Genomic DNA, 57,671 nt, shown 5'->3' on the forward strand with positions numbered 1-57,671 from the left:
GGCCGCTTCGTATCCAATTTCCGGCGCCAGTGCCGTACACATAGCGAGGCTTTCCTCGATCAGGCTCTTGCACCGTTCTTCGTTGGCTTTGATCCCTTCGATGCATTTCACCGCAAAGTTCTGGGATGCCGTGGCCAGCAGTTCAATCGACTGCAACAGGTTGTAGGCCATGACCGGGAGCATTACGATCAACTCAAAATTGGCCGCTTGGCCTCCGACCGTCACGGTCACGTCATTGCCGATCACCTGGGCACAGACCATGGTGACGGATTCGGCGATCACCGGATTCACCTTGCCCGGCATGATGGAGGACCCGGGTTGCGTCTCCGGGAGATTGATTTCGCCGAGCCCGCAACGGGGGCCGGAACCGAGCCACCGGACGTCGTTGGCGATTTTCATGAGGCTGACGGCGACCGTTCTCAATGCGCCGCTGGCTTCCACGAGGGAATCCTGGGCGGACTGAGCCTCAAAATGGTTGGTGGCCTCTCGGAAATGACAGGCCGTTTCCTTCGAGATGATGGCCATGACTTTACGCGGGAACACCGGATGGCAGTTCAAGCCAGTGCCGACCGCCGTACCGCCGAGCGCCACTTCGCTCAAGGCGTCCTGGGCGCGCTTCACCCGTGCGATGCCAAGCTGGATCTGCCGGGCGTACCCGCCGAATTCCTGCCCCAACCGCACCGGCGTGGCATCCTGCAGATGGGTCCGTCCGATCTTCACCACCTTGTCGAACTCCTTCGCCTTGGCAGCCAACGCTTTGTGCAACCGCGTGAGTGCCGGCAACAGTTCTCGCCGGATGGTTTCCGACGCGGCGATGTGGATGGCGGTCGGGACCACGTCATTGCTCGATTGTCCCAGGTTCACATGGTCATTGGGATGGACGAGCTTGCTGCCTCGCGCACCGCCCAACAACTCGGTAGCCCGGTTGGAAATGACTTCGTTGGTATTCATGTTCGTGGAGGTGCCGGAGCCGGTCTGAAAAATATCCACCGGAAACTCGGCGTCCAGGCAACCATCGATGACTTCCGTTGCCGCCTGGCGAATGGCTTCCGCATGTTTTTTGTCCAACAACTTCAATGAGTGGTTGACGGAAGCGGCAGCACGCTTGATGAGGCCCATCGCCCGGATCATGGCTCGGGGAATACGGAGCGAGCTGATAGGGAAATTTTCAATGGCCCGGGCAGTCTGGACCCCGTAGTACGCATTGGTCGGGACCGGCAATTCCCCCATCGTGTCGCGCTCGATTCGTGTGCTGACGGACGGGCTCTGGGGCGTCGTTGCGGCTTTGCTCTGCTTCGTGGATGTCTTCCTCATCAACTCACTCCTGGCTTGACGGTCTATTCAAATCAAACAAAGAGCGCATCTTAAACGGTCGCATGGCGGAATCACAAGAGTGAGGACGTTGGGGCGGTTAGAGGTGGGTAGAAAAACGAAGGCCCGCCGGGGGGCGGGCCTTTGCTTGGGCACGTATGGGAAAACGGTCAGGCCACCTTCACGTCGATCTGTTTCGGTTTTGCCTTCTCGGACTTGGGCAGGTGCAGCCGCAGCACACCATCGGTGTACCCGGCTTTCACATTGGCCTCGTCGACCGTGTCGGGAAGGGTGAACGTGCGGACGAACCGCCCGTAGGCCCGCTCAATCCGATGGTACTTCTTCCCCTTCTCCTCCTTCTCCTGCTTACGTTCGCCCTGGATCGTCAAGACCCCATCCTCGACCGTCACGCGGACGTCTTCCTTTTTGACCTCCGGCAGCTCGACCTTGATGGCATACTCCGTCTCGGTTTCGCTGATATCAACCAATGGAGTCCAGTCTGCGACTGTCATGATCTCCTTGCCGTTCGATTGGTTGACGGCAGGGCGCACGAACATCCGATTCAAGCGATCGGACATTTCTTCCAACTCGCGGAACGGGTCCCACTTCACGATAGCCATGACTCAACCTCCTTGCGTGTGTATGGTGGCTAGTGACTGTGAGCCTCACTGCTCACACCTTGGAGGTAATCTTATGCAACGGGAAGTCAAGGCCGGCGGCTCACAGCCGCCGGCCTCACGAGACCCTTGACAGGAGAGGGCCAGACATTATCTATTACGCTCCCTAACGGAAGGAGTTGGGAGCCATGTTGGAATTCTTATCGTATGCCTTGCTCGGTGGGTTTTTGATGTTCACATCCGTTGTGTTGTGGTGGTTCGTCGGCCGTACCGAGTAACGTTCCTCTACCGTCGCTCCAACGGCACGTACGGCCGGTTGTGTTCGCCCGAGTAAATCTGGTCCGGCCGATACAGCTTGTTTTCCCGCAATTGCTCCAGCCAATGGGCCAACCATCCGCTCACCCTCGCCATGGCGAACAGCGGGGTGAACAGGTCCACCTCGATTCCCATCTTGTCGTAAATGATCCCTGAATAGAAGTCGACGTTCGGATAAATGCCCTTGTCCTGCAGTCGCTCGGCCGCAAGCTGTTCAACCGCAACGGCCACCTCATAGAGCGGCGACGTGCCGCAGACGTTGAACAACCGGACACACAACTCCTGCAACACCGTCGCGCGCGGATCTTTCACCTTGTAGACCCGGTGTCCGAATCCCATGAGCTTTTGTTTTTGATCGAGCTTCGCTTTTACGTACCCTACCGCGTTGCCGGCCGATCCGATCTCTCTCAACATGGCGACCACTTCTTCATTGGCGCCGCCGTGCAACGGTCCTTTCAGGGCCCCGATTGCGGAAGCGACCACGGTGTAGGGATCCGCGAGCGTCGAGGCCGTGACCATACCGGCAAACGTCGATGCGTTCATCGTATGCTCTGCATGAAGAATGAGGCAATCGTCGAAAATCTCGGTCCAGAGCGGATGCGGTGCCGTTTCCGTGAGCATGTACAGAAAGTTGTCGCTGAAGCCCAGGTCGTCGCGCGGCGGGATGTACTCGTCCCCATGACGCAGCCGTGCCCAGGCGGCGACGATAGTCGGAAGTTTGGCAATCAGCCGGACGGCAGACCAATAGTTGTTCTCCACGTCCTTGACGTTTCGTCCCGGATAGAACATCCCCAGGGCCGCCACAGCGGCCTGCAGGGCGTCCATCGGATGGCCATGTTCGGGCAGGCACTTCAGCAGATCAACGATGCGAAACTTGATGCGCCGGTGGTGCGTGATGTCCTCGGTCCACTTCAACAGTTCAGCGGTCGTCGGCAGCCGCCCGAACAGCAGGAGATAGCTGGTTTCCAGGAAGGTAGATTTCGCGCACAGTTCTTCGACTCGAATGCCGCGATACTCCAAGATACCGCGGGTGCCGTCTACGTCGCTGATGGCTGACTTCGCCGCGGGCACACCGGCAAGGCCGGGCATGAAATCGTGGGGCATGGACAGTCCTCCTCTTCAGTGCCAATCGTAGCTGACCCAGCATAGCATGAGCGGCATGGACGACTCAGCTGTCTGCTTGAATTGGTGAAGCTCGGTTGGCATACTAATGGCGCATGACCATGGAAGACCGTCGCGAGTCCAATAGGCGGGATGGCATCCTCGTCACGCTCTGCCGGGACTTTGTGAGGGGCACCGCCCCCCACGTCCATTCGATCATTCCCTCGCCACTACACATCCGGAATATTCAGGGAGGTAGCCGATGCACATGCGGGCGCTCCTAGCGATGATCACTGCGACCGGCCTCTTGCCCACGCCGCTTCTGTGGGCGGAAGAAGAAGTGGTGTTGTTCGCCGTGGTGAGCGAGATACCGAAGGACAAACTGCGGGTCGCCGCAAAGGGATTACTGGATGGCGGCGTCACGGATCTGAAGCTCCTGCCCTCGGAGACCGTGGCAGGCAATCCCGTCTGGCGCAAGCTCGAGATTTGCCATGCCCTCAAGGCCGACGGCGTCAAAACCTCGGAAGGGTTCAAGATCTCAAATGTGCGGGTGCTGGATGCCAGCATGTTGCCCATGCCGCTGCAGGGCTTTGCCGGCGATTGTCTGTTGAAGAAAGCGTTGGAACTGGCGCCGATGGCCGATTGACGCGGCATCAAGTGCCGCCTACTCGGAGCAGGCTGGACAGAGAGTCGGTTCCTCGTCCCGGTCGGCCTCTTCAGCCGTTAGGGGGAATAACTGTTCACAGGACCGGCAAGGACGAATTTCGAAATAGGCCACGCCCTGTTCGTCGATATCGGTGGGCAACAACAATTCGGTTGGATCGAAGCCCAGAATGGCCCCGTCATCGAAGCGAACGACGGCCAAGCGGTCATTGAATACCTCGAACGAAGCCTCGGTCCCCTTCCGGTCAAGCACATGCCCGATCACCACGACGGGTTGCCCTTTGCGTTTCGTTCGAAGATCTTTGAGGGTGCGCCGGTCGGGAGCGGCACAGGAAAATCGTCCGGCCTGATCGCTGGTATCGGTTCCAAACAGTGGCATGGCAGTGGTACTCTGTGGTTGTAGCTAAGACTGGTGATGTAACACAGCGCAAAAATTATCGTCAAGCCGGCCCCATACCGGTGCCTGAAAGGGATCTCGATGGCAGAAATTACGATTTATCAGAAACCCACCTGTTCCACCTGTCGCGAGGCCGTCCGCTTGGTCAGGGAAAGTGGCCAACCATTCACCGCAATCAACTATTACGAGAAGCCTTTCACGAAGGCGCAACTCAAGGGACTGCTCAAGAAAGCGGGACTCTCGCCGCGGGATGTGCTGCGGACGAAAGAAGACATCTATAAGACGCTGAAACTCTCGTCCGGCACCCAGAGCGACGACGAGTTGCTCGACCTCATGATCAAGCATCCGGATCTGATTCAACGCCCGCTGGTCGTGAAAGGCGACAAAGTGATCCTGGCCCGCCCATCCGACACGGTGGAATGTCTGCTGTAATCGCCGAGCAAAGGAGGAAAGTCAATGGATGGTGCGAGTCAAGCTGCGCGTATCTCGCTGCTGGGGCGAATACTGGAACGGTTGAACCTTCGATTCCCGACTCTCTTCCTTCTGTTTGCGATGTTGACGGTGGCGGACCTATTGCTGCCGGATCCGATCCCCCTGCTCGATGAGATAGGGCTGGCGCTCCTGACGTTGTTGCTGGGAATGTGGAAGCAGCGCCGCACGGGCCGCCCCACCCGCCCCTACCGCGTCCCACCCCACTGACCCAAGACTTTACTCCGTTCCGGTGCGTGGCCACGCGCCGGTTGAGGGACGTATCCGGGCTGGTCCGGTTTCGATCGCAGCCCGTTCTTGAGGGCCGCTTCGCCGCACGAGGTTCCCGCCGTCCTGCTTGGCCTGCAGCAGCGCTCCGCAGGCATTCTTCACGACCAATTCCCATCGAACGTGCAACTCGCCGGTTCCTGCCACGCCAAGACTCAGCGTCACGGGAATGGATTCCTCCGTGCCCTCCTCCGGCGTCGTATCCTTCGGCCGAACGACGATTTGGGCACGATGTCGCAAGACGAGATCCAACGAGGACACGGCTTTTCTCATCGACTCGAGTGACACCAACGTGTCACTGGTGGTCTTGCGGGGAAACAGGACCAAGAACTGATCCTGATTATAGAGGAAGACTTTCCCGATCCCGCTGGAATGGACCACTTTTCTCGCCGCGTGCGCCATGATCTGGTCCCCAACCCTTCGGCCGTAAAGATTGTTGACCTGTCGCAGTTGGTCGACCTCGAGGAGCGCCACCGCGTAGGTCTGCCCCAGCCGCTGTGTGGCCTGGGCCAGGGCCTCTCGATCCGGAAGTCCCGTCAGTTCGTCACGATGGGCTGCTCGATAACTTGCGATCACCAACGTGGTCGTCACGGCTAGGGCAGCGGTCATGAGAAAGCCCCGTGGATCCCATTGCCACCGAATGCTGAAAAAGGCAAACGCTGTCGCCACGAGCGTCCAGGCAAACCCGGTCTCAAGGGGACTCCGCGATTCCATGAAGCGAAAGACCAGCAATCCCGTCGATAGCACGAAGGCCAGAAGACCGGGCTGTGAGAGCGGCGACCACGCGGTCCAATGCGCGGGTAGAAACGCGGTATGCAGCACCGCCACAAATTCCAGTGGTGCAAGTTGTCGAAGCCCCAACACGATCGTCGCCTGAACAAGGATGCCGACGACCCACACCATGGTTCGAGTACTGCGGATGCGGTCCTTCGAGTAGATCGTCAAGCCGAGCAGGTTCAGCGGCACCAGCAGGCCGGCTGCTTGATACAACAATTCCCATGAAATGTCGGGATGTCCATCGGCACTCACCGAGCCGGTCACTCCCAAGAGCACCAGATCGGTCAGGAGCAAAATCAGCAGGGTCAAGGCCACGCGCGCACGATCGAACAGCCAGGCAAACAGCCCCGAGAAGAGCATCACGCCGAACGGCAGCAGGTGGAGGAGCGGTTGCACCCAATGGGGAAGGCCGGTGGGCCGTAGAAACGCCAGTGCGGCCAGGACCAAGATTCCACCTGGAAACATGAACGCCACAAGCGTCGTGCGAAAGGTGAGCGGCATGATAACGCCCAGGGTTTCGGCGCGCCGGGAAAGAGTCCTTCCGACGGAGCCCACTAGGGGACTGCCAGAAGCGTACCCGGCTCACGAAGCCAGGTGACCGTCATTTCCTGCTGTGTTTACGGCCGGTTGGGAGGATGATGCGGAAGCAGGCGCAATCCGAGGGTGCGAGACTGAATGCGCGAGCGTGCGTCTGGACGCTTTTGAACGGCTAGGGGTGGTCGAGGTGACCGAATCGCAACTTGCTGGTTCCCGGTTCAACCCAAACCTTCAATCGTCCATCCAAAATACTCAGGAGCGTCTCCCCCACCAATTGCCGCCGCCAACCCCGCAAGATCGGAAGGTCCGGTTCAGGGCCATCGGCAGCGTCATGATCGACAAGCGCTTGGAGGTCGCTGGTCGTGGCAATCAAGGTCGAGGCGATGTTGTCCGCGGAAGCTCTGGCCTTCAGCACCGCCTGCATCAACTCCAGAACTCCGGTCGATTCAGGGTCCGGCTTCCGATCGCGCGGAACCTCCGGCCATTCGGATTCAGGTCTGGCCAAGGCCTGTTGCATGACGGCTAACAAGGCTTGGCCGTTTCGCTCCACTTCCGATCCGTACATCCCTCTCATACCGCGCAGTTGGTCGAGCGTACGCGGGGTCTGTCGCGCGAGCTGCAGCAAGACTTCGTCTCGCAACACACGGCCGCGGGGCACGTTGCGTCGCCGGGCTTCGTTCTCTCGCCAGGCAGTCAGATCGCGCAAGACCGCCGCCGCCTTCGGTTTGAGGCTATCCCATCCCCGAATTCGCTGATACCGCTCTTGAGGGTCGCGCGCCTGCGAGCCGAGCGAGGTTTCGAGACGGGAAAACTCTTCGTCGACCCAGTCCAATCGACCCAGCACCGACAGTTTCTGCCGGAGATGCTGATGCACCGGGAGCAAAAATTTCACATCGTCCAATGCATACACCAATTGGTCCTGGCTCAAAGGGCGCTGGCTCCAATTCGTGAAAGTATGGGCCTTGTCCAAGCGTACCCCTTGCACCCGCTGCACGAGATTGGCATAGGCGGTTTGGGGACCGTACCCGACCATCGCGGCCGCAATCTGCGTGTCGAAAAAGGGCTTCGGCAGCTGGCCGGCATGGTGCGCGAAGAGTTCGAGATCCTGCCGCCCGGCGTGAAGCACCTTTTCTATACTCGCCATGCAGAGCAGCGCCCAGAAGCGCGCGATGGAAGCGGTCTGTTGCACCGCCGGAAAGTCGATGACGGCCGCGAACCCGTCTGCCGCCACCTGAATGAGCTCGAGCCGAGGTATGAAATGGTCCTCGCCCATGAACTCGGTGTCGATCGCCAGGGTCGTGACGCTCTCGAGCCGGTCGCAGAGCGCGTCGAGCGACTCCGCAGATGCGATGTAGGGGAGATCTTGAGCGGGCTTGACCATCATTTACTCAGGCGGACGATACTCGGATCCGCGTGCAATGGGCGGTTCGGTATTGCTCAAACTCAAATATTCTTTCAGAAACTGGTACGCTTCGAGAATACGGCGCAGTTCTGGTTCCGAGCTCCGGTCCCCGTTCCTCGCGTCGGGATGGAGTTCCTTCGCCCGCTGCCGGAACATGGTCGTCACATCGGCCAGTGCGGTACCGAACTCCAGCCCCAGGGCTTCGTAGGCATCGTGTGCCGTGCTGATCTCGCTCCTGGGGGCGCCGGGTTCACCGCCGCCCGCAGCCTTGAGAAAATCAGCGAGGTTGATTTTACGCCGACGGCGTCTGGGTCGTTCACGCACTTCACTGTCGAGTTCGTCCCAACGGTCTTCCACGAACTCCAGCCGGGATTCCAGCCGAATGGCGCCGGAGAGGTCGTGGATCTGGAGCAATTCCTCTTCAATCTGTTGGAGCGATCGCTCTACCTCGTCGAGACCTTGCTCGACGCGGAAGAAACTGTCCACCCGCTCCTGCATCATGTAGTCGACGGCAAAGTCGATGCTGTCCGCGTTTTTGGCGCGCAACATATCGATTCGCCGGCGCATGCCGCGTTGGTATTTCGACAGCCGGTTCGCGGAAAAGCCCACGGGGTCCTATGAGAGCAACACCCGCTCAACCAGCGAGCGGGCTGGGGGCATCTTAGCACAACGCTTTGCGGCAGGATAAGGGAGTGAAAACACAGCAACGCTCGAGACGCTGTATCTGCAGCATCCTAGTGCAGATCGTCGTCGATCCTTGCACGGCGGCGCGCGACGCCGGTTTCTCGAGCTGCGGCGGCAACGGCTTTGGCGACGCGGGGGACAATCTCGCGGTCGAAGAGGCTGGGAATGATGTAGTCCTCCGACAAGGCGGTGGATGGAACGCCTTCCGCGATGGCTTGGGCCGCGGCCAGCTTCATCTGCTCGTTGATTTCTCTCGCCTGCACATCGAGCGCGCCGCGGAAGATGCCAGGGTAAGCCAGTGCATTGTTGATCTGATTGGGAAAGTCGGACCGGCCGGTTGCAAAGATGCGCGAGGCCTCGTCCCCTATTTTCGGATCGATCTCCGGATCGGGATTGGCCATCGCAAACACGATGCGATCCCCGTTCATCCGTTCCAAGTCCTCCCGCACCAGCACGTTCCCCACGGACAAGCCAATGAAGACATCTGCTCCGCGCAGCGCCTCCTGGAGTGTCCCGCGAGGGCGGTGTCGCCTGATGCAGGATTGCAGATCGGTGCGGCAGGCGCGAAGTTCTTCGGCTTCCCCCATCAAGACCACGCCTTCCTTGTCGCAGCCGACGAGATGCGAGACCCCGGCTGCCAGGAGAATGCGACAGCAAGCGGTGCCAGCCGCACCGAGACCGTTCACGACGATCCGGACATCCTCCAACTTCTTGCCGACCACCTTCAGGGCGTTCATCAGTGCCGCCAGGAGGACGACAGCCGTGCCGTGCTGATCATCATGCATGACGGGAATATCGAGGGCTGCTTTCAGCGCCCGCTCGATTTCGAAACAGCGCGGAGCCGCAATATCTTCGAGGTTGATCGCGCCGAAACCCGGTGCGATGCCCGTGACGATGCGGACGATCTCCTGGGGATCCTGGGCATTGAGGCAGATCGGCCAGGCATCGATGCCGGCGAACTCCCTGAAGATCATGACCTTCCCTTCCATCACCGGCAAGGCGGCCTGCGGGCCCAAATTGCCCAGCCCCAACACGGCCGAGCCGTCGGTCACCACAGCTACGGAGTTGTTCTTGATGGTGAAGGCGTAGGCTTTGGATGGATCTTTCGCAATGGCCTGGCAGACGCGGCCGACCCCCGGTGTGTAGACCATCGACAGCACGTTTCTGGTCGTCACGGGGACCTTGCTTTGCACACGGATTTTGCCCCCGAGATGGAGCAGGAAAATGCGGTCCGATGCGGAGAGCACGTTGACCTCCGGCAGACTTTCCAGCCGCGCGAGCACCCGCTCGCCGTGCGCTTCGTTCTGCACGTCGAACGTGACGTCGCGGATCATCCGCTCGGCATTGGCCGATACGATATCCACGGCACCGAGGTTGGCGCCTTCCTCAGCCAACGTCGAGGCCACTTTGGCAAAAATTCCGGGCTTGTTCAGGAGGGCGAGACGGACAGTCAGGCGGTAATTGGAGTAGGGACCGATATCATCCGTCGTCACGATGACTCTCTCACGGTGCGCGGAAAGGTCACCATTAAGTGTAGCACATGATCAACGGTGGAACCCGCTTGCGGTACCGAGGTCGGCGCTCAAGGGCATCTGTTATGGGCTGGAAAACCATTTGACGACGCCGAGCATGTTCGAAAAATCGTCGGTCCAGACCCCCGCCCTTGATTCGGGGCTGAAGGGAATCCAGCGCCTGTCGTTGACCACGGAACCGAAATCGGCGCGCTCGTTGGCCATCACGGCCCAGGTCGATCCGTACTTCTCGGGAATCGCGTCGTCAGGATCGTCGTCCTGCCGGAGTCCAACCACGTGGAGAGACAGAGCCAAACTGGCCAAGACCGGCGAGAGATCCAGGTAGCGGTTGGAAATGTTTACAATCACCAGGCCATGGGGCGCCAACTTTCTAAAGTACAGCGACATGGCCTCCTTGGTGATGAGATGGACCGGCACGGAATCACTGCTGAACGCATCGAGGATGATCAAATCATAGCTGTGGTCCGGCGCCTGCTCCATGGTGAGCCTGCCGTCGCCGATCACGACTGAAAGCTGCGCGCCTCGCTGTTTGGCATCTTCGTAGTACGTGAAGTATTGGGGATCCAGCGCGACCTTGACCACCAGCGGATCGATTTCATAGTAGGTCAACGTCTGCCCCGCCTCGACATAGTTGGCCAGCGTCCCCGCCCCCAGGCCGGTGACGGCAATATTCCGTTTCGCGTAGGGCCCCTGAAAGGAACTGAAGAGTTGGCCGATTGGGCCGGTCCGGTGAAAATAGGTCATCGATTCGCGGCGTCGAGCCGGGTCGAGACTTTGCGCTCCATGGATGGTGTTACCGTGAATGAGCCGGTGGGAGTTTTCTTCCACACTGTGCTTCACCTTCAGCACGCCAAAAAATGACCGGTCCTGGAAGAGCACGCGGTTGCTGGTATCCAGGCTCAGCGACAGCGTACCGGCCAGCAAGATGGCGCCCAGCGTCAGCCCAAAACGCCTCGGATGGGCTACGAGAACAATGGTCGCCGCGAGGATCGGCCCATAGATGAGTAAGGCCCAGGCCTCTTCTTGATCAAACCCGGTCACACGGGACAGGCCTTGCGCCACGGCCTGAAGGCCGTCACGGCAGAGACTGAGGACACCCCCTTCGCCAGCCGGCCGACTATCGATCCAACTGGCGAAGAGCAGCAGCGCCCCCACGGAACCGGCATACAGGAAATCGCGAGGCCAGCCGCCGGCCTTGGCCGCGACGCCCCAATCTTTGAAATGTCGCGCGAACCAAGGGCCCCAGCCTTCTTCCGGAAGCAGGAACGCGGCAACGACCAACACGATCTTATATTCCAAAATGCTCTTGAAGAGGACCGGAGCGATGAGCCCATTGAACAGGCCGCCCAGTACACCGCCGATCGACATCAACATATAGAAGTGGGTCAAGTAGGCCGGCGAGGGTCTGGTCCTCGCCAACTCTCCGTGGCACACCAGAGCCGCCACGAATAGCGTGACGAAGTGCAGCGCAATCGTCACGGGCAACGGAAAGTTCGGCGTGTCCGGCACCATTGTAAAGGCCAAAATGAGAATCAGGACCGGCAGCGTCCTGATCATGAGCCGGTGCGAAGAGGGGGGCCATTTCGCGAACACGAAGATGAAGCTGAGCAGATACAACGTGAGCGGAATGACCCAGAGCAAGGGAATCGCGGCGAGATTCAGTGTCACGTAGGTGGTGACGCCTAACATCAGACTCGACGGCACGAAGGCCAAGGCCACCCACCAGAGCTGCAGGCGCAAGGAGGGCGCTGCGGCGGCGGTCGCGGCCGCTCGGACGGAGCTGGGACCGGAGACATGAAGCGGCGAAGAGGATCTTGCGACCAGGAAACCGCAGGCCAGGATCAGCATACTCAGGAGTACGTAGCCAATGCTCCAGAGGCCGCTCTGCGAGCCCAAGAGGCTCCCCCGCAGCGGCAACATCGGCTCGATCACCACCGGATAGCCTAACAGCGAGAGCATGCTGCCCAGATTGCTCGCCGCGTAGAGAAAGTATGGGTCCTTCGCCGACGGGTGGTCGCTCTGGGCAAACCACTTTTGCATGAGTGGCGCGGTGGTCGAGAGCGCAAAGAACGGCAATCCGATCGACACGGTGAGGAGCATCAAGAGCCAGGGGATCGGGTTCGCCTCCTTCGGCTGCACCCAGTCCGCCGCGAGTCCGATGGGGAGCGCCATGAGCGGCAGTGCCAGCACCGCGGCATGCAACCCAATCTGTGCCTTGGTCGCAACGCGACTGGTCAGCACGTGGGCGTAACTGTAGCCCGCCAACAAGGTGGCCTGAAAAAACAACGTACAGGTATTCCAGACCGCCGGCGTGCCGCCCAGTGCGGGCAGAATCATCTTCGCGATCATCGGCTGAACGAGGAATAGTAAGAAAGCGCTGAGAAACAGAGTGGCGGCGAAGAGGTAGGGTAAGGCCATAGGCGCGCGCAGAGCCTACTGCCGGACACAAGGACTGTCAAGGAGGGATCTGCTGTTCCGCTTGCCTTTTTGAATCACGCCCAGGTGCCTCGCGTACGTGAGCATCCCGAGGAATACACCTCTTGCCAAAATGCTTCGTTGACATTTCTGGAAGGGTTCGCTAACCTCAGGCGCCTGTCGCGTAGTGGGCGTTTACTTACTCAACCATTCAAGGAGGGGTTTCCATGAAGCGTGTCGTATTCGCATTCGTTGCGGCTGCCATCCTCGTTGCCTTCACCGCTCCGTCCTTTGCCGGCGAAGATAAGAAGAAGGAAGAGAAGAAGGGCGGCCATCTCTCCCAGACCGTGTTCGGCGATGACAAGAAGAAGGACGACAAGAAGAAGGGCGGCCACTGAGCCACTGATCTCTTCGATCGTTCGTGATCTACGATTGGCTCGCCTCCCCTCGCGGGGACGCGAGCCAATCTTTTTTCTCCGCAAGAAAGCCTATCCAGCCGCGTTGACCATCTCGAAGGCAGCGTGTTAGGGTCGGGCCATGGCCGGAACATCGGGAACGGGCAAAGCCAATCGGCTTCAACACGAAACCAGCCCCTACCTTCTTCAACACGCGCGTAACCCAGTCGACTGGTATCCCTGGGGGCCCGAGGCCCTCGCGGAAGCCCTGCGTCTGCGCCGCCCCATCCTGCTATCGATCGGCTACTCCTCCTGCCATTGGTGCCACGTGATGGAGCGGGAGTCCTTCGAAAACGAAGCGATCGCCGCGCTGATGAATGAGCATTTCATCTGCATCAAGGTCGACCGCGAGGAACGCCCAGACCTGGATGAAATCTATATGCAGGCCACCCTGGCGCTTAATCATAACCAGGGTGGATGGCCGATGACCGTATTCCTCACCCCGAACCAGCAGCCGTTCTTTGCCGGCACCTATTTTCCACCCGAAGACCGCTGGGGACGACCTGGTTTCCCAACTGTCCTGAAAAAGATCGCGGAGTATTGGGCACAGGATCCGCAAGGGTTGGTCAACCAAGCCGCCACTCTGACAGCGCGTCTTAAGGAAGGCGCACACGCCCCCTCCCCCACGATGGTGGGCGAGGCCGAACTCGACACGGCAGTCACGCAGTTTGCCGAGGATTTCGATCCGAAGCACGGCGGATTCAGCGGCGCTCCCAAATTTCCACCTGCAACCGGGCTTTCCCTACTCCTGCGCTGCTACGCGCGATCCGGCGACTCCCACACCCTGCACATGGTCCGTAAGACCTTGGATGAGATGGCGGCTGGCGGCATGTATGACCACATCGGCGGAGGTTTTGCCCGCTATTCCACCGACGATCGCTGGCTCGTGCCGCACTTTGAAAAGATGCTCTATGACAATGCGCTGTTAGCGCATGTCTATGTCGAGGCCTACCAAGTAACGGGTGATTCGACGTACCACCGAATCGCCACGGAAACGCTGGACTACGTCTTGCGCGAGATGACCGCACCGGATGGCGGATTTTACTCCTCCACCGACGCCGATTCCGAAGGGGTGGAGGGCAAGTTTTTCGTCTGGACACCAGACAGCATCCGCGCCGCCGTCTCGACGGATGATGATGCACGACTCCTTTGCACCTACTATGACGTCACGCCAGGCGGCAACTGGGAACATACCAATGTGTTACATACGCCGCGCTCGCAGGAAGAGGTCGCCAAAGAACTAGGCCTGACCGTAGCTGACTTGTCCGAACGCCTGGACCGGCTGAAGCCGCTCCTGTACGCTGCCCGCTCCAAGCGCATTCCACCGGACCTGGACGATAAGGTGATCACCGCCTGGAATGGCATGATGATCCGAGCCATGGCCGAGGCGGGTCGCGTATTCGGAGAAAAGCGGTATGTGGAAGCGGCGCAACGTGCGGCTGATTTTCTCCTTGCGCACCACTCGAAGCAGGATGGCCGCCTCCTCCGGACGTCGCGAGGTGGGAAGGCCCACCTAGATGCCTACCTCGAAGACTACGCTTATTTGGCCGAGAGTCTCGTCGACCTGTATGAAACACAGGGGGGCGACCGGTACTTGCGAGAGGCAGTTCGTCTCGCAGAGCGCATATTGGAAGACTTTCATGATCGTGAACACGGCGCATTTTTCACCACCGCCTCCGGCCACGAACACCTCATCATCCGAAGCCGCGAGGGGCCCGATGGCGCGACGCCCAGTGGCAATTCGGTCGCGGCCTCTGTCTTTGCGCGCCTCTCCGTGCATGGTGCCCGCGAGGATTTTCGACAAGCGGCCATCGGCGCGATTCGTGCGTATGGCCGACCGATCGGCCGGTACCCGCGCGCGTTTGCAAAAAGTCTGGCCGTCGTCGATTTTCTCATGCAGGGCCCGATCGAATTGGCTTTCGTCGGGTCGCCCACCGACCCGGGAATGACCTCATTGAAAGGCGCAGTGGTAGCGCGTTTCCTCCCGAATCGCATTTGTGCCTACGCCGACCCGGCCACCCCGACTGAGCATCCTCTCCTGGCCGGCAAGACTGCGGTCGATGGCAAGGCGGCACTCTACGTCTGTCGGAACTTTGCTTGCCAACGCCCCGTCACCGACCCAGCCCACGTGGCCATCATGCTCGAGACCCAATCCAGCCATGCGCGCGCCGGCCAGGAATCGGAACAGAAGGTCTTGGGTGGAGAGCGCCTTGCCGGGTCCGCCACAGGCAAGGGTACGGCCGAATTCGCTTCCAAGGCCATCCAAGCCTCAAAAGGTAGGTTACGGGAAGACTGGGCGTTCACCCGTTGCGGCAGAACTGGGTGGACGGTCAGCCGGCTTGGGTTCGGGACTTATCGGGTGGATGGCAGTCAACCGGACCACCGGCAGGCGCTCCTGCAGGCCATTCATGCAGGCTGCAATCTCATCGACACCAGCACCAATTATATGGATGGGGAAAGCGAGCGATTGGTCGGGGCAGTGCTGGCGGAATTGACGGGGGGTGGGACGGTCACGCGCGATCAGATGGTGCTCGTTTCGAAAATCGGCTATGTCCAGGGTCAGAATCTGGTCCAGGCCAAAGCCCGCGAGAAAGCCGGTAAACCATACCAAAACATGGTGAAATACGGTGAAGGAATCTGGCACTGCATCCATCCCGACTTTCTCGCCGATCAGCTTACGCAGTCCCTGGATCGATTGGGCATCGCGACGCTGGATGTCTGCCTGCTGCACAACCCTGAATACTTTTTGACCGCAGCGGCCCAGGTCGAAGGAGCGGACGTGGCCGCCCTGCGCGATCAGTTTTACGAACGGCTGGAGCGAGCGTTTGAGTATTTCGAGCGACAAGTGCTGGCCGGGCGTCTGAGCTGGTACGGGGTTTCTTCCAACACCGTCACCGCGCTCCCCACAAAGGCAGACGCGACGTCGCTTTCCCGCATGTTGGCCGCTGCACAACGGGCAGCCGAGCGGCTGGAACGGACGGCCCATCACTTTGCGGTGATCCAGTGCCCGATGAATCTGTGCGAAGCAGGCGCGGCGCTCGTGCCGAATACAGGCGCCAATGGAGACGAGTCCCTCCTTCAGGTTGCGCAGCAAAACGACGCCGCAGTCCTGGTCAACCGCCCGCTCAACGCCATGCCCCGCGCCGGCGGCGGTATCGTCCGCCTTGGGGATGTCGAACTCGTCTCCCACCATGTGGATTTCGAAGAACAACGGCGCAAGGTGGCTGGCTTGGAAGAGGAATACCGGAAGGACGTCGCGCCGGCGGTTCAACAGGGCGGCCATGGCATGTTGCCCAGCGACTTTTTCCGTTGGGCGGAGGAACTCGGGCGCATTCGTCCCCAAATTCAAGGCATTGAACAGTGGGAACAGATCGAGCAACAGATGGTGGCCCCGCACGTCAATCAAGTGTTGCGAGCTTTGGGCAATGCCTTTACGGGCGAGATGGCAGAGCGGTGGGAATCCTGGCGTGACCGCTACTTGCCGGAGTTGGTCAAGCTGCTGAAAGAACTCCATGCGGAAGCGGCGGAACGGAGTCGCGTGCGCGCCACCGATCTGCATCGACAAATCAATCCGTTTCTTGCCTCCTCGCGCCGCGGGGCCTCGCTCTCGCAGAAAGCCCTCTGGGCCTTGGCCAGCACGCCCGGCGTGACCACGGTCTTGAACGGGATGCGCACACCAGCTTACGTCAGCGATTCGATGGACGTGCTGACCTGGGCACCGATGGATCAGCCGATTCGCCTGTTCGAGCACTTTGCCGCAAAGAAGTGACTTGCCTGATTCGCCGGATTTGATTATTCTGGGCCCGTTCTTTCCTCTCCGTACCATCTCATGGGAGGCCGCTCTTCAACTTACGCTTGGAGGTGTTCATGATCCGCATGCGTCCACTCGCCTTGGTGGGGCTTCTCGCCTTTACCGGCGGGACCGTCCTCGACGGCTGTGCCAGCAAATCGGGAACGAGCGGAGGCAATACCGCCAGCATTCCGAAACCCCGGACCGAGGAACGTATCGCGGCGCCGGTAGTCAAAGAAATCGAACCTCCGGCCGCACCGGCCCCCGCCCCGCTTCGATCCGTCGAAATGGCGGCGCGTAACGCAACCGGCCAGCAGAACATCCCTTTCCCCGACGTCTTGTTCGACTTCGATCAATATGTCCTGCGCGATGATGCTTTGACGACGGTCGAGGCCAATGCCAAACGCCTCAAGGATAACGGGGTCAAGAAGATCCTGCTCGAAGGGCGCTGCGACGAAATCGGTACGGCTGAATACAACATGGTCCTCGGCGAACGCCGTGCGTCCCATGTGAAGCGCTATCTCGAGAACCTGGGCATCGACAACCTGCAGATCGAAGTCACCAGCTACGGAAAAGATCGGCCTCTCTGCCTGCAGCACAATGCCTCTTGCTGGCAGAAGAACCGCAGCGTGCACTTCGTCGTACGAGACTAGCATTGCCTCACCCGGGCGGGATGCGATATCCCGCCCGGGCTGCTCGTTGTAACACAGATTTTACGTCCCCCTGAGATTCCCTCAATTCTCTTCTGCCATCCTTTCGCATCGGCGTACAGCGAGGTTCCGCGATCATGCCGGCCTCGAGCATTCTCTCAACCAGACGCGAGGAGGATCAGGATGGTTAGAATCGGTCAGCTGATGAGCAGATCGTTGGTCACGGTCCAGGTGGGTACGACCGTCATGGAAGCGGCCAAGGTCATGGGCGAACGGAAGATCGGCAGCGTCTTCGTCGAGCGAAACGACCAAGTCATTGGAATCGTGACCGAGCCGGATATCGTTCGAAAGGTCGTGGGCACGAGCAAGCCGCCCTACTTCACGCAGGTCGAATCAATCATGAGCAGCCCTGTGATCTGCATCGACGAGCGACGGTCGGTGACGGAGGCCGCCGATCTCATGCAACAGCACCAGACCAGGCACCTGGCGGTGTCCCAATCCGGCGCGATTGTGGGGGTCTTGTCCGTGCGAGACCTGCTCCATCCCGTCTCGATCGACGACTTCTGACGGGATGAAGAAGAACGCCGCGAGGCTGGCTCTGACTTGAGCCATGCTTATCCTGCCGGTTCTGACGGAATCGACTCGCGTTCCAGATCCCTTCCTTGCTTCGCTCTCCAGAATTAACAATTCGGTAACAATCTGGTCACCGCCTTGCAATCCTGGTTCGGCACCCTGACCATCAGGAATCAACACAGCAATGATGGTCCACGCCACGAGGTGAGGCATGATGACGAAGCGGCAGGTTCTCTATGAAACGGGATGGGGATGGTGGACCGTCGCCATCGTAACCGGTCTAGCAGTGTGGTCGAGCGGGAACTTCAGGGCAAATGCGGAACAAGCAGGCCCGATGACCGCGGTCACCTTAGATGCCCGCCTTACCAATTACACTGCGAATGAGCCGGTCTCCGGGCATGTTCGAGTTCAAGGCTCAGAAACCATGCTGCCCCTCATGCAGCGCGTCGCGGCGGAATTCCGGAGACGCCAACCGCAAGCCGGAATCGACGTCACCGGCGGCGGTTCGGCCAAAGCCATTGAGCAACTGGTCCAACCTCCGCTCAAATCAACGGGTAAGATCCACCTGAAAGAAGAGCGCCACACCCCTGCCCTGGTTGTGGCTTCGTCCCGTCCACTCACGCAATCAGAGATCGCACAGTTTACCGCTCAACACGGTCATGCCCCATTGACAGTCGCCGTGGCGGTTGATGCAGTGGCACTCTATGTGCACAAGGACAATCCGATCGAAGGCCTCACGCTCAAGCAGGTCGATGCGATCTTCTCCTCGACCCACAACCGCGGGCTACCCGACGACATCAAGCGATGGGATCAACTCGGGCTCGACAGCAAGTGGAGCCATTCTCCGATCCGCCTATACGGCCGAGATAGAAAATCCGGCACACGCGGCTTCTTTCAGGAGCATGTATTGGCCGGGGGGGATTTCAGTCCCGGCATACAGGAAGAACCGGGAGCCGCCTCATTGATTCTCGCGCTGTCGCGAGACCCGCTGGGCATCGGTTACAACGGCCTTGGCTTGATGAGTTCGAGCGTCCGTGTAGTGCCGCTGGCGGAAGGCTCAGGACAGCCATTTGTTACACCCTCGGCCGCCACCGTTGCGGATGAGACCTATCCCCTGCGACGGCTGCTGTATCTCCATTTCGACAAGGCCCCGAGCGAACCCCTGCCTGGAGTGGTGACGGAGTTGGTGCAGTTCATCACAAGTCGTGATGGGCAAGAGGCGGTAGTGCGGGCTGGATTTTTTCCGCTTCCGATCTCTGAAATCGACAAGGGTCAGCTGGCATTGAAGCCGAATGCTGCCCCGATCGCCCCGACGCCCTAGTCAAGATTCAAGGACCCGTAGGTTTGTTCGGCGACTTTCCGCGCGGCGCTTTTCGGTCAAGCTCCTGACGCAGCTTCGTCACGTCCTCCTTCAACGCCTCAATCATCTTGCGTTGCTCTTCAACGAGCCGGCGCAGATCAAGATTCGAATGGGTCAGCTCCTGAATCTGAAGACTCAGTTCATCAGTTTGCTGCCGAGGTTGCAGGCTTTCACCGGCTGTGACCGGGCTGCCCGGAGGGAGGCCAGCGCTGGGACCGTCCCCCACCGAGGTCGCCCCACCGGCTGCAGGCGGTCTCTTGGCGGAGGCCAACACGTCCGCCACGGTTACTGAGAGGTGAACCCTCTCGAATGGGGCCCAGCGCGGCTCCTCCGCGTCCGGAACCATGGCGGCAGCGGCCGGGCGATTGACCCAGAGTTTCATTCCTTTGTTGTCGCGCACATCCCGTTCCTCTCCCCCGCCTGTATCAGCCCTCGCGAATTCGGCATGGTCTTGAAGCACAACGTGCAGATAGCGACCTCGCAGGAACAGCGCTCCGGCGATTCGGTCATCGCTTGCGCCCTTCCTGGTTCCGATCAGTTGAAACGCGATTCGCTCGCCCCTTCCCGCATCCTTGAGGCCGTCGGCGATCGGACCGGCAATGGCCTCGAGTTCAGCTTGTGAAAAGACCGGGACCGCGCGGGGTTGCTCAAGAAGTCCCACCAAGGTCCCGCTCCAACCACTGACCTGCAGCGGTTCCAGAAGCAGCCGGACATCCTCCGCCGACAGGCTGGCGGGATGATTGTTCGCCACTGGTGACGCGGCACGCCGGAGACTCGGATCAGGTTCGACGGCAACTCGGACTCCACCCCGATCAAGCAATACCCGCTCGGCTTGCAACAGACTGCAGCCGGGGACCAAACAGAGGACGACGGCAATCAGAAGCAACTTCCGGCAGTGTCTCATCGCGAGCTGACTCCTTCTCGGGTCATCGGAGCTAAACGCGTAATGGCGCTCCACGCTGCAGCAGGGACGGCCGCTATGGATGATGGGTAGACTCGAACGAGGGCTGGCGTTGTACTGACCACGAAGCAGGAAACGTATGGTCAGTGACCGGACAGGCAGAAGGTGGATTCCTCAAGTGGCTCATACCCACCTCCGATGTTGTGAGGAAATTCGGAGATCTGCTGCCGCCCGGTCAACCAGATGTGCACACATTGGGCATTGACCGATGGCAATGACCGCTGCACATCGTCGACCGACACGGATTGAGGCGACTCGGTCGTCCCGATAACGATCAACTTGTTTTCCGGCGCCAGGGCCTTCGCAGGAATCTTTCCGGAAAAGCGAATCACCATCTCGCCGTTGCGCTTGCCTACCTCGCGCGGACCATACGCGGGATGATCGACGATCGGCAGTTGAAAGGCCACGATTCGCAGCCCATCCGCGCTTGAATCGGCTTGCAAGATGCGTCCGCCCAATTGCACCTTGGTGCCGATCTTGGTGGAAGGAGAGGAGCGCCAGGCGGAAAAATCAAAGTTCTGATCCACTCCAGACAGCGTCTCGGCGGGAAACAGTTGGGTCGTACCGCATGAAGACAGCAACGGCAGGGCTGCGAGCACGACGATCAGGCGAGACAAGCTGGACATGGCGACAGACTCCTTCTGCCCTCCAAGGGCGCGACCGTGATTGCAGCTTACATGAAACGGATCTGCCACTGCACGAGAAATGCGTTCTGCGCAAAGGGGTCACCGATCCCCGTCGTCGGATCGACCACGGCTCCGGGACCGTTGCCCGAATGGTGGCGGAATTCGTAGTTGATCTGCAACTTCGACTGAACCTTGGGCGGGAAGTTCTCGAAGTAGTATGTCAGCCCGACGATGGTCCTCGTATAGAGATCGTTCCCCAGTCTGGTATTGGGATCGAATTGCTCATACATGACGACCGGCTCGAAATTTTCGAAGATGCCGTCGGTGATCAAATACTTTGCCAGCACATACCAGGTGCGGCGTTGCACACCCGGGGCACCGGATCCGCCGCATATGGCCTGCACATCGCAGGCACCGTTCGCGGGACGCCCGATCGTCGTCTGATTGGCGCCATCATGTCCTTGCCAAAGTTCCCCCTGGACCATGAACCCGGGCAGGATTTTTGACGTATAGCGAAAATCTAGGCCGTAGCGGTCGAAGCTGCCCTTGCCGCGGCCGTTGATGTTGGTATTCGCATTGTTTGATTCTCCGACGATCGTCGTGAAGCTGACAAACGAGACATCGCTGCCGAACAAACGGACACGGCTGTAGAAACTCTTGGGCGCATTCGCCCCGGTCGCATTGGCATGGTAGTTGTTGTTGTTCATGACGCCCGCGACATACTCGAGCCGATTGAAGAGCCTTCCACGCATATCGACGAAGAAATCACGCTCCTGAAGAAAGTCGACCGCACCGGCCGAGCCCGTGCGGTTGCCGGCGCCGTTTCCCACCGACGTGAGATAGGGGGAACTAATCACATCCCGCAAACCGCCCGAGGTTTCCGTGAAGATGCCGAAGGGCATCCGGAAGATACCCATGCGGATGAAGTTCAGGTTGGGGGCCAAGGACTGAAAGGGCCGGAAGTCGATATAGCTTTCGCGAAAGAAGGTCGCCGCCGTCGGCTGTCCGGTCGCCGCGCCACTCCCACCGGTCGGCGTCTCTCGCCCAAAATTGATGCTTTGAAATTCGAACAGGGCATGCCACCGCGGCAGAGTATCGCTCAGACGGCCCCAGAAGATGATTTCGGACCGTCGGATCGAAAAGTTATCTTGGCTTTTGCCTTCCGGCACGTGGGCGTCTTGATGGGTATAGAGAAACTGGAGCGCGTTCAAACCGACATTTACCTTGTCCCGTAAAATCGGCAGCAATTCGATTTTGGTCTTCCAATCCTCGAGAGCGTCGATACGTTTGTCGCGTTCGGTCCCCCGATATTCTTGTTCGGCTCGAATCTGGATCCACTCGTCCATCGTGATCACCCCCTTTTGGAGGAGTAAATCCTCGACGGGGGTGCCGCCCGCAGGAATATCGGCCTGCTGGGAACTTGGCTGATGGTCCGCGCCCTGCGCCCCAAGAGGAGTCGAGATCAGCGCGATTGCACTACACATCGACATAGCCAGGACAAACGAACGGATGCTCCCCATGTGCGGAATCCTCCTGCAGGAATGGATCGGAATTGCGGATCACAGCCTAAAGAAGGAATATGGACGAGGGGTTACGCGAATGTTACGGGCGTGTAACAAACGTGAAAGATTGAAACAGAGAATGGAAATACGGGACTGGAAGCGTCGGTTAAGCCGGCGTCCGCAGTTTGTAGCCGACGCCTCTGATCGTGACGATCAGCCTGGGTTTGGACGAATCCTCCTCGATCTTCTGCCGCAGGGCGTGAATGTGCACATCCAGAGCATGTTCTTCCAAGGCAAAATCCTCTCCCCACACCCGGTTCAGCAGTTCCTGCCTGGTCAGCACGATCTCAGGTGATTCGAGGAATTGACGCAGGATCTGAAATTCCCGAAGCGTCAGTTCAACCGGCTTGTCCCCGATCCTGACCTCATGCCGTGCAATATCCATCTGGACGGGACCGCAATGTAACGGAGCACTACCCGCGCGCGCGCTCGGGCGTCGACGCAAAATTGAGCGGATGCGTGCCACGATCTGGCGGACACTTTGATTGCAGAGGCACCCGTCAAGCCCCTGGTCGAGTTCGGCGATACAGTCGTCTTCCTGAACCATCGTCTCCGGTGATTCGATACTGATGAATGGCACGCGGCTCAGCGCCGGATGGTTGCGCGCGGAATGCCAACTTCGGATGTGCCGATCAACCAGAACCAACGCCGGCTTGGACTTTTGTGCATAGGCAAGCGCAGCCTGTGGGTCGGGCAGGAGGACCAGCCGGCAGTTCATGCCCAGGAGCCCTTTCTGGAGCATTCCTTCTAAGGACTCGTTGGCCGAAAGCAGAAGCAGCGTATCGCCGGCGGCTCGTTCAATGGTGTGTTCAAGCGTCGTCACGATCGTATCGCTCGTCCTTCATCCAGTATGGAGGAACCTTGTTTCTTCGCCGTCAGAATGCTGTTACGGGATCGTAAATTCGGATGCTGATGACCTGCCACGCATACGCGTGGCAGGTCGTGGCACAGCGGATGACGTCCCTTTTCCTGGACTGCGGCTATTTTTTCGGTACGCACGAGGTTGCCTGAGGGGAAACGGTCTCCCGGACTCCAGCGCCATCCTTGGTTTCAACTGCCTGTTCCGATCCCGCTCTCCAGATGTGAATGCAGTCGGCCACCAGATACGGTTCGGACTTCGGATCTCCCTTTACGATGACTGGCTTGCGGCCGCTCGTGGTGCCGACGACAACGAAGCTGTCTCCACTCTTTGCGGCTTCAGCGCTCAATTCCCCCGGATACAGCAGAGCAAACTCAAAATCTCCTTTGCGCGTTCCGGCCTCTTTCGGCCCATACACCGGCGAACTCGAGATCGGCAACTGCTCAGCAACGATCAACCACCCCTTGCCGTCATTCGTCACTTGCACGATGCGACCGCCCAATTCCACCTTCGTGCCGGAATCGGATTTTCCCGTGTTGTTCGTCGGAGAAGCTTCTCGCCAGGCTTGAAAATCGAACGTCGGAGCCAGTTTATCCCGATACTCCGAAGGGATCGGCGAGTGGCTGGTGCAGGCCGGCAGCAATGCGGGCACGGCAAGTAGTAGACTGATGGCGTAAGACTTCTGTTTCATGGGCGCTCCTTTGCATGGGTTGTCTGATTCGGCTGAAGATCGACGACCTTCGGCCACGGTTTCTCCAGAGACTCCAAAATCTTCATATTTGTAAGCTTGTTGCCACCGGTACCCGGTGTTACACTTCAGTTAAACGAATGTTACACACGTGTTACAAAGATGCATCAGCCGAACCTGCTTCACATGATCGAGTCGGCGCCTTGTACGGCAGCATCGAGGGTCAAGGTCATGGTCCACAATCTACCTGTCCGGCCGAGGAGGTTCACGATGAGAGTACTTTCTGTCGGAGTGCTGGCCTGCTCAGCACTCATGGCTTCGGGCTGTTCCACCCCTACGCTGTTTCCTCCCGGTGCTACGAGCGACGCGACTCCCGTTGAATTCGGCGTCGTTCGAGCACAACCGGACGTGTTCAAGGGGCGCGTCGTCCAGTTGGCCGGTCGTATTGTCGGCGTCGAAGAATCGAACCATGGATACCAGATCAGAGCTCAGGAGCTTCCTCTGGAACAACATCCGGTCTACGGGCCCGGAGAAGCGCGTGGACGCACCCCTGAATTTGCGATTGCCTACAGCGGTAAGCTCGACCCATCCGCCCGTTGGTACGGCAACAAGTTCGTGGTGGTCGCCGTTGCCCAAGGCACGCAGGACGTGACCGTGGATGGGAATGTCCGCAATGAGCCGTATGTGGTCGCCACGTGCATGCATATCTGGAAGACCGGCGAGTACGGGTCCTATGGCCTCGGCGATTTTCCCCATACGACCGACGGCTACTATCCGCTGGAACACGACACGTACTGCGTAAACTAGGTTCAGCGCGCGACGCAGGTCTCCTCACGGAAGCCTGCGTCCCATTCCCGCCGGCCTCGTCGGTTTTCCCACTTTCTACAAGTGTGTTTTCGGGTTCTTCTCCGGAACCTCGGTGAAGCGACAGGCTGGGACATAGCCGTCTCGGCATGAGCGGTCGTAGTCCTTCAGAGCGCCAGCCGTATCACCCAATATCGAGCGAGCCACACCCCGGTTGTAGACCAACACCTCATCGGAGACGCCCAACTCAATCGCGCGTGAAAAATCCCGTTCCGCCCGCTCATACTCGCCGGTCAGCATGGAGACGAGACCACGGCTCTGGTACACAGCCGGCATGTCGGCGTTCAGACGCGCCGCTCGATCCAAATCACGCGCGGCACCATCGAAGTCCTGCCGCATGGCAAGCACCACCGCACGGTTGGCGAAAATCGTTGCATCCTGCCGATTCAATTGCGCGGCAGTGTCGAAATCTCGAAGAGCGTCTTCTAACTGAGCGAGATGGCGAAGGGCTTGCCCACGATGGTTGAGGAGTCGTGCCGAGGGAGGTCCGAGCCGAAGCGCATCGTTGAAGGCATCCAACGCCTGCCGGTAGCGCCCGGACTCCAGGTAGACCGCTCCGAGATTACCCCGGTACAAAGGCTGCTGAGGATCCAAACGCACCGCTTCGGTAAAATCGCGGATCGCCTGTTCTCTTGCACCTTGCGTGCTGTAGATGAACCCGCGGGCGTTCCACGGTTCCGGGTTGGTGGGCGAGAAAACGATCGCGCGAGATGCGGTCTCGAGCGCACGTTCGACTTGACGCTGTTGGAACTCCGTCCGGCATTGGGACAAGAGTGCAGCCATCGGGTCCTGGGAGGCCATGGGCGGGACAGTCGTCGTACAGCTCCATTGCAGGGCGATGGACAAACTGATTCCAAGCCCCAATCCAACGCGCCAAACCATACTCTCCTCCTTTGGAATGCCAATCGGTGCGTGCACCTGACTGGCTGGAGAGTATGGGATTCGTGTTACCCGACTCCCAAGGACGGGTTAACTCCGCGTTAACTTATTCCGCAGACGGCTTGACGGCAGGTTTACGGGTGGGACTCTTGACCGAACCTTTGGAGGCTTTCAGTTCCTCGCGCAGTTGGCGGAGTTCGTTCTTCAATTTGTCCAATTCAGAAGTCTGTTGCTCCAGCTGCGTGCGGAGCTTTTGATTGGCCATGTCGAGGTCACTGACCTTCTGCTGCACATTCAGCCCACCGTCGCGGGATGCTGGAGCCGACGCCCCCACGGGGGAAGTGGGCGCGGGCGAGGCAGGTGGGGAGGCTGGCGCGGCAATGTCTGGCTTGGCGGGAACACTGCTCGGTTGCAAGGCCGCCAGTACATCACGAACTCTCATTGAAACATGAACCTTCTCAAAGGTACTCCACCGGGGCTCCTGCCCCTCAAGCAGAGAGGCGGCCTGCGCCGGCCGCACGATCCAGAGCTTCATGCCCTTCGTATCACGAGGGTCACGGCGTTCGCCTCCTCCCGGATCGGCCTGTTGGAAAATATAGTGATCGACGAGGATGAAGTGCAGGACTCCGTCGCGGATGAACATGCTGCCCGCGGTGCGGTCCGTATCGTAGCGTGCCGAAGGATTTTGCAGCGAAAAGAAGACCCGTTCTTTTGGGCCGGCCTCCGCAAACGCCCGTGCGAACGGTTCCGCCAGCGCCGTCAGCTCGCTGCCGGCAAACACCGGGACAGGCCGCGGATTATCGAAGACCCCGACGACGATGCCGCTCCATCCCGACACCTCGATCGCTCCCAACAGCGTGCGTACCTCCTCGGCGGTGAGTTTCGCAGGATGGGCATTCAGGATCGGCGGAACGGCGGTCTCCGTGGTGCTCAGGTCGGATTCCACGCCGAGCTGCACGCCTTTGGTTTCGTGCGTGACCCGTTGGATCAACGGCGCAGTACAACCGCTCAGGTAGAGGGCCGCCACCATGATCAGGGGCGCAACGGTGAACTGCTTGGGGAGACGGAAGAGGGAGCGCTGCGGATGACAGTCACACACGGGAAGGGATAATGGCTTCAAGAGATCCTCATCTATTTACATGCGAACTGAATGGCCCATTGTTTTTCTTTCGACACTTGTCCATTGCCGGAGACCTGACCTTTCCACGCCCGGTCGACCGCCTGGCTGATGCGTGGAACCTGGCCTTCACGCAAGACACGATAGCCGCCGGGGCACTTCCCCTCAAGGAGGCGAAGTGCATCCCGACGGCCCTCTGATGCCAACACGTCCTCGTCATCGAAGTAGGGATAGGCTACGGTACCCCGGTCCCCAGAGTCAGCCAAAAACTTGGCTGAATTTCCGCATCCTGTCAACTCAAGCAGGCAGACACCGACCAGTAAGATCGTGGCGCCCCTGTTCCCTCTACGACTACACATGCTTACTGATAACGGATCTGGAACTGGACCAAAAACGCGTTCTGTGCGAATGGATCGTTGTTGGCCACCGTAGTCGCAGGTCCCGTTCCCTGGTGATGCCGGAATTCGTAGTTGACCGACAACTTGCTTTGGATTTTCGGGGGAAGATTCTCGAAATAGTAATTGAAGCCGACGATCGTCCGCGTGAACATGTCGTTCGATACGGCCGTGTTCGGATCGAATTGTTCGTACATGACGACGGGCTCGAAATCCTTGAGCGGGCCGCTGGAGATCAGGTACTTGGCCAACACGTACCACGTCCGTCTCTGAACACCCGGTGCCCCGGACCCACCGCAGAACGCACGATTCAAACAGTCACCTTGGGCCGGTGTGCCGACGATGGTCGGATTCGAACCATCATGCCCCTGCCACACTTCGCCCTGGATCATGAACCCCGGCAGCCAGCGCGAGGTATAGCGCGCATCGAGTCCGTAGCGATCGAAGGAGCCCTTGCCGCGGCCGTTGATGAAGGTGCCGGTATTGTTGCTCTCCCCGCCCAACACGGTCATGCTCACGAAGGAAATATCCGTGAAGAAATACCGCAGCCTGCCGTACCCGACCTTCGGGCCGTTACCGCCCAAGATATTGGCCTGGTAGTTGTTGTTGTTCATGATGCCGCCGACGTAGTCCAGCTTATTGAACAACGTACCACGCATGTCAACGAAATAATCGCGCTCATGGATCAGTTCGATCGGACCGCCGGTACCGTTCGTCGTCGTCCCGCCGCTGCCGACGGAGGTGAGGTACGGCGAGCTGATCACGTCGCGCAGACCGCCGGAGGTTTCCGTGAAGATACCGAACGGCATACGAAAAATACCCATCCGAATGAAATTGAGGTTCGGGGCAAGACTCGGAAACGGTCTGAAATCGATGTATGATTCGCGAAAGAACGTCGCTGCAGTCGGCACGCCGCCTGCCTTCGCGGAGCAATTGCCGCCGGGTGAGTTGCTACAATCGGGGGTATTGTTCGTCAAATTGATGCTCTGGAACTCGAACAGCACGTGCCATTTGGGAATGAACTCGTTGATCTTGCCGTAAGCCAGTAACTCAGATCGCCGGATCGAGAAATTATCCTGGCTGCGCCCCTCTGCGGTTTTGGCATCCTGGTGCGTATAAAGAAATTGCAACGCGTTCAATCCGAAGTTCACCTTGTTGCTGAGCAGCGGGAGCCGCTCGACCTTGGTCTTCCACTCTTCAACCACGCTCAGGCGCTTTTCATAACTTGCGAGCGGGTCCTCCACAACTGGGGTCAAAGACGATGATGAGGCCGCTTGAACCGTCTGAACCGGCTTCTGTGGGTCCGTCCCTGACGACGTTTGAGCCGCCGCCTGCTCGGCCGAGAAGAGAGCCACGCACAGGACCCCGGCACCAGTAAATAACCTACTCCACTGCTCGCGCATGTACAGTCCTCCTATGATGAGTGTGACGACGAATACGCCGCCTAAAACGCTTCCGATGAATCCCGTTGGTTGCTGCACCGTGGTACAGCTGCGCTGTAACGATGCATTCAGTCATGTGTTAGGACTGTGTAAACTCCGTGAGCCTGCCGGTTGAGCGATCCTTCCTAGACCCGCTCGCAGCCTCCTGAACTATCGCTTCTCGTATGGATACGGACGTCAACGCTTACTCCTGAACGTCAGAGCGAGTCGGTACCCGACGCCCCATATCGTTTCGGCAATCTCGTTCTCCTCGGCTTCGCGCAGCTTGTGTCGGAGCTTCGCCATATGGACATCGATGGTTCTGGCGGTGACGAAGAGATTTTTCCCCCATACGAGGCCCAAGAGTTCTTCACGGCGAAAGACCTTGCCGGGTTGTTCCGCCAAGGCCCAGAGCAGATCGAATTCACGGCGCGTCAGACGTATCAGGCGCCGACGTAACGTCACGGCCCGTTGCTCCCGAACGAGTATCAGCGGCCCGACGGTGAGACAGGTCCCAGCCGGCGGGTGGTGCTTTAGCGACGACTTCAGCGTGTGTTCGCGCACCTGTCTGCCCGTCTTCCCCAGTCTCACCCTCACCTCGCGTCGCTCCCGATCACGCGACAGGGTCGGGCGGCCGCAATGCGTCATCGCCGCCCTGCCCGTTCCCTGCTCCAGAACTCGCGCTGATGTACCTTGTCGAAAATGCGGGCTTCGTCACCGGAAGATTAATGTTGTGTTAACTCCCACCGGAGCCGGCGGAAGAATTAACCAAGCCCTAACCTTGGGTTAAACGAGACGGAACAACGCGGCGGTAGCTTGCTGATGACACAGCGGTGAGAAGGAGCGGGGTCAGTCAGCCACTGTCGGCCGGAGTCCTGCACAACAGACAACGAAGGAGCGACGGAGAATGACGCTATCGAACGTGCGGCATGCCTTGAACAGGATTCCAGCCTCGGTCGAGCAAGCGGCGGAGTGGGACATCACGGAGCTGTGGGTCAAGGTCATCAGGGTTGTCCTGAGCCTTCTCATTTTCACCATTCTTGTTGCGCTGACCGGAGGGGTCATCAAGACGTTCCTGGATATCCGTCTCTTGTTTTCCGGTCCCGTCGAGGTGGGGTTGCGGCAGGTGATCGTCGATACCCTGATTCTTCTGGCCGTCGTGGAGGTGTTCAAGACCACGCTCACCTATCTATCCGAAGGCCGGGTCAAGGTCACCTTCATCGTCGACACCATCTTGGTCGTGATGCTCACTGAAATCATTTCCATATGGTTCAAGGACGCCGATTTGCACAAACTGATGCTGCTTGGCGGGATCGTGTTGACTCTCGGGGTCATGCGGGTGGTCGCGGTCCGCTGCAGCCCGACACAGGGCGACAGCGCCGGAAGAACGTCGGCTGGAGAGGGCTTCTAGTCCTTTTATGATGACGCGACAGCTGTCAGAAGGTCATTACGAAAGGAGGAGGACGATGGGGACAATCACCAGCAGCGAAACGATCATTCTCGACTTGCTGCGGTTGAGAAAGTCGCTCCGGATGGAACAGGTGATCGAGTTGGCGCCGGAACTGACCTGGAACCAGGTCTTCACGACGATTGATAGCCTCAGCCGCCGTGGAGAAATTGCCTTGCTACGGCGTGGGTTCGAATATGAAGTCGCCTGGCTGCCGGTCCGCGGCCAGGCTGTGGCCTGCTCCGCCTAACCTCCGCCGCCCATGTGCGGTTCACTCCGCACAGCGGTTGACGCCTTCCATTTTTCTGAAAGCCGCCACAGCCGTATCCCTTGTCACGAAAGGTTTAGCGGGCATGGGGCATCCCGTTGCCATCGCCGGGGCCGCTCCCTATGTCTACTTCAAACGGAAAGGATGGTTGAATTGACCGTGACCAATGCACCCCCCACCTACCCTGCCGAGGTGCTGTCGGATCTTGATCAAACCAGGTCCCGCCGTATTTGGTCTCTGCTGAAGATAATCCAATCGGGATGGCGGACTTCATGTCGATGACACGTTTGGATCAACCGAACCTCAAGAATCCACCGATGCAACCTTTTATCCCGGAACCGGTCGTTTCCAATGACATCTTGGCCTCAGTCAGTCAGGGAGACCTCCTGCTGTACCATGCGACGGCTACATCGCATTCAAGATGGATGCGATGGTCGATAAAGACTGTATCCAGGCGCTGTATCGCGCATCGCAAGTCGGGGTGACGATTGATTTGCACATCCGAGGGATCATCTGCTGCCTGCGTCCCGGGATTCCCGGCGTGAGCAACGCGATCCGTGTCCGCTCGGTCGTGGGCCGCTTTCTCGAACACGCGCGGATCTACGGCTTCCGTAATGGGGGAGAAAACGATCTGTTTCTGGGCAGTGCGGATCTCATGCTGCAAAATCTCGACCGCCGGGTTGAACTGCTCTTTCCAGTGCGTGATCCCTCGCGGGCGGTCGACAGGGACCGGGCGACCGTCTTCAACTCACAGGAATACTTGCTCCAACGCAGAGGCGTGCATTGCTGGTCGAAACGGTAGGGGGGCGGTGGGGTACCCTGGGGAAAAGACCGCATGGGGTCGTCCGCCCGATCCAAGGGACGGATCGGACGGCTGCCCCGTCACGCGAGCGACTAGGAGTAGGAGTTGGCGTCTTCTCCGATCCGCCTCGTGCGGCGCGGCGCGCTCCCGGGATCCGATCGTTCCACCGTGAAGCGGGGTTGGCGGCCCAACCGCGGCCTGATTGCCCTCCGCTGCATATCGATACGCGGATCCCGCACGGAACCGCAATTGATGCATCGTACGAGCTTCAAGTCACCGCATCCCACATACAAATCCGCAACCAGCAACCCAGCACAACGTTCGCAGGACATCGTACATTCCTCCTTGAGTGATGGCCTGCTGCATGATCCTCCTCCCACGTCACCGGCTCATGTGGCCCGACTCAAGAGCTTGTTACATTGCGAGAGTCCGACCCCAGGCCTCCGTGATGAACCCCGGCAGCGATGCCGCCCTGTGAATTCGAGGAATTAACACGCGCTTAATGTGTCGGTAAGCCCTGCGCAATGTCGCCGGCTTACACTGCATCTGCTCATCGTGCAGTCATCCATACGGTAATCATTCACTTCTTCGTTCATTCATGGGGAGGCATCCGGTTATGTTCGAATTGTCGCGACGTCAAATGATGGCCGCTGTGACCGTCACCGTGCTGGGTCCGTTCTTGACGATGACTTGGGCCCATGCAGAAGGAGCCGCGGGCCAATCCAAGGCGCAACAGGTTGATCCGGCGCTCAAGTCGTATGCAAAGGTCAGTGGCGTATCCGGCACGCTCAACAGCATCGGATCCGACACGTTGAACAACTTGATGACGCTCTGGGCAGAAGGGTTTCATCGGCAATACCTGAATGTGAAGATTCAGGTAGAAGGCAAGGGATCGAGCACGGCGCCCCCCGCTCTCATCGAAGGCACCGCGCAGCTCGGGCCGATGTCCCGCCAGATGAAAGCGAGTGAGGTTGACGCCTTCGAAGCGAAATTCGGCTACCCTCCCACCGCCTACCCGGTCGCGATCGATGCCTTAGCAGTGTTCGTCAACAAAGATAACCCTGCGGCCGGCCTGACGCTTCAGGAAGTCGACGCAATCTTCTCGAAATCCCGCCGCCAAGGCCATCCCAACGACATAGCCAAGTGGGGACAGGTCGGCCTCACCGGCGAATGGGCTGCGGCGCCGGTCAGCCTGTACGGCCGAAATTCCGCCTCCGGCACCTACGGTTTTTTCAAGGAACATGCGCTCAAGAATGGGGACTACAAAGACGAGGTCAAGGAACAGCCCGGGTCGGCCTCCGTGGTGCAAGGCATTACCGAGGACCGGTTTGGGACGGGCTACAGCGGGATCGGGTACCTCACCTCCGGCGTCCGGATGGTGCCGCTTGCCGCCAAAGCCGGACAGCCATTCGTGGAACCGTCGCTGGAGAACACCAAGAACGGCAGCTATCCGCTCTGGCGCTATTTGTATGTCTATGTGAACCAAGCTCCGGGCAAACCGTTGTCGCCGATCGTGAAAGAGTTCCTGAAATACGTCTACAGCCGCGAGGGACAGGCAGACGTGCTGAAGGACGGCTACTTCCCTCTCGATGGGACCGTGACAGAGAAGCAATTGTCGGTAATCAAGTAAGAGCGCGGAAGAGTCTCATGGTATCACCGGCCCGCCGACGATTCTTGATCGACCGCCTCGCTGGATCTGTCATTTCCATCGGCGGGCTGGCTACGATTGCCTGTATCCTCGCAATCTTCTTCTTTCTCTTTCGGGAAGTGACTCCCCTGTTCACCGCTCCGACGGCCAAACCCGTGCAACGACTGGCCTTGCCTGCCTTCTTGATGGCCGAGGGGCCGGCCCAGTTGGGCGTGGACGATCGCCGAAAGGTCGGTTATCTCCTCACTGCCGGCGGGCTGTATTTCGTGGATCTCACGACGGGGCAACCAGTCCCGGTCGACATGCCTCCGTCACTGAAGGAACGGCGAATGACAGCCCTGGCACATGGCGGCGGGAAGTCCACCCGCTATGTCGCTGGCACCGCCGACGGCGACATCCTGTTTCTCAAGCTAGGGGTGAGGAGCACCTTCGACGAATCAGGTCAGCGGGTTACCACCCCGGTCATCAGCGCCGGCGCGGCAGTGCACGTGACGGATGCTCCGATCAGCGCCCTTACTTACCGAGCCCAGGATGGCGACAGCAGCCTCGTCGTGCTGACGGAAACCGGCAGTCTGCTCGTCGGCCGGCACCTTGATGACAGTCGCCCGATCGATCCTTCTAGTTTGAGTGTCGTCATGGAGCCGGGAACGTTGATGACCGAGGTGGCGCTCGATACCACATCAGAGAATCTTTATTTGGGCACCAGCGACGGGAGAGTCGTCCACGTGGTTCTGACAGACGGCCAACCGCTGGTGACAAAGGGCTACTACCAGACGGGGTCGCCCGAGCAGTCCGTGACCAAGCTGGATTTTTTGAACGGCGGCCGCACCCTGGTCGTCATGACGTCCGGAGGCACCGTCGCGGCGTGGGGACTCGTCCGTCCCCCCGACGACCCATCACGCTGGGTGCTTCAGCGGACGCATGAGTTTCGATCCCATGCTGCTCCCGTGACGGCCTATGCGCCGTTTCAGCTGGTCAAGGGGTTCGCTACGGCTGACGCGATGGGTCAAATTCAGATCCATCACTCCACGTCGGAACAGACCTGGATCAAGCTGTCGAACGGCACGTCGGCGGTCAAAGCGCTGGCCCTCGCCCCCAAAGGCGACGGCCTGTTGGCTTACGACGCGCTGGGCCGGCTGACCCTGTACGACTTGCATAACACCTATCCCGAGGTCACGTGGCAGACCCTCTTCGGCAAGGTCTGGTATGAAGGGTATGACCGTCCTCAGCATGTGTGGCAATCCTCGTCCGGGTCGGATGAATTTGAACCCAAGCTCGGGCTGATTCCTTTGGCCTTCGGCACGCTCAAAGGCACGATCTACGCCCTATTTCTTGCCATTCCCGTGGCGATTCTCGCCGCAATCTACACCTCTCAGTTCATGCACCCGACGTATCGGGCCAAGATCAAACCGACGATCGAAGCCATGGCGGCGCTGCCGACCGTCGTGTTGGGGTTCCTCGCAGGCCTCTGGCTTGCGCCCCTGCTCGAACGGCTCTTTCCGGCACTCATCGGGATGGCCCTCTCGGTTCCGATCGTCGTCATCGCTTGCGCTCTCCTCTGGCACCTGGTGCCGCAGCACGTGAAGGGGAGACTCACGCAGGGAACCGAATCATTGCTGCTCGTTCCGGTCATCGCGCTGACCATCGGGGCCTGCCTCTGGTCCAATCAACTCCTCGACCACATCTTGTTCGCCGGAAACTACAAGGCCTGGTTGCTGGATCGGCTCGGGATTCAATACGACCAACGTAACGCCTTAGTCGTCGGCATCGTAATGGGCTTTGCCATCGTCCCCGTAATTTACAGCATCGCGGAAGAAGCCCTCTCCAATGTTCCGAAAACACAGATTGCCGGATCGCTTGCGCTGGGGGCCACCCGCTGGCAGACCGTCGTGCGCTTGGTGCTGCTGGCGGGAAGCCCAGGCATTTTTTCGGGCATCATGATCGGGTTCGGGCGGGCCATCGGGGAAACCATGATCGTCTTGATGGCGACAGGAAACACACCACTCCTGGATTGGAACTGGGCCAACGGCTTCCGCACCCTGTCGGCGAATATCGCGGTCGAGATTCCGGAGGCACCCCAGGGCGGAAGCCTCTACCGTGTGCTGTTTCTGGCGGCGCTGCTCCTGTTCGTCGTGACCTTCATCATCAACTCGATCGCCGAGATCGTGCGCCAACGGCTCAGGAGCAAGTACAGCCATGGATGAGGTACCGGTATGAATCGATTCTGGCGCGGCGGAGAATTGTTCGTCTGGTTGACGGCCTCGGGCGTCGCGGTCAGCCTGCTGATGGTCGGAGGAATGTTGGCTCTCATCATGGTCCACGGCTTAGGTCAATTTTGGCCGGCACCGCTGCAGGAAGTCACCTTAAAGAACCGTCAGATTCTCATCGGCGAGGCCATCGGCCAGGAGCGAATGCCGGGTTCCGTGACCGCGGAACACCCGGAAGGGCTCCGACGCATTCGCTTCAAGGTCGGCAATCGCGATACATTCGGCACAGATTTCCGGTGGGCCAACGAGACGGATATCGAGTCACGCGCCACCCCCGGCGACCTAGTTTTCGTCGAACGCCGGGAGTGGGGACCGGCCTACGGCAGAGTTCAGGGTCTCACCCATCGGGAAGCGGGTGACATCCCGATCGTTGAAGACTGGCCTCAGATCCTTGCTCATCTCGCCTCCGCCACGGAGTTGCGACATCGCATCGAGCGCATCGAACGGGAAGATATCGGCGAGATCAATCAGCGTATCGAGGCCGCGAGCCTTCAGCGCCGGGCCCTTTCTTCGGAAATGGCCGGGACGCCACATGCAGAGACACAAGATCGGGCACTGGCCGGTCGGATGGCCGAACTCGAGCACGAGTATCAGGTGAAAACGGGAGAGCTGGAGGACCTACACCGACGTGCCGACAACGAACACCTCCTCCTCAGTCTGTCCAACGGGAAACGGATCAGCATCCCGCTCTCGCAGATCGTCTCGCTCATGCGTCCGAACGAGATGAATGGGCTCGACAAAACCAAGGCCTATCTCGGCAACCTCTGGACGTTCCTCTCCGGCGAGCCTCGTGAGGCCAATACGGAGGGGGGCATTTTCCCGGCCATCTTCGGCACGGTGTTAATGGTCTTTCTCATGACGCTGGCGGTGATGCCATTCGGCGTGATGGCGGCGATCTACCTTCGGGAGTATGCCAAGCAAGGGGTGATGGTGAGGCTGGTGCGGATCGCGGTGAATAATTTGGCCGGCGTCCCCTCCATCGTATTCGGGGTGTTCGGACTCGCATTCTTCATCTACGCGTTGGGAGGATCGATCGACCGCTGGCTGTTCCCGGAATCTCTTCCCAACCCGACCTTCGGCACAGGCGGAATTCTCTGGGCCTCCCTCACATTGGCCCTGTTGACGGTGCCGGTCGTCATCGTTGCGACGGAGGAAGGCCTGTCGGCCGTCCCTCGGGATTTTCGGGAAGGCTCAGTCGGGCTCGGCGCAACCCGTTTTGAAACGATTTGGCACGTCATCCTCCCCTGTGCGTTGCCGGGTATCCTGACGGGATTGATTTTGGCCATGGCACGAGCGGCCGGTGAAGTCGCTCCCTTGATGCTGACAGGTGTCGTGAAACTGGCGCCGTCACTCCCGCTCGACGATCACTTTCCGTTCCTCCATCTCGATCGGAAATTCATGCATCTCGGATTCCACATTTATGACGTCGGGTTTCAGTCACCCAACGTCGAAGCCGCGAAACCGATGGTGTATATGACAACGCTTGTCTTGATCGTGGTGGTCATCACGTTGAATTGTGTGGCGGTCGTGTTGCGCAACCGCTTGCGTAAGCGCTATGCCGGCTCGGCAGTCTGACATGTTGGAGGACCCGCACATGGAACAAGGATCCAGTACACTCCCGGGCGTCAGCCCGGACATCTCGGCCCGGGCCAAAGCGCCTTCCCTCCGCCCTTCCGTCGACAAGACCCCCTTGCCGCAACCCGCGAGCAGCAAAATGCAGGTCCGAACCCTGGACTTTTTCTACGGCAAGGCGCAAGCCCTCTTCAAGGTGAACCTCACGATCCGCAAGAATTCGGTGACGGCATTCATCGGGCCGTCCGGCTGCGGAAAATCGACGCTCCTACGTTGCCTGAATAGGATGAACGATCTCGTAGAAGGCGCGAGAGCCGTTGGCCGCGTGGAGCTGGACGGGACCGACATTTACAGCCCGCACATCGACGTCACGGACCTTCGCAAACGGGTCGGCATGGTGTTCCAAAAATCCAATCCATTTCCCAAATCCATCTATGACAACGTCGCCTACGGTCCGCGTTTGCATGGAACCAAGAGTCGCGCGACACTGGACCACCTGGTACAGACAAGCTTGCAAGGCGCAGGCTTGTGGGAGGAGGTCAAGGATCGATTGGCGCAGAGCGCCCTTGGCCTCTCCGGCGGGCAGCAGCAGCGTCTGTGTATCGCACGGGCGCTTGCTGTTCAGCCGGAAGTCATTCTAATGGATGAGCCCTGTTCGGCCCTGGATCCGATCGCCACGGGCAGGATCGAAGAACTCATCTTTACCTTGAAGGATCGTTACACGGTCGTGATCGTCACCCACAGCATGCAACAGGCGGCGAGAGTCTCGGACCAGTGCGGCTTCTTCCTCATGGGCGAATTGGTGGAGTTCGGCGATACCAAATCGATCTTCACCATGCCGAAGGACAAGCGGACGGAAGACTACATCACCGGGCGGTTCGGGTAGGATTCACAAGGAGGCCGTGCCCATGCAGCGACATTTCGATCACGACCTGGCCCAGTTGAAAGACCATCTTCTTCGAATGGGCGCCATGGTGGAGCATCAAATTCAGCGGGCCCTGGAGTCCCTGGTCGAGCGCGATTCCGACACCGCCATTTCGGTCATCGAGCGTGACCATGAGGTCAACGCTCTGGACGTCGAAATCGACGACACTTGCATCAAGCTGCTGGCCACTCAGCAACCCACCGCGCGGGATCTTCGCTTCGTCAGCACCGCCATGAAGATTTCCTCTGAGCTCGAGCGCATGGGAGACCTGGCGGACAACATCGCCCAACGCGCGCTCGAGCTGAACGGGGAACCGCAACTCAAGCCCTATATCGACATTCCCAGGATGGCGAATTGGACGATGCGGATGGTCAAGGAATGCTTGGACGCCTTCGTCAATTCCGACCCCGTCCTTGCGCGAAAAGTCTGCGTGGACGACGATGTCGTCGACAGCATCAATGAACAGTTGTTTCGGGAACTGCTCTCCTTTATGCTGGAGAACCCGGCGACGATCACCAGAGCGATCCGGCTCACGTTTGTGGCCAAATCCCTCGAGCGAATCGCCGATCACGCCACCAACATCGCCGAACTCGTGGTGTATATGGTGGAGGGGAAAAACATCCGGCACGTTGCTCCGTCCGCGCCGCTCTGACTGACGCATGCCCAAGCTGGCCGTCCTCGACATCGGAACCAACTCCATCCACATGGTGCTGGCCGAGGTCCAACCCGACTATTCCTATAAAATCCTCGACCGCTTCAAGGACATGACCCGTCTGGGAGACGGCGTCTTTACCACCAAGCGCCTCTCGGATCAGGCCATGACGCGAGGGCTGGACGTGATCAAAACTCTGGTCACCCTTGCCCGCAACAAGGGCTATGAACGCATCGAAGCGGTCGCAACCAGCGCGGTCCGTGAAGCCCGCAACGGCGGAGAATTCCTCGATCATGTGGCTCAACAGACCGGTCTCGTGGTTCGCGTCATCACCGGCGCGGAAGAAGCACGACTCATATTTCTCGGCGTTCAGAACAGTGTGGCATTGCCGGACCAGCCCACGTTGATTATCGACGTCGGCGGCGGCTCTGTGGAGCTGATCGTCGGGAATCGGGAGAAGATCAACCACGCCCGCAGTCTGAAGCTCGGCGCGATCCGGATGAAAGATTTGTATCTGCTCAAGACTCCGCCGTCGAAATCCATGTTGCGCGAGTTGGAAGAGGCCGTCGATCGACAACTCAAGGCGGCGCTTGGCCCCTACAAGAGCAAACGCATCGAGAGCGTGATCGCCACCTCCGGCATGGCGGCCAACCTAGCGGAGGTCATTTACCTCCAGCGCGCCGGACGCCCCCTGCCGCAGCTGAACCTGGCCACGGTCACGGTGAAGGAAATTGTCTCGGTCGAAAAGCGGCTGGCCGACGCGCCCTTGAAGGCCAGGTTGGATATCCCAGGGCTTGACCCCAAACGCGTCGACACGCTGTTGCCCGCCGCCACGGTCTTCCGAATCCTGCTACAGATCCTGGACAAAGACACGCTGACGATCTGCGACAAGGCAATCCGTGAGGGAGTCATTTACGATTTCATTCAGCGCCATCGCGAAGGCATTCAGGCCGAGCGCGATATTCCCGATGTGCGTAAGCGCAATGTCCTGGCCCTGGCCCGACGATGCCATGCGTCCGACGCTCACGGGCAGCACGTCGCCGCCTTGGCGCTGAAACTGTTCGACCACACCAAGGCCCTGCACGGACTGAGTGATCGCCACCGCGAATGCCTGGAGTACGCGGCCATCCTCCACGATATCGGGTATCTCATCAATTCACGGCAGCACCACAAGCACGCCTATTACCTCATCAAGCACAGTGACTTATCCGGGTTGACCGCAGATGAGATCGACATCATCGCCAACGTCGCGCGCTACCACCGGCGCGCGCTACCGGGAAAGAAACACGATGGGTTCGCGTCGTTGCCGCCAGAGACACAGCACGTGATCAAAATCCTGTCCGCGCTCTTGCGCATCGCCGACGGACTGGACCGGAGCCAGTTTGCGGTCGTTCAGAGCGTCGACGTGAAGGTCGGAAAGACGGTGATCATCACGCTTCATGTCTCGGGCGATGCGGAGTTGGAGATCTGGGCCGCGCGCGGGCGCAGTGACCTCTTCCGCAAGGTGTTCAAACGCCCGGTGGAATTCGTCATTCTTTCGCACGAAGACGAGGCTGTATGAGCGAGCAGCTTCCGCCGCGGCCGATGCCCCATCCCTACCCCGGCAAACTCATTATCGTCGAAGGCATCGACGGGTCCGGCAAGAGCACACAGTTGCAATTACTCCAGAAATGGTTGGAGTCGCAGGGCCACAAAGTGTTCTTCACCGAGTGGAACTCCTCCGAACTCGTCAAGGACACCACGAAAAAGGGCAAGAAGAGCAAGAGCCTGACGCCGACCACGTTCAGCCTGTTGCATGCCACGGACTTTGCGACCAGGCTGTACCATGAAATTCTCCCGCCGCTGAAAGCCGGTATGTTGGTTCTAGCCGATCGATACATGTACACGGCCTTCGCCAGAGACGTGGTCCGCGGCGTGTCTCCTGCCTGGGTCAGAAAGCTCTACAGCTTTGCCATCACGCCGGACCTCGCGTTTTACTTTAAGGTCCCGATCGACGTGGCCATCGACCGCCTGCTGGGGGGAACCAGGGCGCAGCTGAAATACTACGAGGCCGGGATGGACCTGGGCCTGAGCCAGGATATCAACGAAAGTTTCCGCATTTTCCAATCGCGCATCCTCGCCGAGTACGACAAGATCGTGGATGAATTCGGTCTCACGGTCATGGACGCGACCAAAGATATTGCAAGCCAACAGGCGGAAATGCGCGAGGTGGCCAGCAAGGCACTGGCGCAATACAAACCACGAAGGGGCACTCATGGCCGGCGGACGCTATTTTGGCGACGGTTTGACGTACCTAAATCCGAGTGATTTGAAGGGCAAGCTCATTGCCGTCGAAGGGACCGATGGCGTGGGGCGTTCCACCCACATCGAATTGCTGCAGGAATGGCTCGAGGTGCAGGGCTATGGAGTGGTGACGACCGGATGGACCCGCTCGAATCTCATGTCCAAAGCGATTGAGATGGCCAAGCAGGGCAACATCATCGACCGATGGTCCTTCAGCCTGCTGTACGCCACCGACTTTGCCGACCGCCTGGAACATCAAATCATTCCGGCCCTCCGATCCGGCTTCATTGTTCTGGCCGATCGCTATATCTATACGGCCTGCGCGAGAGACTATGTCCGGAGCGGCGACCGCAAATGGATCCGAGACGTATTCGGGTTTGCCTTGATTCCGGACCTGGTCTGCTACCTCCGCATCGACGTCGACACCCTCGCCTTGCGGGTGATCGAAAGCAAAGGGATGAACTACTGGGAGAGCGGCATGGATCTCCGGCTCGGCGCGGACCTCTATGATAGCTTTAAGAAGTACCAGGGTCTCCTGATTGAAGAATTCGACAAGATGGCGGAAGAGTTCAACTTCCAAGTCATCGACGCACGCAAATCGCCCGAGGAGATCCAGGAAGAACTCCGGGCCAAGATCCAGTTGCTCCTGTCGGACGCGACCCCCCTGGCGGCCATCTCCCAGACCATCCCACAGTCAGAGTCTTAAGCCTACTCGATCGCGCGCAACAGGCTCGGCGGGAACCACCATTCGAGAATCCCTTTGCCGATCTGCGGCATTTCTTCGCAATGAATCAAACAGGCCCCGGCCTTTTTCACAACCAGACCCGGAATCGGCTTCCCTGCCAACAGCAGGCCCGCGACGGCACTGAGGTGCGGCTCATGCCCCACACAGAGGACCGTGGCAGCAGAGGGATACGTGCCGAGCAGCGCGAAGAGTTTGTCCACGGGAGCATCCGGCAGCAACTCGTCACAGAGGCGGATCGTCGGCCGCACCTTGAGTGTATTCCTGAGGATATCGGCCGTCTCGCGTGCCCGGGTCAACGGACTGGAGAGAATATGGGTGACCGCGACCCCTGCGGCCGTGAGCCCCTCCGCCGAGAGGCGAGCGCGTTTCTTCCCCTTGTCTGTGAGCGGCCGGTCGTGCTCCTTCCCCTCCCACTCCTCACGTTCCACAGCAAGCCCGTGCCGGAATAACACAATATCCATCAGACGCTTCCTCACTTTCTTCCTGAACATTTTTGCATAATATATCGGCAACTTGGCGGGATCAACGGATCGCCTCCCTGTCATGCGTTGTGGTGCCTGGACGATCCTGGTAGGGTAATTCCATGCCCAAGACGCAATCACCGCCGGCCCATCCGGAATGGTATCGTCTTGCCCTCCATGACCGAGCCGAGATTCTCCGCGGCCTCCGCTCTCTCGATCGGGGACCATTACGGGAGGGCAAGGTCCACCGTGTACGGACGGCCTGCCGAAGACTTCAGGCTTTACTTGACCTTCTAGGGCGCGAACGGGATGCCCAGGCTGTGGCTCGCGCCGCGGGGCGTCTCAGCAAAATCCGCGCGCTTCACGTCTTCCGTCACTACTTGCGTTCGCGACATGCCTCACGAAACGACCTCGCCTTATTGAAGGATCGTATCCTGCGGGAGGTGACGCGAGTCAGGGTCGACGGCACCTGCACGACCATCGTGCAGGTGATCAACAACCACATCACCCTCCCCGACCTCGGCTCCGACACCCTGCTTGCCGCGAGGATTCCCCTCCTCCGGGACCGGCAGCTCGAACGGCTTCGAATGATGATCGACGACGCAGAACATAGGCCGCGACGCAAGAATCTTCATGCGCTTCGCTTGCTCATCAAACAGATTCGTTACCAAACCGAATGGCTGTCCCGGCGGAAGGGAATCCACAGCGAATTTGTGGGACGACTCAAGACCGTTCAGGATCAGCTGGGCCGCTATGAGGAACTTGCAGACTTCAAGCGATGGGCGAAGAAGTGGGATCTCCGCATGGAACGCCAGATTAAGAAACAGTGGAAGCGGGCCCGCCGATGCGCTCGGACATTGCCTCACAGGCTGAATTGGTTGCCTGAGACCTTGAGCAGGGAAGCGGCTTGGGGAGGCGGAAACGGCAGGCGGGAATTACGACTCGGGTGACAAACCGGCCTCAGCCGGTGCTGTCCCTACCAAGCGATAGCCCCCACCTGGGACGGCCTGAACCGTTCCGACGATGTTCTCGCCTGAAGCCATTTTCTGATTCAACTGGTCGATACACCGGTCGAGGTCATGGTCGTGCAGCAGCACGTCATCCCCCCAGAGGAGCGACTTCAGTTCCTCGCGAGGCACCACTTTTCCCGGCGTGGAGACAAAGCGTCGCAACGCCTTCCATTCCTCGCCGGTGAGGGTCAACTTTAGTCCACGGAAGGTGGCGACGTAGAGGCAATCCTCGAATGTGAGATTCTCGTCGAGATCGTCCTCCTGGGACGTCGACCGCTGGCAGCGCCGAAGTACGGCACGTACCCTGGCGATCAATTCGCCTCCCCCGTAAGGCTTGAGAATGAAATCATCCGCCCCCTCTTCGAACGCTTCGACTCGACGCTGTTCTGAAGAGTACCCTGACAAGAGGATGAGGGGCGTGTGCTTGGTGGCCGGATCCTGTCGGAGCCGCCGGCAAAGGTCGCGGCCGCTCAGACCTGGGAGATTGTCGTCGGTGATGATCATGGCCGGCTTGATCCGCCACACGTCCTGCATGCCGGAGGGACCGTCGAAGGCCACATTGGTGCGGAAACTGGCCTGGCGAAGTACCTGATCGAGTTGACGCGCCTGCGCCTGGTCCGACTCGATGATTTGAATGAGTTCCAGTCCCATGGTGAACCACCCCCATTGGACAGATCGGCGCACTTGATCGAGAACTTGAGCCTCGGCGGGTAGACTTGTGGGGATGCCTCGTCGCGAGGCACAAGAAGGCTGAGGAGGGTTACTTAGATGTCCCGAGAATGCGGTGCAACTGCGTCATCCAGGACGCGCTGTCGGCGCCCGCGCTTGAGGCTTTGGCCGAACCTCGACGGCTGCTGCTCAACCGGTCGATGCGATCCGCCACGTCCTTGAAGCCAGGATCCTCACGCCTGATCCAGCGATAGTTTTCGAGGGTTTCCTCGACGCGGCCCAGGGATTCCAAGGTTCTCGCGAGCAGATACCGCACTTGGATCGTATCGGGTGTGGATCCCCGTTGTGCCTGGAGGGCCTTTCGAAAGGCCGTGACCGCATCTTCCGGACGGTTAGCCGACTTCAAGCAGATACCGACTTGGGCCATGGCTTTAAACGTCAGGGCTGCATCTTGCGCCGCAAGCGAGAACTGCTGCAGAGCTTCTTTGAAAAGTCCGACCTTCTTCAAGGCGAGGCCGCGTTCGTACCACTCCGCCGTTTCGGCATTCGGCTTGGTCTCACCTGACTGAACAACTGAAGGGGTAGGAGTGTCGGCGCCGACTGAAGCAGCGGCAACGGATTGTTTTGCGGTAAAAGCCGCGAGCTGTTGCTGCTCGGCCTCAGCCTGCTCTTTCGTCAACGTCAAGACAGCCTCTGACTCAGCCAAGGGCAGGATGCCCCCTCGGCTGCGATCCTTAGCCGCCTGCGCCACCAGTTGGGACGACAGTACAGGGGCCTGTTCCGCAAACCCGTAGGTCAAAGCCGTGTCACACACCTGATTAATCAGCCGCGGGATCCCGCCGGTCAGCCGGTGAATCATCATCCCGGCCTGATAGGTAAACAAGGGCTCCTCGCGCCCGGCCACCCGCAACCGGTGAGCGATGTACCCGATCGTATCCTCTTCCCTGAAGGGTTCCAGGCTATAGTCCACCATCACCCGCTGCGCGAACTGAGTCAGATCTTTCCGTTGCAGCAGCTGACGAAGATCAGGTTGGCCGGACAGGATGATCTGCAGTACAGGCGCCTTGTCCTTATTCGTATTGGACAGGAGCCGCAATTCTTCCAGAAGGTTGACGCCGAGATTCTGCGCCTCGTCGACGATCAGCAGGACGCGACGATTCGCGGCAGCTTCCTTCTCGATGAACTGCTGGAATGCATGAAACGCTTCGAGTTTGGCCCGATCGGTCTGGGTCAACCCGAACGCCAACAGGATCCACGGCAGCAGCGTCTCCATCTCCCCGTGCGTGTTGGTGATCATGCCGATCGTGAAATGATCGCGATGCTCCGCCAAGAGCTGCTGCAGCAACGTGGTCTTACCCATGCCAGGTTCGCCGGTCAGCACGACGAAGCCGGCTTGATTCAAAATGCCGTACTCGAGCGTCGTCAGCGCGAGCCGATGCGTTTCCCCTCGATAGAGGAAGTCGGGGTTCGGCACCAGCGTGAAGGGCTTGAGTTTGAGACGGTAGAAGTGTTCGTACATACTTTCTCTCTACGAGACAAATCGATTTAGGTCAATAACATTCGCTTCATTGCCGCCGGGGTCATTCGGCCCCGACCGGCCTTATTCAGCACCGTCCCCAACACGGGAGTCGTGCCCTTCACCAGCTGCAGCGCGCGCTCCACGTTCTCGCGGCTCGTATGCCCTTCCTCCACCACAAGCAGGAGGGCATCGGTATAGGGAGAAAACGCAAGGACGTCCGCCGTCTGCAGTAACGGGGGAAGATCGAACAGGACCACTCTCGAGGGGTACCGATGCTTGAACTCTTCGACCAACGCCACCATCTTTGGCGAGGTCAAGGCTTCGACGGAGTTTTGGATCGCCCGGCCGGCCGGCATGAAGACAAAGCGTCCGATTCCCGGATGAATGAGCAAGTGCTCGACGGGGATGCTGTCCAACAGGTAGTCCACCAGTCCCCCGCACTCCTGCATTCCGAACATTGCGTGTGCGCTGGGATGGCTAAGGTCGGCGTCAACCAGCAGAACCGTCTGGTTCGACTCCATGGCTAAGCTGATCGCGAGGTTCACGGCCGTGAGAGTCTTTCCCTCGTGCTTACCTGGGCTCGTGATACCCAGCACGTTCCAGCCGTTTTCTCGAAGGCGATGCATGACCTGGGTGCGCAAAATCTTATAGGCATCGAGGAATGGCCCCCGTTCGAACCCGGCCAGGACTCGACGCTCTCGCAGCACCTCTCCGGGAATATCCACCGTCCTGGTCTGGGTGTACACGATTTCCTGGACATCCGGCCTCGCCTGGCGCGGCGGTGTGGCCTTCAGCACAGGAGCGGGACGCCGTTGCTGTTCCTCTTGCTTGTACCGTTCGAGGGCGCTGTGCAGCCGTTCCATCAGGGCTCTCCTCCCAATCAGTCCAATCCAAATTTCCGCATTGCGGCAAACCATGCCACATCAAGCGGCAGCCAAAACATATGCACCAACAGCAAGGCCACCGCCACCACACCGATACCGGCCAGGCGAAGACTCCGGCGCTTCGCGATCAGTTGCTGGAGATCCGCCTCATTCGGGATATAGGGAATCACCGCCAAAGGAAACGTGTTCGTCAGGTTGGCCAGGGCCTCAGGACCTCGAATGGATCGGTCCAGATTCTCCAGCAGAGCCCCGCACCCGGCTCCGCTGCCGACTGCCAACACAACGCTTAAGAGCAAAATCAGCGGCCGATTCGGTTTCTCCGGCTTCTCCGGAAGATCCGGCGGGTCGATCAAGGAGAAGCGCTCGCCTTTTCGTTGCGTTTCCAACCCTTCCGATACTTGGGCCTCCAGCAACTTCGATCTGAGTTCCTCGTACTTTCTCGCTGAATTGTCCCGTTCCCGCATCAGGTCAAGATATTCCGGCTCGAACTGGTTCGTTTTCTCGAGGCGGCGCGCGTATTCATCCACGCGTCTTTTCAATTTGACCCGTTGCGCCTTCAATGCCTCGATGGACGAGACCGCCGAGGTCAACTGCGTTTGAATGTTGATGTACGCCGGATTCTCGGGTTTGATCGCAGGAGCTTTGGTGGGATGCGCCGCAAACTGCCTCAATTCCTTTTCGAGCGAGGCGATCACACGCCGCGCACGGACCACGTCCGGATGATCATCGCCATACCGGTCAAGCAGGGTGGCCAGAGCAGCACGCTCGCCGGTCAGGCGTTTCGTCACGTCGTCGATCGGTGCAGCTCCGCCGGTTTCCCGCTCCAGCGCTTGAATCTCCTGCTGCATTTTGCTGATGTCCGGATGCTCCGGTGAATAATAGGCTGCCTTGTCGGCAAACTCGGCACGCAGGGCCCGGAGTCGTTCCGAGGAATCGAGAATCCGTTCACCGGTCGCGGAAATGATCGGCGTGTTGGGTTTGGTCGTCGCCAACTCCCCTTCCAGATAGGTTCTGCGTTCTTCCAGCGCGCGGAGGTCTCGATCGATATCCGTCAGTTCACGTTCCGCACCGTTCAACAACTGCATGTTGAGCTGCGTCAATTCCGGCAGCGCCCCTTCAGCCCGCTGCTTCACCTGCACGACCTTCCGCTCGAGTGTCTCGATGTGATGGGCAAGATTGTCCGCTTCTTGCTTCAGGAAGGCCGTCGTCTCCTGCGCATGACGCTCCCGAGTCTTCAGATTCTCGGCCAGAAACAAACTGGTCAGCTCGTTGGCGACCTTCTGGGAAATTTCCGGGCTCTCACCGTCATAGGACAGCGTGAACGCGATCGTGGCCTGCGTCGGCGTCTGCGTGCGCTTGTCGACCACCTTGGCATTGATCACATCGATCTTGATGTCCTTCACAAAACGTTGCAGCACGTCCTCCGTCGGGCTCCGTTTCCGCATTCCCCGATACAGGTCGTATTGTTCGACGATTTTCCAGAGCGTGGCGCGGCTCATGACCTGCTGTTTGATCGTCTCGATCCGCTGATCGGCATAGGTCGTGATCGCGGAACGTACCAAATCGTTCGGGATCTCCTGCTCTTCGATCAGGATCGTGGCGGTCGAGCGATAGACGGCAGGAATCGTGAACGCAACCGTCGCCCCGACAAACAGAATCCCGGCCGTGCACAGCGCCATCGGCCACTTGCGCCGCAACGCGATTGCAATCAGTTCCTTGATGTCGAGCTGAGACTTCTGCATGACTCGAGCCCCTTCGTCTGAGATGAGCGGGCGGTTACCGCCCGAACGACCACTTGGGCGGATAATAGGTGAACATGAGGCTGCCGGAATTCGCCAATGCCGTCTGTGTGATGCTCGGGACGTCACGCTGGGCATAGGTGTACAGCACGTCCATCGTCCACCACTCGGAGATCCGCCACGATAGCTTCGGCGTGATATAGATCAGCCGGTTTTCCGGAAAGTTGGTGCGGACTGTGGCCGTCTTGATGCTGTCGGCGACCAAAAACATGCCGTTCAGCGAGGCGGTCAACCGCTCCGTGAATTGATGCGACAGTTCGAGACTGAACTTGTCGGTCCGCAGGAGCAAGCCGAAACCGCTGGGATTGATTTCGCGACCCGCCTCGGCTTTCACGCGCCAATCCTCCCACTTCTTTTCAAAACTCGCTGAAAAGACCCAGACCCAGACGCTGTCGGAAAGCGATCCGACCGGCGTGGACAGCTCGGAGGTGATGTGCCGCGGGCCGCCCGCAACCGTTCCTGTCAAGGTTTCGGAAAACATATGCGCGTAGGTTACCTGGGGCCCGAGGATCGTCGAGTTCAGTTTCAAATCAGGCGCCTCGAAGCGAACGACGAGCCCGTTCATCTGAATTTGATCGCGCTCGGTCAGCTGATACGAGACTCCGGCCGACCCGGCGTGCAGCCGATAGTCCGCCAACCCAAGCCGGAGGCCGTTTTGATAGCTCGCATCATTGTACTGATACATCCCATTCGCGGAGAACTTTTCCGTAAAGTTGTGCGTCCAGGACGGATTGAAGGTCCAATAATTACGCTGCGTAAAACTCAAGGCAACGCCAGTCTGGCGTAACTCGCCCATCAGCGTATTGTCGCGGGTCAAGCCTCCGTCCAAGCCGAATACATCCTTTTCGGTCTTGTACTTCAGGGACAACGGAAAGTAGAGATTCGTGATGCTGACGTCCTGGCCACCATAGTACCGCACGAAATCGGCGGCCATCCGTCCGCTGACCTCAAGCGCTTCGGTCGCACCGCCGAACCGCGCTCCCGGCGAGACCCAATGGCCGTAGGTCGGATCGTGACTGAATGTGGTGAGCGTGAGGTTGCTGTTTACCTCGCCCCGGATCGTCATAGCCGGCTCGATGAACCATTCCGCGGCCCGCACCTCGTGGCACAAGAAGCCGAGAACGAAACCACCGGCTACGAGGGACGCCCACCCCCGCAGGATGCTGCGACGGATGCCCTTCACCGCAAACCACTAAAGACGCAATCACAAGACAGGCAGGGCACTAGGGCACCATCACCACGTCGCCGCGTTGCAGCAAAATGTTTTGCTTAAGGTCTCTCCCCTTTTGGATGTCGCCGTAGCGGAAGAGAAATACGCGTTCCTCCCCCTCCTCACGGCGAATGATCTTGATGTCATTCTCGGAAGCGAACGGAGTCAGCCCACCCGCCAGGCTCAACGCTTGGAGCACATCGGTATAATGGCCGACCAGGTATTCCCCCGGTTTGTTCACACGCCCCATGACGTAGACTTTATAACTTTGCAGTTTGGTAATGGCAACGGACACATGGGGATTGGGAATGTATCGAGCCAGTCGTTTCGACAGATCTTGCCGCACATCCTCGACCGTATGGCCTGCGGCCGGGACATCGCCGACCAGCGGGAACGACAGCATGCCGTCCGGCCGAACGACGACTTCCCGCGTCAGATGCTCATCCTTCCACACGGAGATCATCACCACATCCTCCGGTCCGAGCTGATAACCAGGTTCGGCCAAGGACTGTTGGGCAATGGCGGAAGTCTCTGCACAGCCGGCCAGCCATCCGAGTAGCAGCCCCCAGCATCCGACCGTCACGATTGCACGCGAGACATACCGATGGGACCACAGCAACCTCACGAATTTCACCCTGCTCTCCTCCTATCCTGCGACTTGCGCCAATACGTTACGGGCATCCTCGATGCCAGGAAACGGCTGTTTGGAATTAAGGGCCTTCTGAAGGTGCACCTGCGCCTCCCGTCGATGGCCCGATTTGTAGTGGGCGACGCCCAGATGATAATTGAGAATTGGATTCTGCGGCGCTTCGTTGACGGCGCGCTGGATCACGCGAACCGCTTCGTCATGATGTCCCATTTTTAGGTGGACCCACCCCAATGTGTCGAGGAAAAATGGATTCGGCGCACGCTGCTCAAAGTCACGGCTCAGAGCGAGCGCCCGATCAAGACTCTTCGCATCTCCGCGGGAATCGGCCAGCATGGAGGCCAGGTTGTTCGCCGCCATCAACGACCTGGGGTTATGCTGCAGCACCGTCTCGTATTCCGCAATGGCCAGATCCAACTGTCCGTTCTCTCCCAAATGCGACGCATACAACAGGCGCAGTTCTTCATTGCGCGGATTCGCGTCCAACCCACGTTGGAGAATCCCCGTGGCTTCGGCAGCCTTGCGCTGAGACAGCTTCATGGTGGCCCAATTCACCCACGGGGTGCTCCAATCCGGTTTGAGCACCGTCGCTTGCCGCAGTTCTTCTTCCGCACGGCTTTGCTCTCCCTTCAGGATGAGAATCTCTCCGAGCAGCCCGTGGGCGAAGGGATGCTGAGCGTTTCGCGCAATAATCTGCGTCAACCGCTGTTGAGCCTGTGCCAATTTGCCTTGCCGGGCATCGATGCGGACCAGCGCGAAGATCGGCTCCGGAGCATCCGGCTTGGCGGCGGCTGCTCGTTCGAAGGCGGCCACAGCCTTGTCCAGTTGCAGACGGGCCTGGTAGAGGTTTCCTTCCGCAAGATCGGCCACGAACGTGTTCGCACCGGCGTCTCGGATCTTCGCCAGGGTATCTTCGGTTGCCCTCCAATCACGATCGGCTGCTTGCAAATTGAGCAGCATCCCCAACGTGCCCAGATTCGTCGGCGCCTGTTTAAGAATATCCTGTAACCGCACGCGGGCATCCTTGGTCCGGCCCGCCGAGGCATCGAGAATCGCCAGGGCCAGGTGGGCTTGATAGAGATTCGGGCTCAACGCAACGGCTTTTTCCAGGTTTTCCCGAGCCAGGGACGTTTCCTCCAACATGAGATGGGCCTGCCCCAGCAATGCATAGGCATCCGCCTGATCCGGCTGATCTTTCAAAACGGTGCGAAAAGCCTGCACGGCATCACGCCCGTCCCCCTTGTGAAGAGCGATGCGGCCCTGCAGCAACAGAGCCTCCGAGGCACGAGGATTTTCATGCAACACTTCCTGGAGCAGTTGCTGCGCCGAGTCATGTTTTCCGTCGGCCCAGTCCAGCGCCGCGAGTTTCACCTTGGCGGTCCCTTCGGCCGGCTTGGCCTTGTTGCGGTCTCGGACGTCTGCGTAGACCTGCCTGGCCTTGGCGGGCTGCTGGTGCAGCTCGTAGAGGCGGCCGAGCGCGAACTGAATATTCACGGCATGGGGAAGCGCACGATGCGCGTCGGTCAACGCTGCTTCGGCGGACTCCATCGTCCTTCTGCCTGCCAGGTAATCGGCCAATGCCAAATGCCGTTGTTCGCTGTCCGGCTCCAATCGCAAGGCTTCGCGAAGCACCCCCTCGGATTTGTCGAAGGCCTTCTGTTGGTCGAAGAAGAGCGCCAGCTTGAGGTAGTGATCGAAGACTCTGGGCTCTTGAGCAATGATCTGCCTGAACACCTGCTCCGCTTTGGTCTGATCGCCCATTCGGACATAGGCCATCGCCAGAGAATTCAGCAAGTCCAGATCCTTGGGATGGACGGCCAGCGCCCGGACCAACACCGGCTCAACCTTGGCATGCGCCTCCTGCAATGAGTAGAGCGTCCCGAGCAGAATGGCGGCGTCGGCTTCGGTCGGATGCTGGCGAATCAGGGCCTCACCCATCCTGGTGGCATCGGGCAGATTGCCTGAGGCGGCCGTGAGCGCCGCCTTGATGGCCAAGGCCGACACATGCCCGGGATGCTGAGCCAGCAGCTTATCGGCAACCTCATGGGCTTTGTCGTCGATCCGGCCCTGCAAATAGAACTTGCCCAACTTCACCAGCGCCCTTTCGTGATCCGGAGACAATTCCACCACATGTTGATAGTGGGCAAAGGCGTTGCGCCAGTTCTTTTCCTTTTCTTCAACTTCAGCGTAGAGAAAATATGCTTCGAAATCCTTCGGATCGATCTTCAGCACATTGCGCAAGGCCACTCGAGCCTTCGGAAAATTACCGGCCTCGATGTACTCCTGAGCCTTGATCCGGTATTTGTTCTTGCGCTCTTCCGGCCCGCCGCAACCCACGAGCCCGACGATCACGAGCAGGCAGCACCATGTGACCAGCTGTCGCGTCATGTGTCGCACTCCTCTTTCCTGCCGACCCTTCATATCCATGCCCGTATCGCTATCCCGAACAGAACCCACAGCGCCACCAATCCCAGTTGAGTCAGCCGTTCCGAGAACACATGCAGCAGCAACTCAAACGAAAAAAACAACACGATCAACTTGGCGGTGAGAAAACTCAAACTGATGTCCACGACATGCATCTCCGGCAGCGCGGGAATCATGATGGCCAGAAACACCATCAGGTAATCCAATGGAGTCGTTTGGAAGCGGTGCTCCGAGTTGAATCGGATCGTCAGCGCCACCAGAATTGCCAGCAATAAGAAAAACGCATGGATTGGACTCAGCAGCATGACCGTCTCCACCGGCGGCTCGCTGAGATACATGACAAACGTGCTCCCGACATATAGGGCCGCGCGAACGAGGAGCGGCGCCCACGTTGGGAGTATCCAGAGGCCGACAATCGTGACGGCGAGCAAGGCCGTGGCAACCGACCCCATATCCTCCGGCACCTGCTTCGGGAGAAACACACTGACGACCAGGAATGCCGGCACGGCAACGCCCAACAGACGGATGGGTTCTCGCACCAACCATGGAGCCGACAACACCGTGCTGAGTTCTCCGAAGCAACTTTCGAAACGCTTCAAGACGCGATGAGATTGCAAAGACCATAGGCGCGATTGCACGAAGGGAAACAGGATGAGACCGGCCACCGCAGCGTAGGCAGAGAGGATCGTCAGCTCGGATTGCCATCGCAACGCATAGGCCAGCGTCACCATGCTGGCCTGCAGGAGATAAATCATCAGTACTGCTTCGTAGTGCGTAAATCCCATCGCCAGCAGCTTGTGGTGAAGATGGTTCTTGTCCGCAACGAAGGGAGATCGGCCTTCCTTCAATCGCTGCATCATCACGCCGACCGTATCGAGCAACGGCAACCCCAGCAAAAACAGTCCCAAGACCGGGGTATAGGGTCCGCGTAACGGGTCTGTCAGGACGATGGCGGAGATGGCCATGAAAAACCCAAGAAATTGGCTCCCGGCGTCCCCCATAAAGATTCTGGCCGGATAGGTATTGAACCGAAGAAACCCCAGCAACCCACCCAGAACCGGGACCATAAGCAGGGTGACGGTCTGATCGCCGCCCAGGTATGCCAAACAGGCCATTCCTGCAAAACTCAGCAACGATAATCCTCCGGCCAACCCATCCAGGCCATCGGCCAAATTCACCGCATTCGTCACGCCGACGATGATCAGCAGGGTCAGCGGATAGGCGATCCAGAGCGACAACTCCGATTCTAGAAAAGGCAAGGCGTTCACGTGGATGTCACCTTGCCACATGACAATGGCCGCCCCCGCCGCCTGTCCCATGAATTTGACCGTATACGGAAGCCCCACCCGGTCATCCCACATGCCGAACAACAGAATCGTGACGCCACCCAGCAGCCCCGCCACGACGATGTCGTCCTTGGGGGCCCAAATCAGCATCGCGGCAAACGTCCCGATCCCAAACGCAATCCCGCCGACTTTGGCCACCGGGTCCGAGTGCACACGGCGTTGGTCCGTGGGAATATCCAGGAATTGGAGTCGGCTGGCCGTCGCCATCAACGGCGGGATGAGCGCCATACAGATGATCAGCGATCCCACAAAGCTGAAAAAGAGCGTGGATAACATCGTGTCCAATGTCCTCTTCAGTCAGGCACGTAACGGGTCAATACCGGATTGACCGACTGCGCGAACTGCAAGAGGCGCTTCCCAGCCTGTACCTCGGACTCCCCCGCCAATACGGGGGTCGTGAGTCGAACCAGCGCGCCGTCCGTCCGATGGCGCAGCATCGAATCCCACATCATGTACAACTTCACCAGATATTCATTGGCGACGACCCGTTCTCGTTGTTTGAACCAGTAGAGCACGGCCTGGCGTTGATCTCCCTTTTGAATCATGACCTGGTTGGCCGGAGCCGCGGATCGATCGGGGCTCGTGGCCTTAAGATTCACCTGCTGCATGGACGTGATCTCCCATCCACCTCCGGGAATACAGGTCTGCGGAGAATGGGCCGACTGCCCTTTGCGCTGGGATCGATAGTACGCGACGTATAAATTGACCGGAGGACTTCCGGCTTGAGCGTAATCAGCCAGGACGTAGTCATCGAATCGCAGGACCTCGACGTAACGAGCCTCAAGCGGAAACGCTGTGCCGGACCAACCGGCGATCGACATGGGGAAGTCGAGGAAACTCTGCCGCTGAGGCATCGCCTCGTCTCGCTGTGCCAACTGAGTCGAGGCCATCGGCAATACCAGGAGCAGGCAACCGGCGCAGAGAAACGCGGGCTGCAGGGTACCCGACCGCAGGGGGGCGCCAGAATGTGCCGCTTCGCTCAGGGCTTTACCGGAGGCAGTACTGGCTGGAAATTGAAACAAGCCGGTGTTCGAAGGATCGCCGCCGCCCCGCTTGAGCAGCCACATTTCCAACACCAGGATCGCCAGGCTGACCATGAAGAGGACCCATCCTTCAAAGAGGTGGTAGAACCCCTCGGCGGCTCCCTGGCCGAAATGTTCCACGAGGACGCCGATCATGCCGATGCGAAACCCATTCAAGAGGATCGAGATCGGCAGGCTCGACAGGAATAACAGGACTCGCTTCCACATGCGATCATTGAATAGATAGGCACAGAGCAGTGCCAATGTCGCGAGCGGGAACAGGTATCGTAATCCGCTGCAGGCATCGACAACCTGCAACTGAATGGGCCCCAAGTCGATGACGTTTCCATCGCGGAACGCCGTGATTCCGAGGAATTGGAGACATCCGACCCCCAGAGCCGACGAGATCAATTGCAGCTTTCCCGACAGGCCCTGGTAAAGAAATTGGGGCAGCGGCACGGCCGTCAGGAGATAGCCGAGCGGAAACGCCATCACAGTCACGGCAGGCCGTCCCAAACATGCCACGAGCAAGCCGACCAGCACGCACCAGAAGGACAAATGCAGCAGAAGATAGACCGTCGCCAGTTCCCCTACCACATAGAGCAGGATTCCCACCCCGACGAGCACAAGGCCCAGCCAGGAACCGGGCTGCACCAGCGAACGAATGTTGTCTCGCCGCTGCCAAATCAAATAGAGGCTGATGAGCGGTACGAGGAGTCCATGACCATAATTTTCATCGTTGACCCACAGGTCGGTCATGTACGCGAGGCTGTCATAGTAAGCGTAACCCATGAGACAGAGCGGCAGGGCGGCCGCCATCCACCCTGCCCAAGCCAGCCAAGTCGTTTCGGCAGCGGGGAGCGCCGGTGCGACTGGGAGCACGACGCCGGACTTCGCCGCCATATGAGAAAAGGATTTCACCCCAAGACCCGCTTGCGCAGAATCTGAAATGCAAAGAGCGGCAGGGCGGTTTGGCGCGCCAAGCGGCTCGGCTGCGACAACAGCCGATAGAGCCACTCCAAATGAATGGTGCGGAACAACCAGGGAGCGCGCTTGACCTTCCCTGCCAACACATCGAAGGTTCCCCCAACTCCCTGGCACACCTTGACCTGTAACTGAGGAAGAAACCTTGCCATCCAGAGTTCCTGCCTGGGGCTGCCGAGTGCGATGAACAGGAAATCCGGCTTTCCTTCGTTGATACGGGCAAGAACCGCCGGCATCTCCGCGTCCTGCACGTAACCATGTTGCGTCCCGACGATGTTCAATCCGGGAAACTCTTCCCGTAATCTGGCCGCTGCCTCGAGATTGACGTCCGGGCTTGCCCCAAAGAGAAACACCCGATAGCCCTTCGCAGCCGCGAGCGCGCACAGCCGCGGCATCAATTCAGCGCCGGGAACACGCTCGGAGTAGCCGAGACGCAGAAATCTCGTCGCGAACACCACACCGATTCCATCGGGGATCAGCAATCCGGCCGAGCGCAGCAACCGAAGAAGGTCGGGGTCGGACTGGGCCTTCATGACCTTTTCCGGATTGACGGCAATGACGGCCTTGGGCTCGGCACTAGAGACGCGAGCGTCCGCCCACTGAACCGCCTGGTCCATGGTCACGCAATCGACCGGCACATCCAAGACTTCAACGCGCAATGGTTCCATAGGCCGTCCTCGTAAGACTGAAGGTCTGCAGTTGTGCCGGGGGCGCTCCCGTCCCGCACCAGATCCGTGTCATGAATTCATGGGGTAATTTTCCGGCATACTCGGCGCGAAGCGTCGCGATCGGGGTCTTCACCCCGTACTGCGGAGATGCCCAGCCTGCACCTGGAGCCTCACCGCCCCGCAATAGCGAGGTCTTTCCGCCTTCCACAGAAATTTGCATACACTCATCACCCATGGGCAGAAGAAATGCGCCGGACTGCCCGATAGGATCGATGGCAAGTTGCCAGTTGAGTTCGAGATGATGCGCCCCGGTACCGGTCAACCAATCCCAGATCAACCAAGCCCCTGGCGGCTGATATACGATCCCGCGCCAATGCGTGACGCCCAATCTCGCCGTGTAGCCGTAGTGACGCGCGAGTATGGTGGTCTTGCCCTCCGGCGTTTGCTCCCGATAGATCAGATGGGTCTCGAACGGTTGAGACCACAGAAAGTTGGTTTCCTGAACGGCTTGGTCTTGGCCGTCGACCGTGACGGTATTATGGGCCCTGGTTCCCCTGAAATAGCGTCGCCAGTCGGGATGCCCGGTGTAGCTATAGGTGCCGGGGTCCAACAGAATCGGTTGTTGCCCCTTCTCCAGAGTCAACGCCAGTGCATCGGCATGTCCGTGCGCAAAACACGGCGCCATCCCCAATGACCCGTGATCGAACAACAATCGTTCCCGATCACGGCCTCGAATGATCGAGTATCCGGACAAATGGAAGGAGGTCAGCCCGGATTCCGCTTCTTTCGGCGTGGCCACGAACTTGAGATAGGGAGACAAGGCATATCCGTCGTCCCCGTCTCCGATCCGCGGGAGGACGCCATCGCCCGGCCGCATCATCTCGTGGAGAAACGCCTTGCTCCGTTCAAAAGCTTGATCGATCCGCTGGGGAACAGACAGGTCGCGTGCCCGCATCAGCATCACGACCAATCCATAGAGGTCACACACGAACTGCAGGTACCAAAACCCTTCTTCGCGACCTCCGCCGTCCTGGCGTATCTGATGCGTGGCTTCTTCTTCCAGGAGATAGAGTCCGTACACCCTCCAATGTTCGGCGTGTTCCATTTCGGGAAAGAGCACGCCCGCATAGACCAAACCCGCCGCCTCGGCAATCGTGTGATTTCCCACCGAGGAATGCCCGGACACGCGCTTTCGGGTGAGTTCCGCATGCGAGCGCGCCATGTTCAGGACGCCGGACCAGACTTCTCGTGGACGCGCCAACCACGGCCGGACGAGATCCAGGGCATGACAGACGGCAATCACTCGCAAGGCACATTCCATGACCGAGACGTAATGGATGCCCGTCATCGGAGGATTGGCTGCCGCCCACGACAGGATCTGCGATTCAATCAGTTCAACGGCTCGTCGCCGCCCCTCCTGACCGGCTTCCCTGGCATAGAGTGCGAGCGTGACCAAGTGCTGCAAGCGGGACGCTTCCCAAGCGATGCGAATGTCGCCGTAAGGATTTCCCTCGCGATACGGAATTCGATGGAAGAAGACACGCGGCCATTGTCGCCCGGTATCGGGAGCGTGATGCCACACATCAGGTTGGTCCGCCCACGACCAGTCATGTCCCAAGACTTTCATGCGTCCCGCCAACAGGTCTTCGAGCGAACCGGTCGACGGATTGAACTCCCAGGGCAACTGCGGCAAACGCTGGTCCGCGCCATGGC

The 57,671-nt window shown here is 59.3% G+C and carries 52 protein-coding genes (2 of these 52 running past the window's edge); 21 read left to right on the forward strand and 31 right to left on the reverse strand.

All coding sequences use genetic code 11. The features are described 5' to 3' along the window. The 3 genes from KF814_13150 to KF814_13160 all read right to left on the reverse strand — a co-directional run. Positions 1 to 1,314: the 5' portion of a class II fumarate hydratase gene (locus KF814_13150; GenBank protein ID MBX3237090.1), read on the reverse strand. Its footprint begins 153 nt before the window's first position; 1,314 of the gene's 1,467 nt are visible here — the first part of the coding sequence; its start codon is at positions 1,312 to 1,314; its stop codon lies beyond the left edge, outside the window. Between the two features lie 167 nt (positions 1,315 to 1,481). Continuing rightward, positions 1,482 to 1,931, reverse strand: a complete 450-nt coding sequence (locus KF814_13155; GenBank protein MBX3237091.1) for an Hsp20/alpha crystallin family protein — start codon at positions 1,929 to 1,931, stop codon at positions 1,482 to 1,484. 282 nt (positions 1,932 to 2,213) lie between these two features. Further along, entirely contained in the window at positions 2,214 to 3,347 is a 1,134-nt protein-coding gene (locus KF814_13160) for a citrate synthase (GenBank protein ID MBX3237092.1), read from the reverse strand. A 259-nt stretch (positions 3,348 to 3,606) separates the two neighbouring features. Between KF814_13160 and KF814_13165 the strand changes: the two genes are divergently transcribed. Further along, complete coding sequence (locus KF814_13165; GenBank protein MBX3237093.1) at positions 3,607 to 3,990, forward strand: hypothetical protein; 384 nt, start codon at positions 3,607 to 3,609, stop codon at positions 3,988 to 3,990. A gap of 18 nt (positions 3,991 to 4,008) precedes the next feature. On the opposite strand, the gene KF814_13170 is transcribed toward KF814_13165, so the two are convergent. Then, positions 4,009 to 4,386 carry a hypothetical protein gene (locus KF814_13170; GenBank protein ID MBX3237094.1) on the reverse strand — a complete coding sequence of 126 codons (378 nt, stop codon included), beginning with the start codon at positions 4,384 to 4,386 and terminating at the stop codon, positions 4,009 to 4,011. Between the two features lie 99 nt (positions 4,387 to 4,485). Here KF814_13170 and arsC point away from each other — a divergent pair, with 99 nt between their 5' ends. Then, entirely contained in the window at positions 4,486 to 4,836 is a 351-nt protein-coding gene (gene arsC / locus KF814_13175; protein ID MBX3237095.1) for an arsenate reductase (glutaredoxin), read from the forward strand. Positions 4,837 to 4,860: 24 nt separating this feature from the next. Then, positions 4,861 to 5,103, forward strand: a complete 243-nt coding sequence (locus tag KF814_13180; GenBank protein MBX3237096.1) for an IPTL-CTERM sorting domain-containing protein — start codon at positions 4,861 to 4,863, stop codon at positions 5,101 to 5,103. A gap of 9 nt (positions 5,104 to 5,112) precedes the next feature. Here KF814_13180 and KF814_13185 read toward each other — a convergent pair whose 3' ends face one another. The 5 genes from KF814_13185 to KF814_13205 all read right to left on the reverse strand — a co-directional run bounded on the left by KF814_13185 (position 5,113) and on the right by KF814_13205 (position 12,510). Further along, positions 5,113 to 6,438 carry a GGDEF domain-containing protein gene (locus KF814_13185; GenBank protein ID MBX3237097.1) on the reverse strand — a complete coding sequence of 442 codons (1,326 nt, stop codon included), beginning with the start codon at positions 6,436 to 6,438 and terminating at the stop codon, positions 5,113 to 5,115. A 208-nt stretch (positions 6,439 to 6,646) separates the two neighbouring features. Next, a complete protein-coding gene (rnd, locus tag KF814_13190; protein MBX3237098.1) occupies positions 6,647 to 7,858 on the reverse strand; it encodes a ribonuclease D in 1,212 nt (403 codons plus the stop codon). After that, positions 7,859 to 8,425, reverse strand: coding sequence for a DnaJ domain-containing protein (locus tag KF814_13195; protein MBX3237099.1), 567 nt, complete (start codon positions 8,423 to 8,425; stop codon positions 7,859 to 7,861). 185 nt (positions 8,426 to 8,610) lie between these two features. Beyond that, on the reverse strand, positions 8,611 to 10,053 hold the full coding sequence (locus tag KF814_13200; GenBank protein ID MBX3237100.1) for an NAD-dependent malic enzyme: 1,443 nt from the start codon (positions 10,051 to 10,053) through the stop codon (positions 8,611 to 8,613). 102 nt (positions 10,054 to 10,155) lie between these two features. Further along, positions 10,156 to 12,510 (reverse strand): fused MFS/spermidine synthase, encoded by a 2,355-nt coding sequence (locus KF814_13205; protein MBX3237101.1) that lies wholly within the window; start codon positions 12,508 to 12,510, stop codon positions 10,156 to 10,158. Between the two features lie 224 nt (positions 12,511 to 12,734). On the opposite strand from KF814_13205, the gene KF814_13210 reads away from it, so the two are divergent. The 5 genes from KF814_13210 to KF814_13230 all read left to right on the forward strand — a co-directional run bounded on the left by KF814_13210 (position 12,735) and on the right by KF814_13230 (position 19,296). Then, positions 12,735 to 12,905 (forward strand): hypothetical protein, encoded by a 171-nt coding sequence (locus KF814_13210; GenBank protein MBX3237102.1) that lies wholly within the window; start codon positions 12,735 to 12,737, stop codon positions 12,903 to 12,905. A gap of 139 nt (positions 12,906 to 13,044) precedes the next feature. Continuing rightward, positions 13,045 to 16,731, forward strand: coding sequence for a DUF255 domain-containing protein (locus KF814_13215; GenBank protein MBX3237103.1), 3,687 nt, complete (start codon positions 13,045 to 13,047; stop codon positions 16,729 to 16,731). Positions 16,732 to 16,829: 98 nt separating this feature from the next. Then, positions 16,830 to 17,405, forward strand: coding sequence for an OmpA family protein (locus KF814_13220; protein MBX3237104.1), 576 nt, complete (start codon positions 16,830 to 16,832; stop codon positions 17,403 to 17,405). Between the two features lie 180 nt (positions 17,406 to 17,585). After that, positions 17,586 to 17,969 carry a CBS domain-containing protein gene (locus KF814_13225; protein ID MBX3237105.1) on the forward strand — a complete coding sequence of 128 codons (384 nt, stop codon included), beginning with the start codon at positions 17,586 to 17,588 and terminating at the stop codon, positions 17,967 to 17,969. Positions 17,970 to 18,186: 217 nt separating this feature from the next. Then, positions 18,187 to 19,296 (forward strand): substrate-binding domain-containing protein, encoded by a 1,110-nt coding sequence (locus tag KF814_13230; protein ID MBX3237106.1) that lies wholly within the window; start codon positions 18,187 to 18,189, stop codon positions 19,294 to 19,296. Positions 19,297 to 19,303: 7 nt separating this feature from the next. Here the strand turns inward: KF814_13230 and KF814_13235 are convergent, their stop codons facing one another. The 5 genes from KF814_13235 to KF814_13255 all read right to left on the reverse strand — a co-directional run bounded on the left by KF814_13235 (position 19,304) and on the right by KF814_13255 (position 24,034). Next, positions 19,304 to 20,239 carry a hypothetical protein gene (locus KF814_13235; GenBank protein MBX3237107.1) on the reverse strand — a complete coding sequence of 312 codons (936 nt, stop codon included), beginning with the start codon at positions 20,237 to 20,239 and terminating at the stop codon, positions 19,304 to 19,306. Positions 20,240 to 20,379: 140 nt separating this feature from the next. Then, entirely contained in the window at positions 20,380 to 20,922 is a 543-nt protein-coding gene (locus tag KF814_13240; protein ID MBX3237108.1) for a Slp family lipoprotein, read from the reverse strand. 47 nt (positions 20,923 to 20,969) lie between these two features. Then, complete coding sequence (locus tag KF814_13245; GenBank protein ID MBX3237109.1) at positions 20,970 to 22,442, reverse strand: hypothetical protein; 1,473 nt, start codon at positions 22,440 to 22,442, stop codon at positions 20,970 to 20,972. A 148-nt stretch (positions 22,443 to 22,590) separates the two neighbouring features. Continuing rightward, positions 22,591 to 23,307 carry a response regulator transcription factor gene (locus KF814_13250; GenBank protein ID MBX3237110.1) on the reverse strand — a complete coding sequence of 239 codons (717 nt, stop codon included), beginning with the start codon at positions 23,305 to 23,307 and terminating at the stop codon, positions 22,591 to 22,593. Between the two features lie 157 nt (positions 23,308 to 23,464). Further along, positions 23,465 to 24,034: a Slp family lipoprotein gene (locus tag KF814_13255; GenBank protein ID MBX3237111.1), complete on the reverse strand. Its 570-nt coding sequence runs from the start codon at positions 24,032 to 24,034 to the stop codon at positions 23,465 to 23,467. A gap of 267 nt (positions 24,035 to 24,301) precedes the next feature. On the opposite strand from KF814_13255, the gene KF814_13260 reads away from it, so the two are divergent. Beyond that, entirely contained in the window at positions 24,302 to 24,838 is a 537-nt protein-coding gene (locus KF814_13260; protein ID MBX3237112.1) for a Slp family lipoprotein, read from the forward strand. Positions 24,839 to 24,913: 75 nt separating this feature from the next. Here the strand turns inward: KF814_13260 and KF814_13265 are convergent, their stop codons facing one another. The 4 genes from KF814_13265 to KF814_13280 all read right to left on the reverse strand — a co-directional run bounded on the left by KF814_13265 (position 24,914) and on the right by KF814_13280 (position 29,355). Further along, positions 24,914 to 25,777: a tetratricopeptide repeat protein gene (locus tag KF814_13265; protein ID MBX3237113.1), complete on the reverse strand. Its 864-nt coding sequence runs from the start codon at positions 25,775 to 25,777 to the stop codon at positions 24,914 to 24,916. A gap of 103 nt (positions 25,778 to 25,880) precedes the next feature. Beyond that, positions 25,881 to 26,894, reverse strand: coding sequence for a hypothetical protein (locus KF814_13270; GenBank protein ID MBX3237114.1), 1,014 nt, complete (start codon positions 26,892 to 26,894; stop codon positions 25,881 to 25,883). Positions 26,895 to 27,252: 358 nt separating this feature from the next. Continuing rightward, entirely contained in the window at positions 27,253 to 28,689 is a 1,437-nt protein-coding gene (locus KF814_13275; protein MBX3237115.1) for a hypothetical protein, read from the reverse strand. Positions 28,690 to 28,905: 216 nt separating this feature from the next. Beyond that, positions 28,906 to 29,355, reverse strand: coding sequence for a winged helix-turn-helix transcriptional regulator (locus tag KF814_13280; GenBank protein MBX3237116.1), 450 nt, complete (start codon positions 29,353 to 29,355; stop codon positions 28,906 to 28,908). Between the two features lie 259 nt (positions 29,356 to 29,614). On the opposite strand from KF814_13280, the gene KF814_13285 reads away from it, so the two are divergent. The 3 genes from KF814_13285 to KF814_13295 all read left to right on the forward strand — a co-directional run bounded on the left by KF814_13285 (position 29,615) and on the right by KF814_13295 (position 31,224). Then, complete coding sequence (locus KF814_13285) at positions 29,615 to 30,118, forward strand: phosphate-starvation-inducible PsiE family protein (protein ID MBX3237117.1); 504 nt, start codon at positions 29,615 to 29,617, stop codon at positions 30,116 to 30,118. Between the two features lie 55 nt (positions 30,119 to 30,173). Beyond that, positions 30,174 to 30,404 carry a hypothetical protein gene (locus KF814_13290; protein ID MBX3237118.1) on the forward strand — a complete coding sequence of 77 codons (231 nt, stop codon included), beginning with the start codon at positions 30,174 to 30,176 and terminating at the stop codon, positions 30,402 to 30,404. A gap of 448 nt (positions 30,405 to 30,852) precedes the next feature. Beyond that, entirely contained in the window at positions 30,853 to 31,224 is a 372-nt protein-coding gene (locus KF814_13295; protein ID MBX3237119.1) for a hypothetical protein, read from the forward strand. A gap of 92 nt (positions 31,225 to 31,316) precedes the next feature. Here KF814_13295 and KF814_13300 read toward each other — a convergent pair whose 3' ends face one another. Then, on the reverse strand, positions 31,317 to 31,556 hold the full coding sequence (locus KF814_13300) for a hypothetical protein (GenBank protein MBX3237120.1): 240 nt from the start codon (positions 31,554 to 31,556) through the stop codon (positions 31,317 to 31,319). A 353-nt stretch (positions 31,557 to 31,909) separates the two neighbouring features. On the opposite strand from KF814_13300, the gene KF814_13305 reads away from it, so the two are divergent. From KF814_13305 to KF814_13340, 8 genes are all read left to right on the forward strand, one after another. Next, positions 31,910 to 32,854, forward strand: a complete 945-nt coding sequence (locus tag KF814_13305; protein MBX3237121.1) for a phosphate ABC transporter substrate-binding protein — start codon at positions 31,910 to 31,912, stop codon at positions 32,852 to 32,854. Between the two features lie 17 nt (positions 32,855 to 32,871). Next, positions 32,872 to 35,076, forward strand: a complete 2,205-nt coding sequence (locus tag KF814_13310) for an ABC transporter permease subunit (GenBank protein ID MBX3237122.1) — start codon at positions 32,872 to 32,874, stop codon at positions 35,074 to 35,076. Between the two features lie 9 nt (positions 35,077 to 35,085). Then, a complete protein-coding gene (pstA, locus tag KF814_13315; GenBank protein MBX3237123.1) occupies positions 35,086 to 36,714 on the forward strand; it encodes a phosphate ABC transporter permease PstA in 1,629 nt (542 codons plus the stop codon). A 139-nt stretch (positions 36,715 to 36,853) separates the two neighbouring features. Further along, complete coding sequence (locus tag KF814_13320) at positions 36,854 to 37,597, forward strand: phosphate ABC transporter ATP-binding protein (protein MBX3237124.1); 744 nt, start codon at positions 36,854 to 36,856, stop codon at positions 37,595 to 37,597. Positions 37,598 to 37,619: 22 nt separating this feature from the next. Continuing rightward, positions 37,620 to 38,288 (forward strand): phosphate signaling complex protein PhoU, encoded by a 669-nt coding sequence (gene phoU / locus KF814_13325; GenBank protein ID MBX3237125.1) that lies wholly within the window; start codon positions 37,620 to 37,622, stop codon positions 38,286 to 38,288. Positions 38,289 to 38,295: 7 nt separating this feature from the next. Beyond that, the gene (locus KF814_13330) at positions 38,296 to 39,849 is read left to right on the forward strand and encodes a Ppx/GppA family phosphatase (GenBank protein ID MBX3237126.1); all 1,554 of its coding nucleotides are present in this window, start codon (positions 38,296 to 38,298) and stop codon (positions 39,847 to 39,849) included. Then, positions 39,846 to 40,595: a dTMP kinase gene (tmk, locus tag KF814_13335; GenBank protein MBX3237127.1), complete on the forward strand. Its 750-nt coding sequence runs from the start codon at positions 39,846 to 39,848 to the stop codon at positions 40,593 to 40,595. The genes KF814_13330 and tmk overlap by 4 nt, the downstream gene beginning before the upstream one ends. Further along, positions 40,543 to 41,277, forward strand: coding sequence for a dTMP kinase (locus KF814_13340; GenBank protein ID MBX3237128.1), 735 nt, complete (start codon positions 40,543 to 40,545; stop codon positions 41,275 to 41,277). The genes tmk and KF814_13340 overlap by 53 nt, the downstream gene beginning before the upstream one ends. Before the next feature lie 2 nt (positions 41,278 to 41,279). Here KF814_13340 and sixA read toward each other — a convergent pair whose 3' ends face one another. Next, entirely contained in the window at positions 41,280 to 41,777 is a 498-nt protein-coding gene (gene sixA, locus KF814_13345; protein MBX3237129.1) for a phosphohistidine phosphatase SixA, read from the reverse strand. Positions 41,778 to 41,899: 122 nt separating this feature from the next. Between sixA and KF814_13350 the strand changes: the two genes are divergently transcribed. Then, on the forward strand, positions 41,900 to 42,727 hold the full coding sequence (locus KF814_13350) for a CHAD domain-containing protein (protein MBX3237130.1): 828 nt from the start codon (positions 41,900 to 41,902) through the stop codon (positions 42,725 to 42,727). Here the strand turns inward: KF814_13350 and KF814_13355 are convergent. The 11 genes from KF814_13355 to KF814_13405 form a co-directional block, all read right to left on the reverse strand. Next, positions 42,713 to 43,438 carry a response regulator transcription factor gene (locus tag KF814_13355; protein ID MBX3237131.1) on the reverse strand — a complete coding sequence of 242 codons (726 nt, stop codon included), beginning with the start codon at positions 43,436 to 43,438 and terminating at the stop codon, positions 42,713 to 42,715. The genes KF814_13350 and KF814_13355 overlap by 15 nt on opposite strands. Positions 43,439 to 43,547: 109 nt before the next feature. Continuing rightward, entirely contained in the window at positions 43,548 to 44,975 is a 1,428-nt protein-coding gene (locus tag KF814_13360) for an AAA family ATPase (GenBank protein MBX3237132.1), read from the reverse strand. Positions 44,976 to 45,001: 26 nt separating this feature from the next. Further along, on the reverse strand, positions 45,002 to 45,838 hold the full coding sequence (locus KF814_13365; protein MBX3237133.1) for a CpsD/CapB family tyrosine-protein kinase: 837 nt from the start codon (positions 45,836 to 45,838) through the stop codon (positions 45,002 to 45,004). Between the two features lie 17 nt (positions 45,839 to 45,855). After that, complete coding sequence (locus tag KF814_13370; protein ID MBX3237134.1) at positions 45,856 to 47,601, reverse strand: hypothetical protein; 1,746 nt, start codon at positions 47,599 to 47,601, stop codon at positions 45,856 to 45,858. A 34-nt stretch (positions 47,602 to 47,635) separates the two neighbouring features. Next, positions 47,636 to 48,841 (reverse strand): hypothetical protein, encoded by a 1,206-nt coding sequence (locus KF814_13375; GenBank protein MBX3237135.1) that lies wholly within the window; start codon positions 48,839 to 48,841, stop codon positions 47,636 to 47,638. A gap of 40 nt (positions 48,842 to 48,881) precedes the next feature. Beyond that, positions 48,882 to 49,331, reverse strand: coding sequence for a polysaccharide biosynthesis/export family protein (locus KF814_13380; GenBank protein ID MBX3237136.1), 450 nt, complete (start codon positions 49,329 to 49,331; stop codon positions 48,882 to 48,884). A gap of 183 nt (positions 49,332 to 49,514) precedes the next feature. Then, complete coding sequence (locus tag KF814_13385) at positions 49,515 to 51,902, reverse strand: tetratricopeptide repeat protein (protein MBX3237137.1); 2,388 nt, start codon at positions 51,900 to 51,902, stop codon at positions 49,515 to 49,517. 29 nt (positions 51,903 to 51,931) lie between these two features. Continuing rightward, complete coding sequence (locus tag KF814_13390) at positions 51,932 to 53,560, reverse strand: undecaprenyl/decaprenyl-phosphate alpha-N-acetylglucosaminyl 1-phosphate transferase (protein MBX3237138.1); 1,629 nt, start codon at positions 53,558 to 53,560, stop codon at positions 51,932 to 51,934. A 17-nt stretch (positions 53,561 to 53,577) separates the two neighbouring features. Beyond that, a complete protein-coding gene (gene xrtD / locus KF814_13395; protein MBX3237139.1) occupies positions 53,578 to 55,227 on the reverse strand; it encodes a VPLPA-CTERM-specific exosortase XrtD in 1,650 nt (549 codons plus the stop codon). After that, positions 55,224 to 55,958: a WecB/TagA/CpsF family glycosyltransferase gene (locus KF814_13400; GenBank protein ID MBX3237140.1), complete on the reverse strand. Its 735-nt coding sequence runs from the start codon at positions 55,956 to 55,958 to the stop codon at positions 55,224 to 55,226. The genes xrtD and KF814_13400 overlap by 4 nt, the downstream gene beginning before the upstream one ends. Further along, positions 55,939 to 57,671 carry the 3' portion of an alginate lyase family protein gene (locus KF814_13405; GenBank protein MBX3237141.1) on the reverse strand. It continues 211 nt past the right edge of the window, so the window shows 1,733 of its 1,944 coding nt (coding positions 212-1,944); the start codon falls outside the window, past its right edge — the gene reads right to left on this strand; the stop codon is at positions 55,939 to 55,941. Before KF814_13405 ends, KF814_13400 begins: the two co-directional genes overlap by 20 nt.

The organism is Nitrospiraceae bacterium, from assembly GCA_019637075.1.
Taxonomy (GTDB): Bacteria; Nitrospirota; Nitrospiria; order Nitrospirales; family Nitrospiraceae; genus JAHBWI01.

Bases quoted from the DNA above. Each gene is read 5' to 3' on its own strand.
- KF814_13155 (MBX3237091.1), bottom strand. From the start codon at position 1,931: ATGGCTATCGTGAAGTGGGACCCGTTCCGCGAGTTGGAAGAAATGTCC.
- KF814_13160 (MBX3237092.1), bottom strand. From the start codon at position 3,347: ATGCCCCACGATTTCATGCCCGGCCTTGCCGGTGTGCCCGCGGCGAAG.
- KF814_13165 (MBX3237093.1), top strand. From the start codon at position 3,607: ATGCACATGCGGGCGCTCCTAGCGATGATCACTGCGACCGGCCTCTTG.
- KF814_13170 (MBX3237094.1), bottom strand. From the start codon at position 4,386: ATGCCACTGTTTGGAACCGATACCAGCGATCAGGCCGGACGATTTTCC.
- arsC (MBX3237095.1), top strand. From the start codon at position 4,486: ATGGCAGAAATTACGATTTATCAGAAACCCACCTGTTCCACCTGTCGC.
- KF814_13180 (MBX3237096.1), top strand. From the start codon at position 4,861: ATGGATGGTGCGAGTCAAGCTGCGCGTATCTCGCTGCTGGGGCGAATA.
- KF814_13185 (MBX3237097.1), bottom strand. From the start codon at position 6,438: ATGCCGCTCACCTTTCGCACGACGCTTGTGGCGTTCATGTTTCCAGGT.
- rnd (MBX3237098.1), bottom strand. From the start codon at position 7,858: ATGATGGTCAAGCCCGCTCAAGATCTCCCCTACATCGCATCTGCGGAG.
- KF814_13195 (MBX3237099.1), bottom strand. From the start codon at position 8,425: ATGTTGCGCGCCAAAAACGCGGACAGCATCGACTTTGCCGTCGACTAC.
- KF814_13205 (MBX3237101.1), bottom strand. From the start codon at position 12,510: ATGGCCTTACCCTACCTCTTCGCCGCCACTCTGTTTCTCAGCGCTTTC.
- KF814_13210 (MBX3237102.1), top strand. From the start codon at position 12,735: ATGAAGCGTGTCGTATTCGCATTCGTTGCGGCTGCCATCCTCGTTGCC.
- KF814_13215 (MBX3237103.1), top strand. From the start codon at position 13,045: ATGGCCGGAACATCGGGAACGGGCAAAGCCAATCGGCTTCAACACGAA.
- KF814_13220 (MBX3237104.1), top strand. From the start codon at position 16,830: ATGATCCGCATGCGTCCACTCGCCTTGGTGGGGCTTCTCGCCTTTACC.
- KF814_13225 (MBX3237105.1), top strand. From the start codon at position 17,586: ATGGTTAGAATCGGTCAGCTGATGAGCAGATCGTTGGTCACGGTCCAG.
- KF814_13230 (MBX3237106.1), top strand. From the start codon at position 18,187: ATGATGACGAAGCGGCAGGTTCTCTATGAAACGGGATGGGGATGGTGG.
- KF814_13235 (MBX3237107.1), bottom strand. From the start codon at position 20,239: ATGAGACACTGCCGGAAGTTGCTTCTGATTGCCGTCGTCCTCTGTTTG.
- KF814_13240 (MBX3237108.1), bottom strand. From the start codon at position 20,922: ATGTCCAGCTTGTCTCGCCTGATCGTCGTGCTCGCAGCCCTGCCGTTG.
- KF814_13245 (MBX3237109.1), bottom strand. From the start codon at position 22,442: ATGGGGAGCATCCGTTCGTTTGTCCTGGCTATGTCGATGTGTAGTGCA.
- KF814_13255 (MBX3237111.1), bottom strand. From the start codon at position 24,034: ATGAAACAGAAGTCTTACGCCATCAGTCTACTACTTGCCGTGCCCGCA.
- KF814_13260 (MBX3237112.1), top strand. From the start codon at position 24,302: ATGAGAGTACTTTCTGTCGGAGTGCTGGCCTGCTCAGCACTCATGGCT.
- KF814_13265 (MBX3237113.1), bottom strand. From the start codon at position 25,777: ATGGTTTGGCGCGTTGGATTGGGGCTTGGAATCAGTTTGTCCATCGCC.
- KF814_13275 (MBX3237115.1), bottom strand. From the start codon at position 28,689: ATGCGCGAGCAGTGGAGTAGGTTATTTACTGGTGCCGGGGTCCTGTGC.
- KF814_13280 (MBX3237116.1), bottom strand. From the start codon at position 29,355: ATGACGCATTGCGGCCGCCCGACCCTGTCGCGTGATCGGGAGCGACGC.
- KF814_13285 (MBX3237117.1), top strand. From the start codon at position 29,615: ATGACGCTATCGAACGTGCGGCATGCCTTGAACAGGATTCCAGCCTCG.
- KF814_13290 (MBX3237118.1), top strand. From the start codon at position 30,174: ATGGGGACAATCACCAGCAGCGAAACGATCATTCTCGACTTGCTGCGG.
- KF814_13295 (MBX3237119.1), top strand. From the start codon at position 30,853: ATGGTCGATAAAGACTGTATCCAGGCGCTGTATCGCGCATCGCAAGTC.
- KF814_13300 (MBX3237120.1), bottom strand. From the start codon at position 31,556: ATGTCCTGCGAACGTTGTGCTGGGTTGCTGGTTGCGGATTTGTATGTG.
- KF814_13305 (MBX3237121.1), top strand. From the start codon at position 31,910: ATGACTTGGGCCCATGCAGAAGGAGCCGCGGGCCAATCCAAGGCGCAA.
- KF814_13310 (MBX3237122.1), top strand. From the start codon at position 32,872: ATGGTATCACCGGCCCGCCGACGATTCTTGATCGACCGCCTCGCTGGA.
- pstA (MBX3237123.1), top strand. From the start codon at position 35,086: ATGAATCGATTCTGGCGCGGCGGAGAATTGTTCGTCTGGTTGACGGCC.
- KF814_13320 (MBX3237124.1), top strand. From the start codon at position 36,854: ATGCAGGTCCGAACCCTGGACTTTTTCTACGGCAAGGCGCAAGCCCTC.
- phoU (MBX3237125.1), top strand. From the start codon at position 37,620: ATGCAGCGACATTTCGATCACGACCTGGCCCAGTTGAAAGACCATCTT.
- KF814_13330 (MBX3237126.1), top strand. From the start codon at position 38,296: ATGCCCAAGCTGGCCGTCCTCGACATCGGAACCAACTCCATCCACATG.
- tmk (MBX3237127.1), top strand. From the start codon at position 39,846: ATGAGCGAGCAGCTTCCGCCGCGGCCGATGCCCCATCCCTACCCCGGC.
- KF814_13340 (MBX3237128.1), top strand. From the start codon at position 40,543: ATGGCCGGCGGACGCTATTTTGGCGACGGTTTGACGTACCTAAATCCG.
- sixA (MBX3237129.1), bottom strand. From the start codon at position 41,777: ATGGATATTGTGTTATTCCGGCACGGGCTTGCTGTGGAACGTGAGGAG.
- KF814_13350 (MBX3237130.1), top strand. From the start codon at position 41,900: ATGCCCAAGACGCAATCACCGCCGGCCCATCCGGAATGGTATCGTCTT.
- KF814_13355 (MBX3237131.1), bottom strand. From the start codon at position 43,438: ATGGGACTGGAACTCATTCAAATCATCGAGTCGGACCAGGCGCAGGCG.
- KF814_13360 (MBX3237132.1), bottom strand. From the start codon at position 44,975: ATGTACGAACACTTCTACCGTCTCAAACTCAAGCCCTTCACGCTGGTG.
- KF814_13365 (MBX3237133.1), bottom strand. From the start codon at position 45,838: ATGGAACGGCTGCACAGCGCCCTCGAACGGTACAAGCAAGAGGAACAG.
- KF814_13370 (MBX3237134.1), bottom strand. From the start codon at position 47,601: ATGCAGAAGTCTCAGCTCGACATCAAGGAACTGATTGCAATCGCGTTG.
- KF814_13380 (MBX3237136.1), bottom strand. From the start codon at position 49,331: ATGATCTCCGTGTGGAAGGATGAGCATCTGACGCGGGAAGTCGTCGTT.
- KF814_13385 (MBX3237137.1), bottom strand. From the start codon at position 51,902: ATGACGCGACAGCTGGTCACATGGTGCTGCCTGCTCGTGATCGTCGGG.
- KF814_13390 (MBX3237138.1), bottom strand. From the start codon at position 53,560: ATGTTATCCACGCTCTTTTTCAGCTTTGTGGGATCGCTGATCATCTGT.
- KF814_13400 (MBX3237140.1), bottom strand. From the start codon at position 55,958: ATGGAACCATTGCGCGTTGAAGTCTTGGATGTGCCGGTCGATTGCGTG.